This is a genomic window from Vibrio casei (assembly GCF_002218025.2).
Taxonomy (GTDB): domain Bacteria; phylum Pseudomonadota; class Gammaproteobacteria; order Enterobacterales; family Vibrionaceae; genus Vibrio; species Vibrio casei.
In genome coordinates this window covers 865,071-922,741 of record NZ_AP018680.1, presented here as the reverse complement: position 1 = coordinate 922,741, position 57,671 = coordinate 865,071, and the positions used below count along the sequence as shown (strand labels likewise).

Sequence of the window (57,671 nt, the reverse complement as noted above, 5' to 3'; positions counted from 1 at the left end):
ATTTGAACTAGACCAAGTCGATTGTTGCGAAACATTTTTGTTACTCCCATCAGAATACTTCCCTTGCGCAACAAAATTAATCACCACTCCGCTAGCCACACTAGTCACTTGTGGCAATACCTGTAACCCTATGGGCGTAGGCGGAGAAATGGTGACCGTCACAGTTGTTTCTTGACCTTGATAAACGGCGGTCACTTCAGCAGTACCCGCTTTTATTCCTTTCATCACGCCATCTTTATTAACGGTAACAATCGACTGATCACTTGAAAACCAACTGACCTCAGAAGCATCAATGTCAATGACTTCACCATCAGATTGAGTCGCCTTAACGCTTAATTGCAACTCTTCACCAGCAGCAACACTTGGGTTTTCAGGCATAATCATTAGGCTCACGATACTGCCATCATCGCTATCGCCCACCGGCCCACCATCACCACCCTGAGATGGTAGACCACTGCTTTCATTACCACACGCGGCTAAAACTAAAAGGAAAAAAAGAGAAAATAAGGCGTTCGTGTATTTCTTTAAATTTATCATTTTTCGGCTCCTTGAACAGAAGACTCACTACTTTGTGTCTTTTCATTCACCACATCTTGTTTTTCAAAAGAAGGGGAAAATAGCACTACACGTCGGTTTGTCGCACGATTCTCGGCGGACGTGTTGGGTACAAGAGGCCTTGTCTCACCATAAGCTTTCACTGTAATTCGATCAACTGAAATACCTTTATTGGTAAAATAATCTTTTAGTGCATCACCACGTCGTTGTGATAATTTTTGATTATAAGCATCAGAACCTACGCTATCGGTATGACTTTCAATAGTTAACAAAGCTTCAGGATTATCATTCAAACGATTTTCCATTGGAGTAAGCAAAGAATACATATCAGGATTAAGTGTTGAGGAATCAAAACCAAACAGCACGGTAGAATTATTTTCTCCTAGATTCAGCGTCATACTGTTTTCTGTCACGGTGACATACTTGGTTTCGGTTACCGTCTGAACGACGGTTTCAGGTTCCGACGATCCAAAACGATACCCTAACCCAAGAAATACTTGATTAATATCCGCGCCACCCGTTGAATCTGATCCAACGCCATACACATACTGGTAACCCAGCTCTAGATAACTACTTTTTGACATATTGTATTGGTAGGCCAATGAAGCAAAAGGCGAAATCCCTTTATTATCATTATCAACTTTACTTCCAAGTTCATCCCCTTCAACATCGATATACCAAGGCATTGCCCCTATTTGAGCAACGATATTTTGGTTTTCCGTTAATGAAAAAATACGTCCTGCCGATACCCCAATAGCAAATACATTACCTTTATATTTCGCACCTACACTCGGGTTGGATAATGCAGGATAGATAGCTTCATATTGGCCTAAATATTCAAAACCAATTTGATAAAAATAGGGTTGATAAATATTGTGACGAAAATAAATCCCACCTCCTAACGACTGATCATCACAATCTAAGTTGTCACTTTCACAGCTAGAATGAGCAAAGTTATAGTCTAACTTCACGCCAACAGACTTGTCTGCAGGAGCGGCATAGCATGAGAATGCTAATAGTGCAGAAACTCCACCTATATAACTTATATAATTTATCCGTCGAAACATATAGACCACCATCCTGTGAATTTTAGTAATATATAAAGCAGCGTAGGCTAATTCTCAAAGGTGAGAAAAATATAAAGAAATCTACAATTAAAAAGTAAGACACGATTTTAGTTTTGTCCAACTAAGATAAACAGTTAGCAGCAAATATTTTAAAATCAAAATAAACAATCAATTAATTAAAATTAAGCGCTAAAAAAGGGGAAGAGAGAAGAGGCAATTTATTAATAGGTACAGTTAAAACTTTCTCATATTTAATACATATCGACATTATAAAATTAAACCCAATAAAAAAAGCCCTTATTAACATTACTATTAATAAAAGCTTTCAGAAAAAGTCTTATTTAAATTTTTGGTGTTTCAGTCGACACATTATGATTTTGTCCACGATGACGCAATAGATGATCCATAAGAACAATCGCCAGCATCGCTTCCGCAATTGGAACGGCGCGAATTCCAACACAAGGATCATGACGCCCTTTGGTGATTAATGACGTTGATTCACCTTTGCGGTTAATAGTTTCACCCGGAACGGTAATGCTCGATGTTGGTTTAAGCGCGATACTTGCTACAATATCTTGACCCGAAGAAATACCACCTAAAATACCACCTGCATGGTTAGATTTAAAACCTTGTGGTGACATTTCATCACGATGCTGACTGCCTTTTTGATTAGCCACCGCAAAACCATCACCGATTTCGACACCCTTTACCGCATTAATGCCCATTAAAGCATGAGCGATATCCGCATCTAAACGGTCAAAAATAGGCTCACCTAAGCCGACAGGAACATTAGTGGCAACAACAGATAATTTCGCCCCGATAGAATCGCCTTGTTTTTTCAAATCACGGATCAACCCATCAAACGCATCGACTTTATCAACATCCGGACAGAAAAATGGGTTATTTTCAATTTCGTCCCAATCAACTTTATCAATCGTCACATCGCCCATTTGAGACAAATAACCACGAATTTCAATGCCAAACTCTTGTTTCAGATATTTCTTAGCGATTCCACCGGCGGCAACACGCATCGCAGTTTCACGAGCAGATGAACGACCACCACCACGGTAATCACGGACACCATATTTTTGGTGGTAAGTATAATCCGCATGGCCTGGACGAAACTTATCCATGATTTCCGAGTAATCTTTTGAACGCTGATCGGTATTTTGAATGGTTAAGCCAATCGATGTACCTGTCGTTTGACCTTCAAAAACGCCACCTAAGATTTCTACTTCATCAGGTTCACGACGGGCTGTAGTATAACGAGAAGTACCCGGACGACGACGATCAAGATCTTTTTGTAAATCAGCTTCATTCAGCTCTAAGCCCGGAGGACAACCATCAACAATACAACCTAATGCTTTACCATGGCTTTCACCAAACGTTGTTACTCGAAAGTGTTGACCAATACTATTCCCTGCCATGAATCCCTCTTTAATTTATTCTTTTCGCTTTGCAGCTGATTTAAATTGCATTCTTGAATAGTGTCGTCAAGCAACAAACTTGTAAACCCTATTTTTAAAATAACCAACGATGTCTTGAATAAAAAATACCAGCCCCCGATGTATACCCAAGTTATCTAAAGATGCAAAACTCACTTGGGCATATAGGTTGGCATGTCGTTTAATGACACTTACATTTAATGTGATTATTTTTTATAAATTGAAAATTCACTCGCGTGTTCGACTAACTGCTCGCGAGTTAATAAAAATACTCCGTGACCACCATTTTCGAACTCAAGCCATGTAAATGGAATGTGTGGGTATTGATTCATCACATGAACCATCGAATTACCCACTTCACAAATTAAAATACCATCATCGGTTAAATAATCTGGCGCGTCCGCTAAAATACGACGCATCAGCTTTAATCCATCAGAACCTGCCGCTAGACCAAGCTCAGGCTCATGCTTGAACTCTTCAGGTAAGCTATCCATATCTTCTTGATCAACATAAGGTGGGTTGGTCACGATGATGTTGTACTTATCTTCAGGAATATCATTAAATAAATCAGAACGTAACGGAAAGACTTGTTGCTCCAAGCCATGGTCATGAATATTGCGCTCCGCTACTTGTAATGCCTCTAGCGAAATATCAATCGCATCCACTTCAGCATCTTCAAAAGCGTAAGCACACGCTATCGCGATACAGCCACTACCAGTACATAGATCCATAATACGGGTTGGCTCTTGGATTAACCAAGGCTGGAATTGTTGTTGGATCATTTCACCAATGGGAGAACGAGGTACTAAAACACGTTCATCAACATAAAATTCAAGGCCACAGAACCACGCTTTATTGGTTAAATAAGCCGTTGGAGTACGCTCATTAATGCGTTTAATCACACGCTCAACAATTCGTAAACGTTCACTGGTAATCAAACGAGAATTTAACACATGCGGTGGCACGTCAATAGGAAGATAAAGCGTTGGCAAAACAAGCTGAACCGCCTCATCCCAAGAATTATCGGTACCATGTCCGTAGAACAAACCAGCCGCATTAAATCGACTAACTGTCCACCGGATCATATCTTGAAGCGTATGAAGTTCCGATACTGCTTCATCTATAAAAATTTTATCCAAGTTTGCCTCCGCATGGCTACACTGCCAAACCTATACTGACTAGAGTAAGCATATTGAAACTCGCATCTTAGCTAGGCTTAGGGTTACAATACCGCCCCTTATTATTAAGGATTTTTCATGAGCGAAAAAGACACCGATTTTGATGATGAATTTGCGCTATTTAAACAAGAAATGAAGGGCGTAAAAAAGTTGTCACAGGATACCATAATCCAACAACCGAAAAAGAATTTACAACAAAAAGAAATTCGTCGTACCTTTCGTGAAGCAAAGGATAATGAATTTTATTTTTCAGATGAGTTTGTCCCTTTACTCAATGAAGATGGGCCAACTCGCTATGCTCGTGATGATGTTTCTAAATATGAACTTAAACGTTTAAGACGTGGTGTGTATGTGCCCGATGTATTTTTAGACTTACACGGAATGACGCAACTAGAAGCCAAGCGAGAATTAGGAGCAATGATCGCCCATTGTGTAAAAGAAGGCGTCGCTTGTGCCAGTGTCATGCATGGGATTGGCCGGCACATTCTCAAGCAAAAAGTGCCGCTTTGGTTAGCTCAACACCCTGATGTGATGGCCTATCATCAAGCTCCATTAGAATTCGGTGGTAATGGCGCTTTATTGATATTACTTACCACTCCTGAGTAGTCCTCTCTATTTTTTCTTTTCCGCTCAATAAAAAGGAGAACCATGTGGTCTCCTATTTCATGCCTCTTATGAACAATCTCAGGTTTGGAGTAGAAAATATAGAGAACTCATTAACCAATTGAATTTATTGATAATAATTTACATTCTTCACACTATTTTATTATTAAGTGACTCTAGTTATCCAAATCTGAGGTTGATAAACTAAGGCTGAGCTTGCCAAATAATTTGGCCTTTTCTTGTGTCTACATCGAAATCAATGCATACCATTCCAGAGGTTGGAAACATCGGTGGAGGCATGTCTGTTACAAAATCTGCGGTTAAATAACCAACTAATGGCAAGTGTGAAACGAGCAATATATTTTGCAAAAATTGTGTTTCAGCAAGAGCGCAAACATATTCAACAACGGTTTCAGAATCGCCATAAGGTGTAATATCTGAACAATCCTCAACATTATTGGCTTTCAATATAGGCGAAATAGTTTTCCATGTTTGTTGTGCTCGCAAATATGGGCTGACCAACACCAAATCAAATTCTTCTTGCCCATTGTCTCTGCAGCGCTGTGCCACTTTCAAAGATTGATCGTGCCCCATCTGACTTAATGGCCGCTCTGCATCCGAAGCGGCAAATGTTTCCGCATCGCCATGACGCATGATATAAATGTGCATAACACCAACCCTAAATACCATCTAAATATAAACTTTATTGTTAGACTTTAGTATAACAAGTTAAAAGATTAGATTATCGATGTAACTAACATTCTTATCAAATAATTGCGATCTATACTCAGATTCAACTATTTTTAACCATTTCATCTTACGAGAAGTATAATTATTTCTTTATATCCACATTCCTTAAAGAAACCATTTGCAGCGTTTTAATCCCAAGTCATAATTAAAGCATACCCAGTGGCCTAAAAATCAAATGGCTTAACAAAACAAGTGACTTACCAAAATGCGCCTTCAACAGAATAAGCGTATTTTGCTCTACACTTAATTAACTTGCTGAGCTTTCTTATCTCAATTTCAGCAAGATCATTTCTTATCAATCATGGGGTGTACTGTGCACATTAGTCCAAATGATAAAAAGCAATATCGTTATATAACCCTACCCAATGGGCTACGTATATTATTAGTACACGATGAAAATGCGCAAAAATCAGCCGCAGCATTAGCCGTTAAAGTGGGACATTTTGATGATCCTTACCATCGTGAAGGTCTGGCTCACTACTTAGAACACATGTTGTTCTTAGGCACACAAAAATACCCTAGTATTGGAGAATTCCAATCATTCATTAGCCAGCATGGTGGCAAAAATAACGCTTGGACAGGCACCGAACATACGTGTTTTTTCTTTGATATTATTTCTACGTCTTTTGCGGAAGCTTTAGATCGCTTTAGCCAATTTTTTATTGCCCCTCTTTTCAATCAAGAAGCATTAGAAAAGGAGCGCCAAGCAGTAGAATCTGAATTTCGCTTGAAATTAAAAGATGACATGCGTCGTTTATATCAAGTACATAAAGAAATGGTTAACCCTGAGCACCCTTTTGCTAAATTTTCCGTAGGTAACGATCAAACATTAAGTGACCTTTTGGATAACGACGGCAATCCAACGACCTCTATCCGTGATGAAATCCTTGAATTCTATCAGCAGCATTATTCCGCTGATTTAATGACGGCGACGCTAATCAGCCCTCACTCATTAGATCAACTTGAAGAAGCAGCCATCAATTACTTTTCGGCCATTAAAAATCATCATAAAAAATATAAAAAAATCCATATCCCTTTGCTGAGAGAACAAGACTCTGCACTCTTTGTGACCGTCGAACCGGAAAAAGATTCTCGTAAATTGATGCTTACTTTTAATTTCCCAGGCATGGATAAGTTTTATAAAACCAAACCCCTCTCTTATTTTGCGCACCTACTCGGAGATGAAAGCGAAGGCAGCTTATTGCAACATTTAAAAACACAAGAATTGATCACTTCACTGACGGCAGGCGGTGGGATCAGTGGCAGTAACTTCCGAGAATTTTCAATCAGTTGTAGTTTAACCAAGCAAGGAATAGAAAAAGTTGATGACATTATTAGTTGTATTTTTGAATACATTGAGCTGATTCGCCAACAAGGATTGGCTCAGTGGCGATACGAAGAAAAACAAGCCGTTTTAGAATCAGCTTTTCGCTTTCAAGAAGCATCTCGTAGCATTGATGTCGCCAGCCATCTTGTTATCAACATGCAAAACTATGAACCTGAAGATGTGATTTACGGTGATTATAGGATGGATCATTACGACGAAGATCATCTACGCCAACTTTTGCATTATTTCACGCCTTATAATATGCGTATCATGTTAATCGCAAAGGGGCTGACTTATGACAAACAAGCGAAATGGTACAACACGCCATACCGTGTTTCTGCCATTTCGGATGAAAACCTGCATGCTTGGAGCCACCCTCCAATCACCGATACTCTTCATTTGCCTAAACCAAATCCTTATATTTGTTATGAACTCGATCCTTCGGACTTAGAAAGTGAAGCAACCTTACCCAAATTACTTGAAGATCAAGCTGGATTTCGTTTATGGCACTTACAAGAGACAGAATTTCGAGTCCCTAAAGGGTTAGCTTTTATTGCCATCGACAGCCCACATGCCGTTTCAACCCCTCGCACCATTGTAAAAACACGCCTATGTGTTGAAATGTTTTTAGATTCTTTAGCCAAAGAAACTTATCAAGCTGAAATCGCAGGAATGGGTTATAACCTTTATGCTCATCAAGGTGGCGTAACACTGATGCTTTCAGGATTTAGTCAAAAACAAGCGCAATTATTGGATGTGATCATTCATCGGTTTGCCTCACGTGAATTTAGCCAAACCCGTTTTGACTCAATTAAACGTCAAATGCTACGTAACTGGCGTAATACGGCAAAAGACCGTCCAGTTTCTCAACTATTCAATGCCATGACCGGAATATTGCAACCCAACAATCCACCTTACCCGGTGTTGATTGAAGCGCTTGAATCAATCGAAGTGGATGAACTGCCTTCTTTTGTTGATGCTATGCTAGCCGAATTGCACATTGAAATGTTTGTTTACGGTGACTGGAATCGTCAATCAGCGATTGACTTAGCAAACAGTTTAAAAAGTGCTCTGCGTGTTAAAAATCAGCAGTATGAAGAATCACTTAGGCCTCTTGTTATGCTTGGGAAAAGCGGTACATTCCAACGAGAAATTTATTGTGACCAAGCCGATTCTGCCTTAGTGGTTTACTACCAATCTCCAACGGTTTCCCCTGACAATGTTGCATTATACACATTAGCAAATCACTTAATGTCTGCGGCTTTTTTCCATGAAATTCGCACCAAACAACAACTAGGCTATATGGTCGGCACAGGTAACATGCCACTCAATCGCCATTCCGGACTCGCTTTATATGTTCAATCACCCAATGCCGCACCGAGCGAATTACTGACATCTGTCGATGAGTTTCTAAACGCTTTTTATTTAGTATTACTCGAGCTAACAGACGAACAATGGCAAAGCAGTAAGCAGGGTTTACTCAACCAGATAATGACGCCAGACAGTAACTTACGCTCTCGTGGTCAACGTTATTGGGTCGCGATTGGAAATAAGGATTTAGAATTTAACAACCGAGATATCGTCATTGAAAAGATCCTAAAACTTGATCGAACTGAAATGATACGTTTTGTGGTTAATACATTAAAACCAAGAACGGCCAACCGCTTAATCATGCACTCAAAAGGGCTAGAACATCAAGATGCCCCCGATCTTGATGCAGGATTAGAAATTGGTTCTATTGATGAATTTCAACTTAGACCTAAAAACGTTGATTTAGGATAAATCTTTTATATCACGGACTCTCTAGCCTCAATGACTAGAGAGTCAATCACTGCATATTCAAGGAATGACGTAAAATGGAATTCATTGCCAAGCATCTTTTCCCTCTCCCTAAACATTTATTACTTGATGACCCTGCTCAGTTTTGTCATATAAAAATAACGTTAGATAGTATTCCTACCGTTATTAAACAAACTTGTGAAAACCAAAAAATCGCTTACTTCAAAAACGATACCTTAAGTATTCAAGCATTTCGACTCACTATTCAACAGCATGTCATCACCATTGAATATCGCTGCGAATTAGGAAAGTTATACGCTCATTATGCATTGCGGCAGCTCAAACAAGGTTATCCATATAACCTACCCTGTTTAGTAATAACCGATGAACCCAGCTTTGAAAAACGTGGGGTTTTATTGGATATCAGTCGTGACAAAATTCCAACGCTTGAAAAGCTTTTTCAACTTATCGATAATTGGTCAGAGCTACGCTATAACCAACTTCAGCTTTATACTGAGCATACTTTTGCCTATCAATCTCATCAAACCGTCTGGCAAAATTATTCCCCCTATCACGCAAAAGACATTCAACAAATCAATGAGTATTGCCACCAAAAAGGACTTGAACTTATTCCCAACCAAGCCACGTTCGGTCATATGGAAAAATGGCTGTGCCACCCTGAATATCAACATTTAGCCGAACAAACCGACGGATTCTATGATCAACGAGGCGACTTCCGACCACAATCTTTTGGACTTAATCCAGTTAATCCAGATGTGCCCGTCTTTATTAGAAGTTTGTTTAATGAATTACTACCAAACTTTACCAGTAAAACCTTAAACATCAATTTCGATGAAACCATGGATTTAGGTGTCAGTGGCAGTAAAAAAGCCTGCAACCAAAAAGGCAAAGGGGCGGTTTATTTAGAATATTTACACAACGTTGTTTCCATGGTTCAACAAGCTTACGCCGAACAATCTACCACAAAGCAAAAATTCACCATTGAACAGCAAGGCATGACCTGTCAAATATTCAGTGACATGTTATTTCAATACCCTGAAATATTGCCTCACTTACCTAAAAATTTGGAGTTACTTAATTGGGGCTATGAAGAGGATCATCCATACGATGAGGAGCATCAACAAATAGCTAAATATGGCTACCCTTTTCAAGTGGTCGTATCTACCAACTGCTTTGCCTCGGTAATAGGACGACGCCAAGCCTCGGAAGTCCACATGCGTCGCGCCGCTATTTCAGCTAAAAAATTTGGCGCAACAGGATATATGGTGTCAGAGTGGGGAGACATGGGACACGCTCAATCATTTTATGCGCCATTACCTGGTTATATCTTTGGTGCAGCGATGGCTTGGGGTGAAGAACAGCACCCAACCGTTCACACTCACGAAGTTTTATCGCGGCAGTTTCCAAATGAATCAGAGTCATTAATCGCTCTCTTACTGCAGTTGCAAAACCGATACTTACATTCTGGCGTTAACACACCAAACTGCGCCTTTTATGGGCCATTTGTGTTTGATCAAATTTCTCAACGCCATATAAAACGAGCCACTTTCAAAGACGGTGACTCATTAACATTATCGATATCTCAGCTTGAAATGGATGCTAAACAGTTACAACAAGTGCCATCTAGCCCTTTACAACAGCACTTAATCTGGTCAGTACAGGTAATGCTTTTAGCCAGTTATATAGCTTTATATTATCAGCAACAAGAAACCCGTGATTTAACGATGTTAACCTGCGAAAGCAAAGCGCATTTATCTCGTTTACTGGCACCGGTTAAGAGCAATTATTTGCGTTTATGGCAAGAAGACTACCGCATTGGTGGTTATCAGCAGAGCTACTCCCGGTTACTTATTTTGGAAAAAGCCATTTTACAAAAAGAGACCATACACCCTTTTTAAGCTTACGTTGATATGAAAATTTAAAAATAAAAACCCTGTTATTTATCGATTGATTCGACAATAACAGGGCTTTGATGGTTTAAAATAAAATTCTATCGATACTATGGATAGAATTTATCACCCGTTCCGGCGCGTGTGAGCAATCCATCACAAGGAGCAAATCGTGAACCATATTTTTCTGTGTATTCATTCATGATCTCAACCAGTTTATCCGCGCCAATTTGATCGACATAACGGAATGGCCCCCCTAAAAACGGAGGGAAACCAATACCAAAAATCGCACCAATATCACCATCTCGTGGGCTGGCAATAATACCGTCGTCCAATGCACGAACCGCTTCATTGATCATCAATAAAACACAACGCATCGAAATAACTTCTTCACTTAAAATCGACTCTGGCGACACATTAAGCAAGCGATAGACCGACTTATCGACTTCTTTCTTCTTACCTTTATAACTATAAAAACCTTTTCCGCTCTTACGCCCTTTGCGATTGTCTTTCAGCAAGGTTTCAAAAACATCTGGTGCTTTAAAGCGTTCACCTAATTCTTCCACCAGAATCGGCGTGATTTTAGCCCCAATATCGACACCCACTTCATCTAATAAAGCAATAGGACCAACTGGAAAACCAAAATTAAGCAATGACTCATCAATATGCTCAATGGGTTCACCTGAGAGTAATACTTTAGCCGCTTCATTCATGTAAGGAGCAAGAATACGGTTAACATAAAAACCAGCTTTATCTTTGACTACAATCGGTGTTTTACCTTGTTTACGAGCAAATTTAACGGTAGTAGCAATCACTTCATCCGAGGTTCCTTCATGTGGAATCACTTCCACTAATGGCATTTTATCAACGGGGCTAAAGTAATGCAGGCCAATTACATTTTCAGGTTTTAAAGCGCCTTTAGCTATATTGGAAATCGGTAATGACGAGGTATTCGTAGCAAAAATCACGTCCTCTTTAGCGTGAGTTTGAACATCTCTCACCATCGATTGCTTTAAGTTTAAATCTTCAAATACCGCTTCAATTACCATGTCTTTTTTCGAGAAACCCGTAAAATCAGTTCCACCAGAAATTGACTGCATTTGTTTCTGTAATTGCGCTTGAGTAATAGCGCGACGCTGAGCCAGTTTACTCAGCAATTTATAGCTGTAATTCATAGCATGCAAAATGCCGTCATTGGAAACATCTTTTACCCGCACAGGTACATGCGCTTTAGTGGCAGAAACATACGCAATACCAGCGCCCATCAAACCACCACCAAGAACCCCAATACTTTGAATATTTTTCGGCTTAGCATTACTGCCAAAATCTTTTTTCATTTCGGTCGTTGCAAAGAAAATAGAACGTAGCGCCCGAGATTCTGGTGTCATCACTAACTTACCAAACTCTTGAGCCTCTTTTTCTAAGCCTTGTACCATTCCTTTTTCTAAACCATGTTGAATGACATTCAAAATCGCTTTAATCGCAGGATAATTACCACGACTCTTTTGATTGGCTTTTTTGCTCGCTTGATCAAAAATGACTTTACGGCCAAACCCCGTGTTTGCCATCAATTTCTCTTTTACGTCAGGTTTTATTTTTCGTTTGGATTTTTCAATAAACTCTTGTGCGGCCTGTAATAAAATAGTTTTAGGTACGCAAGCATCCGCCAATCCAAGTTTCAATGCCTTTTTCGCACGTACTTGTTTACCTGTTAAAATCAGATCCAAACTATCAAGCAAGCCAATTAAGCGAGGTAAACGTTGAGTACCTCCTGAGCCTGGCAACAAACCTAATTGCACTTCAGGTAGACCAAGACGAGTTCCATTATCGTCACTACAAACACGATAATCACACGCAAGCGCCAATTCTAAGCCACCACCAAGACAAGGGCCATGAATGGCGGCCACTACGGTAAAAGGTAAATTAGCAAGCTGATTAAACATTTCTTGGCCTTGCTTACCGAGCGATTCAGCTTCTTGAGCAGATTGGCAAGCATCCAGCATGCGAACATCCGCACCTGCGATAAAGTTATCTGGTTTCAATGAATGAACAATCATTCCTTTGATATTCGATTTTTGTTTTTCAAGCTGCTGAAATATACCTTGCATTTGATCTGCAAACGCCGCTTGTAAGGTATTCATTTTTTCATTCGGCACATCCACGGCCAACCAAGCCATTTGATTGTCATCAATGGTAAGCGTAAAAGCATTATTCGTTGTGTGTCCTTCGGCAACCGAAGTTTGAATATCAACCGTCATAATTATTTCGCTCCTTGTGTATGTGCATCGCTTTTATCCACTTCCAAAATCACCGCGGCGCCTAAACCACCCGCCGCACAAGCAGTGGTTAACGCAACCCCACCACCACGACGTTTTAACTCACGTAACGTTTGAGTCATTAAACGTGCTCCGGTGGCCGCAAATGGGTGACCGTAAGCCAAAGATCCCCCCAAGACATTGAATTTATCCATATCAATGACACCAATCGCTTTATCTCGACCCAATTTTTCTTTAGCAAAGACTTCAGAAGCAAACATTTTCACATTAGCTAAGGTTTGAGCCGCAAATGCTTCATGCATTTCTATTAAATCGAGATCCTTAAGCTCTAATCCTGCTCTATCTAAGGCAATCGGAGTGGCATAAGAAGGCCCCATGAGCATATCTTCTTCAACTTGAATAGCAGAAAATGCGTATGAACGGATATAACCTAATACTTCAAGACCTAATTCTTTGGCTTTGCTTTCACTCATCATCAATACTGCAGCAGCACCATCCGTTAATGGTGTACTGGTTGCCGCCGTCACGCTACCAAATTTACGATCGAAGGCTGGACGCAACTTCGCATACTGTTCAATTTGTGAACCTTCACGAATGTTATTATCTTTATTAATCCATTCTTTATAAGGTTCAGGAAAAGCCGTCATTACTTCATCTGCAATCAACCCATCTTCCCAAGCTTGCGCCGCTAACGCATGAGAACGATGCGCTAAAGCATCTTGCTCTTCACGAGGAATTTCATGCGTTTTAGCCATTTGCTCTGCCGTTTGTCCCATAGATAGACCCGTAGAGTATTCTGCAACCGCAGGTGGAACTGGCATCAAGTCTTTAAACGATAATTTGCGTAATACGGATAATTTTTGCGGCAAAGTTTTGGCTTTACTTAACTCGAGTAAGCCTTGTGCCAATGGTTTAGAGACACCAATAGGAAGAACCGAAGAAGAATCAGCCCCACCCGCAATACCAATTTCAATCGTGCCAGCCATGATACTTTCGGCCACATTCACTGCCGATTGAAAGCTGGTGGCACACGCTCTAGTCACACTGTACGCGTCGGTAGACACATTCATTCCTGTACCGAGTACAATTTCACGAGCAATATTAGGTGCAGCTGGCATTTGTACTACCTGCCCAAAGACCACTTGGTCGATCAATGCCGGATCAATTTGAGTACGTGCTAATAATTCACTTACCACCATTTTACCTAAATCCACCGCTGGTACTTCTTTGAAGGCTGTACCTTGACGAGCAAACGGTGTTCTTAAGCCGGACACAATGGCAATACGATCGCCATTGCGGGTTTTCACTTCCTGCTGACTCATATTCTTTCCTTATTTATTAGAAACGGTATTCTGAACCAAAGAGGTCTGACCTGTTATTCTATACAAAGCTTTTTTAACTTCAAACTGAACAGTGGTGATTATCAGAATGATGTTAAAAATTGTGACACCTATTACCAAGTAACAAGTAAAGCCTAAATCGGTACAAAGTACATTCATCTCATAAAAATAACGGTAACCCAACAAAAATAACAATTAATACTTCATTTATTATTGTAAAAAAACCACTCTAAATAGAGGCATACTCTTACATCCTTGCCATTTAAAATTTAGTTATAGAATTAATATATTACAATCAAATACTTAATTTAATTCTAGTTCATTTTAACACTTAAAATGTGAAGCTTGAGTAAAGAAAAAAGCAGATATTTTAAAAATGAGGGGAAAAAGTGGCTATTTCTCAGTTGTTCCGAAAGAAAAAACCGCCTAACTCGGTCAATAAAGATATGAATAAACAAAGACGCTATGAGTCCCTTGTTCGGGCATATCACCGAGACCTATATCGGTATGCATACTGGCTATGCAAAGATAAACATATTGCTGAAGATTTAGTGCAAGAAACTTGCCTGCGCGCTTGGAAATCCCTTGATGCTCTACAAGATGAAAAAGCCGCTAAATCTTGGTTAATTACCATTTTGCGACGAGAAAATGCTCGCCGATTTGAACGTAAACAATTTGACCTGGTGGATATTGATGAACCAGGCAACAGCGGTAAAACCGATGATGATGCGCACCACCAACAAAAATGGCTACAAAATCAAATTATGAAACTAGAAATTGAATATCGGGAACCATTATTTTTGCAGGTAATCGGCGGATTTAACGGGGAAGAAATCAGTCAAATATTAGAACTTAATAAAAATACAGTAATGACTCGATTATTCCGTGCTCGTAACCAATTAAAAGAACTCATTGATTCCTCTCCCGAAACTCAAGGAGTGACACATGGATGATTTAGAATTTCGACGCCGATTACTTTCCGATCCCAATGACCATAGTACTCAGGTTATAGAAAAAATACGCTCAAATAGCCATGATAGAAAATACGCTGAGAGCTTAACCGACCTAGACAACAAAATTGAGCAGGCCATGAAAGTGGACGTCCCTGATGATTTAGCCGATAAAATAATTTTCAGCACATCGAAAAGCAAACCACAAATAAACATGACCAAGCAAGCTTTTGCACTGGCTGCTTCTGTTATTTTTACGGTAGGGTTAATGGTTGGACAAGTAAATTGGGGCGCATTAATTGTCACTCCAGCACATGCTCGCTTAGATAGTATGGCTATACATCATATACATGAAGAGGCGCCTTTCATTAAAGATGTTAACGAAGCAAATAATGCTCAAGAAATGCAAGCTAAATTAGGCACCTATTCTTATACCTTAACCTCTGCATTCCCTTATCATATTTATTATCTAAATCATTGTGGTTTCAGCCCCGACCACCATGCACTGCACATGGTATTTCAAGGGGAAAAAGGCCGAGTCACCGCTTTTATTTCTAATATTTCAGCGCCCAATGCCAGTGACTTTGCTAAAGATGGAATGAAAGGTGCTATTATTCCTCTTCCTCAAGGAAGCTTAGTGGTGGTTGGTAATGAAAATGAAGATATTTCATCAATTGCTACAAAATTAGCGCCAATGTTCGTACTCAAAAGCTGATTAAGACCATCATAAAACGACAAATATTCAAGCTCCTTTTCAGGAGCTTTTATTTAAAAATAGTCATACTGCCTGCTTCAACTCCTCAAAAATACATTAATATTAAAATCAACAGGTTAACAATAAATCACATTTACCAAGCTAATACCTTTCAGAAAACCATAACCAGACCCGCCAAATAACGCAGAATAATTAACAAACAAAGTATGGTAAATTAACAGTAATTCACTACCAAATACCTACTTTTAGCCGAAATTAATCAATGGTCGGATATGTTCCCACCATAATTCACACCATAATGCGCCTCCTTTTTAGCAGCATACGTTTTTCGCACATGGACTAGTGGAAGAATAAGATTCAACTCAGCTAGGTATTTTCCATGAAAAAGTTACATGTATTCACTGCATCTACTCTTGCAAGCGCCTTACTAATTGCATCACCATCTGTTTTTGCTGCAGGTTTCCAAATTGCGGCTCAGTCTGCCACGGGTGTGGGTCGTGCATACGCAGGTGACGGCATCATTGGAGATAATGCCTCTGTTATGGCAATTAACCCTGCGGCTATGGCACTATTTGATAAAACCTCGTTCACCATGGGTGCCACCGCCATTAAACCAAAAATTTCCGTTGAAGATGGTAGTTATCAAAGCTCAATCAACAACAATTCAGGCCCAGCAAACTACGACGATGCGGGTAATCTTGCCGTCGCCCCTAACATGTTTTTAGTCGTGCCAATCGATGATAAATGGGCGGTAGGTGCAGGTTTGTATTCTAACTTTGGTACAGAGTCGGAATTTGATGATTCTTTCCCTGGTGAGTATGGTGGCACTTCTAGCATCATTAGCGCCGATTTGGCCTTAGCGATTTCTTATCGCTTAAATCAGCAATGGAGCTTTGGTGCGGGATTGGATGTAGTTTATGGACATGGTAAATTTAAGCGTAGTATGGCTGTTAATGGCAGTACTGATATTACTATTGATGTACCGGGCCCTTTAGATCCCACTTTACCGATAGACATCAATAGATCTATACATGCCATCGATGTTGACGCAACAGGGGCAGGTCTTGGTTGGAATATAGGCACCACATACGAACTAAATGGAAATAACCGCTGGGGTTTTTCATATCACGCCAGCCCTGAGATCCATGCAACAGGGAAAATTGATGGCCCTGGCGGTATTACTTTAGCCGATGAAGTCGTCGTCCCATTACCGGATTTCGCTCAAATTTCTGGCTATAACCGTTTTAAAGGCACCAAATTTGCTCTCAGTTACACCGTTCAATGGACGGATTGGAGCAAGTTTGACGAGCTAGCGACTGCAGGCCCAAATATATCACTACAAAAATTTGAGTGGAAGGATACGTGGAGCTACTCGATTGGTGGGACTTATTACTTAAGTAATCAATGGACATTGCGCGCTGGCTATATGTTTGATCAAGGTGCACAAGATGAAATTACCACCATTGCCGTACCGGATTCAAACCGTAATTGGCTCTCGGCAGGTTTCTCATACGCACCAACAAGTGATTCAAGTATCGACTTTGGCTTTACTTACTTACTCGGGGTAGATGTAGATACTAAAGAGCATCACGGAGACCAACTTGATGACGGTAATTACAGTATATCCAGCATTACGGCAACAACGCATACTGATGCGATTATAGCGGGTATTCAATACAGTAAAACGTTCTAATATTGCTCAAATAACAAAGTGAGCCTTACTAGATAAACTCCGGTAAGGCCCATTCTGCTATTAATAATCATGCCCTAAGTACTCTTCTAACAACTGCTCATCTAACGCTTCTTCCGGTTCTTCTTTAATATCCGCTTTAAAATCTTGGTGCTGTAAATAAATACTTTTGCTTAATGAATATGGATCGGGTGAATCTTTCAACAGCCCTTCTTGTGAGATCAGCTCATATCGAGATTCAAGCCCTTGGAAAGCCCATTTAGTCGCTTTCTGCCAAAAGTTCAGCCAATTCAGTGGAATATACATTGAGTCGACAGTATCCGTTAAATCTCTTGGGGTAACAGGCCCGTAACCTGGCAACATAACATAAGGCCCATTACCTACACCATAATGACCGAGAACATCACCAAACTCTCGGCTATTTCGGGGAATATCAGCCATGGTTGCCACATCAATTAACCCTAGTAAGCCTATCGTTGTGTTGATCCAAAAACGGCTAAAACTTTTTACAGCTAACTGACCATTGCCCATTAATAAATTATTCAACGCACTGGCAGGTTCATCTAAATTATCTAAAAAATTATTGAAACCGATACGAATCGGCGAAGGTGTCCACTCCATATACACAATAGATGCAGGCCTAACCAAATAAGGATCAAGATAATCGTAATTTATCATCCACATTGTTCGGTTAAATCCTTCAAGTGGATCGCCAGAATCATCAACGTAAGTCGAAGAAATTTCTGTGGGTGTTTTATCTCGGTTTGCATTAGAAGCAGAAACGGCTGACTTGTCCGCCTCGATTTCATCTGGTGCAGAGCTACAGCCTGACATCAGAAGTGATATCAGTATTAAAAAGGTTGGGAATACCGTGTATTTTACGTCACTCAAACCAGCACATCCTGTGAAGCAAAATGGGTTATATTATTAAAAATACATTTAATAAAAAAAGGCAAGTAAATGAATTACTTTGCCTTTTTTGTTTATCAGTGGCAAAGAATATACAAACTTAACGTAAGTGTATTGTATATCCTGCCTGAATATCAATATTTCTTGTTAATTGATATCGCCACATCATCACCCAAGCGAATAGGTAAGCTTTCGCCATGCCAATCATTATCACGGGTTGATACATTTCCATCAGTATCAATACGAGCACGCACCATAATATCGGACAAGCTCGATAATTTACGACTTTCAATCATACTGTTACTATCATCAAGCACCACAGTGACTGGAAACTCAGTTAAGGGATAACGGCCTGCAGCGATTGGCATAGGCGAGCCATCTGCGCTATGAATAGACACAATAAGCACTCCTGATTTTGGTACTTCAACCTCAGAAGATAAAGATATCGTTATTTTAACCGGAGTACCTTGTGGCTGTTTCGATTGCGGGTTAGATTGCAAATCCAATTCACGTTGAGCGGTATTAATACTGCGCTCTAACATGGCATAACGTGAGTCACCTTGACCAATTTGTGCTTGCAACTTCTTCCAAAATTCAATGGCTTTCCCGTAGTTACCATCATTATAAGCATTAAAGGCTAATAACGAATAAACTCGTAAATCCACTTTAGGCTGGTGCATTAAATAGTTAAGAATATCTTTTGCTCTGTCTAAATCGACTTGGTCAGATGAAAATAGTAAGGCTTGAGACAAGCTCAGCATAATTTCAGGGTTATCTGGCGTGATTTTATCTGCCCGAGTTAACGCACCAATCGCCGTTTCAATATCTCGATTAGCTAAACCAATCCTCCCTAATAGTACCCACCCCGTCGCATCATTAGGTGTTGATTGTAATCGAGTCCGTAAACCAAGCGTTAAATCATTCATCTCTTGGTCAGTCAATTGAACGCCATTTGGATTCATTAATTTTTTCGACAACTCAGGCAAATTACTTTCAACATTAGCCCAATGAGAAACTTTATTTTGAGCTCCATACATGGCATACATACCGTAAGAAAGGATAACCATAAACAGAATCACCGGGATGGTCATCCATTTTACTTTCTCTGCACTCACTTTAGCATCACTTTTCGAGTCTGGGATATCATCAAGCAATAATTGCTTCAGATCTGTCACTAAATCGCTTTTATTGCCAACGATCCCAGCTTGGTCTTCAGACTCCAGCTCAGCCAAACGATCTTTATAAAATGCTTTATTTAAATCATCACGTTGTGTCGCTTCATCAACCTCTTTAGGATTTAACAAAGGATAAACGATCAATATGCAAGACACGACAAGAAGTAATGCTGTGCCAATCCAAAATGCCATCATGAGTCAGTATCCTTTTTTTCATTAGAACCTGAAGAAGCCTCTTCCAGTAATTCTTTTAAGCGCTGTTCTTGGTTTTCATCTAACATTTTACTGCTAACCGTTTTATTCACAGATCTACGCCTGCTGCGAGTCACAATAAAACCAAACCCAAATAACACAATTGAAATAGGTGCCACCCATAAGACCGCGGTAGACACAGTAAGGGGAGGGTTGTACGTCACAAAGTTGCCATAACGTGCCACCATATAGTCCACTATCTCTTGTTTAGATTTCCCTGCTTTCGTCATTTGATAGACTTTCAAGCGTAAATCCTTAGCCAATTCAGCATTCGAATCTGAAATCGAATTATTCTGGCATTTCGGACAACGCAATGTATGACTTAGCTCTTGAAATTGCGCTTCTTGTTGTGGAGAGTCAAAATCAAACACTTCGATTGCAGCCATAACAGGTACAGCAATAACCATCAAAAAACCCAACAAAATTGCAGAAGGTTTCATCATTGAGCCCCTCCCACCGAAATAGGTTTCAACGGTGAATTCTGTCCGGCTAATTGGTTATATAACGGAAGCAATGTTTTATTCCAATTGTCAGAATTTACATCACCAACATGGCGATATCGGATTTTACCATTGGCATCAATTAAGAATGTTTCAGGTGCACCATAAACGCCCAAATCTAAACCAAACATGCCACTGCCATCAAAAAGTACCACTTGGTAAGGATCACCTAATTCACGAAGCCACTTCTTTGCTTTTTCACGGTCATCTTTATAATTCAAACCAATAATATTGACACCTTGGCTTGATAATTTATTTAAAAATTGGTGCTCAGCATAACAAGTTGGGCACCATGTCGCCCATACATTCAATAACAGTGGCTTACCTTCAAATAAACGTTGATCGTAAGTTTTATTTTCTTGAAACAAATCTTGAAGCTGAAAATCAGGTACCGATTTACCAACCAATACTGACTCTAACTTAGTGGGATCATCACCTTCTGCATTTTTCGTTAATTGAGTGGCAAAAACGGCCACTAAAATAATGAATAAAATTAAAGGCGCAAACAAAATATTACGGTTCATGGTATTACGCCTCCTTATTATTCAGCGTTGACTGATCGGATGATGAATCTAATTTTTTACGGAAACGATAGCGCTTATCACTGATAGCCAAAATACCGCCAATAGACATTAAAATCGCACCAAACCAAATCCATCGGATAAAAGGTTTGTAATAAATACGTACAGCCCAAGCATTCGTCCCTTCAAGTTGTTCTCCCATCGCAACATACAAATCACGAGTAAAACCACGATCAATGGCAGCTTCCGTCATCATTGAACGAGCGGTATGATAAAAACGTTTTTCAGCGTGAAGCTCATTCACAAACTTGCCGTCTTCAGTAATATTGAAATCAGCAATGAAGCCATCATAATTAGGGCCATCATGTTCACGAACACCTACAAAATCAAATTGATACCCTTCAATGACAAACGTTTCACCCGGCTCTAAACGCACATCTCGTTCAATACTGTAATTTTGAACCATCGCAATACCAATAATTGTAACGGCTAAACCAAGATGACCGAGCATCATCGCCCAATGGCTACGTTGTAATTTAGTTATCCCTTTAAAAAAGGTATGACGATGAGTCGCACGCTGATGCAATTCAAATCCATGCATCGCAAAGATCCAAATAGCCATAAACCAACCTAACGTGGCCAGTGGCATAAACTCTTTTGATGAAAGCAGCGTGATAATCACCGCCCCCACAATCGAAATCAGTAGTGATACGATCATTGGAACTTTGACGTCGGCTAAATTATCACGCTTCCAACGAATCATAGGACCAACACCCAAAATCAGGGTAAATGGCACAATTAACCACGTAAATAACGTATTAAAGAACGGCGCACCAATCGACACAGATCCCATGCCAATTTGCTTATGAACCAGAGGTAAAAGCGTACCAATCAGAACCACAACTAAAGCTGCGACTAATAAAATATTATTCGACAACAATGCGTTTTCACGTGAAAGCAACGCATAATTACCACGGACACGCACTTTTGAGCTTTTTAAAGCAAACAGTAGTAATGAACCACCAATAACAATGGCTAAGAAAAATAAGATAAACATGCCTCGAGCCGGATCAGACGCAAACGAGTGAACCGATACCAAGATCCCTGAACGAACTAGGAATGTGCCGAGCAAACTTAATGAGAAAGCACTAATCGCCAGTAATACCGTCCACGCTTTGAAAGTACCTCGTTTTTCCGTCACTGCAAGGGAATGCATTAATGCCGTTCCGGCAAGCCATGGCATAAAAGAAGCGTTTTCAACAGGATCCCAGAACCACCAGCCACCCCAACCAAGTTCGTAATAGGCCCACCATGAGCCAAGTGCGATACCTACGGTTAAAAATACCCATGCAGCCGTTGTCCAAGGACGAGACCAACGAGCCCAAGCCGTATCAAGACGCCCAGTCATCAATGAAGCGATTGCAAAAGAAAACGCTACCGAGAAACCAACGTACCCCATATAAAGCATTGGGGGATGAATAATTAAACCAGGATCTTGAAGCAGAGGATTTAAATCACGCCCATCAATAGGAAAATAAGGCAATGTGCGCAAAAATGGATTCGACGTCAGAATAATAAATAATAAGAATCCAACCGAAATCATCCCCATCACCGCCAGAACCCTAGAAACCGATTCTTGTGGCATGCCACGGCTAAAGGTAGCAACCGCAATCGTCCAAATCGCTTGGATAAGAACCCAAAGCAGCAATGATCCTTCATGCGCGCCCCAAACCGCCGTTAAGCGATAGTACCAAGGAAGCTGGCTGTTCGAATTACTGGCCACATACTGCAAAGTGAAGTCGTTCGAATAAAATGCCCAAAGCAAAGTAATAAACGAAAAAGCCAGCATGAGGAACATTCCCCAAGACAATGGCCTTGCCATGCCCATTAATGTGCGATTATTGGTACTCGCACCATACATAGGCAAAACACTTAAAAGAACAGAAAAGCCCAGTGCCAAAATTAAGGCAAAATGTCCAAGTTCAGCACTCATTACTCATATCCTTGCTTGGTCTCAGTGTTGGTTTTAGAGGAAGACTTATTATAAGAATCTGGGTTGTGATTCTTTTGCATAGCTTCTGCGATTTCTGGCGGCATGTATTTTTCATCATGCTTAGCCAGCACTTCAAACGCATCAACCGTGGTGGCATCCACAAGCGTTCCTTGTGCCACAATGCCCTGTCCTTCGCGAAATAAATCCGGCAAAATACCGTTATAAGTCACCGTGACAGTCGGGCCAACATCTTTTAAATCAAAACTCACTTGCAATGATTTAGGATCACGTTTCACCGAGCCTTCAACCACCATTCCGCCAATTCGTAAACGTTCACCAACATGTGGCTTAGTACCATCCGGTTTACCATTAACTAACTCTGTCGGAGTATAAAATAAATTCATATTTTGGCTTAATGCATACATGGTTAAACCAACCGTACCAGCAACACCAATTAAAATGGCCAGAATAATCGCAAGTCGTTTTTTACGTCTAGGAGTCATAGTGTGTTTTCCATTTTTTTCGCCGCTTGGCGACGAGCTTCACGATCAATTTTTTGTTGAATATCGTTTAATAATGCCTTGCCTTGAGAAACGCTCTTCCAATAAAGCGCTAACATACAGAAAAGAGTAATGCCAAATGCGCTCCAAACGTAAGCGGCGTAACCACCCATCGCAATAAAATCACTGAAAGTATCAAAATACATTATTTCACTCCCTGTTTATGGCTAGGCTGAGCAACATTTTTTTTCACCAATTCGATAACCCAAGGGCGATGACTTTCGCGGCTTAAAATTTCAGTACGTAAACGAATCATAGTGACGGCGCCAAAGAAAAAAGCAAAACCAACAATATTCAACAATAATGGCCATAGCATTTCTGGAGCAATCGATGGCTTGCCAATTTTGGTAATGGTTGCACCTTGATGTAAGGTATTCCACCACTCAACTGAATAATGAATAATCGGGATATTAACCACCCCAACAATCGCCAGAATTCCAGCGGCTTTTGCGGCGGTTTTTTGATCATCAAAAGCATGATAAAGGGCAATCACACCTAGGTATAAAAATAGAAGAATTAATTCAGATGTTAAGCGAGCATCCCATACCCACCACGCCCCCCACATTGGCTTTCCCCAAACAGCGCCAGTGATTAACGCAATAAAAGTGAAAATAGCACCAATCGGCGCCATTGCCGCCGCCGCCATGTTGGACAGCTTTAATTGCCAAACTAACCCAATTAATGCCGCTATTGCCATTGAGGTATAAATCCCCATCGACCAAATTGCAGCAGGTACATGAATATAAATGATACGAAAACTATCACCTTGTTGATAATCAGCAGGAGCAAACGCTAGCCCCCAAATGGTACCAACAACCAATAGACTCACAGCCAAAACTGAAAACCAAGGTAATAATGAACCACAAAGCTGATAGGTTTTCTCAGCTTTTGCGTATGGATGTAACCATTTCCACATGTTGCTTCTCACTTTTTTATGTTGCCCTAGTGAAAACCCAGAGCGCACTTTATTATTTTTTATACATTATTGCTTTTAATTAACACTTATTCTTAACGAGGCGCTGATAGCAAAAGGCGTCAAGGTTGCTGCTCCTAATAACATAGCTCCTAAAATCGCCAACTGACCACTGTAGGCAAACCCACTGGTCGCCGCCTCTATGGCAGACGTCGCAAAAATCAACACTGGAATATAGAGCGGCAACACTAATAAACTCAATAAAACCCCACCTTTTTGCAACCCTACCGTCAGTCCAACTCCAATAGCACCAATAAAACTTAGTGTTGGTGTACCAAGTAATAATGTCACCACGACCGCCAACCAAGTATTGAAATCCAAAGAAAGTAAAACAGCAAGCAAAGGGCTAATTAAAATCAAAGGCAGCCCAGTTAACAGCCAATGCGCAATCACTTTTGCCATGACGACCAAAGGCAAAGGAATCGGAAGAAGCATTAATTGCTCTAACGCTCCATCGTGGAAGTCGTCACGAAACAAACGCTCTAACGATAACAGAGCAGAAAGCAATGCCGCTACCCAAATGATGCCAGCTGCAATACGCGCTAACAAATTTGGCTCAGGGCCAATACTTAACGGAAATAAAGTAATAACAATGATAAAGAACCATAGCGGATTAAAAAAATCAGCTTGTCGACGATAAGCTATTAATAATTCACGACGAATTATTTCGCCCATATGACGCATCATTTATTCACCCAACCGAATCGTTTTTAGCACCGACACATCGGTAAACATGTCTTGGTGAGTCGTAAATAAAACCATTCCACCACGATGCGTATGCTCGATAAATAATGCTTCAATCACTTTTATGCCCTGTTTATCTATCGCCGTTAAAGGCTCATCCAAAATCCACAACGGATGCTTACTTAACCATAAACGTGCTAACGCGACTCGACGTTGCTGGCCCGCAGATAACTTCCCTGCGGGTATATCTTCTTTTCCTGCAAGCCCCACTTTAGCTAATGCCAGCCAAATATCATCTTGAGTCACACCTTGTGAACCATTCATTTTTTGATAAAACGATAAGTTTTCAAAAGCCGTTAACTCTTTTTTAACGCCAGTTTGGTGGCCAATAAACAATAAACTCTCATGAAAGGCATCTCGATCTTTTTTGGTATCAATCCCTTGCCATGAAATTTGTCCTGACTCACAATCTCCAAGACCGGTAATAATACGGAGCATGGTCGTTTTACCAGAACCATTTCGCCCTTCAACCTGAACCAAATCACCAGGATTAACAGAGAACGTAATCGACTGAAATAGCTCCTTTTCATCGCGAATGGCGGTTAAATCAGAGACTTCTAGCATTCTTTATCATCTACTGTTAAAGGAAAAAGGTGGCTCATGTTATCACAGGAACTAAGAGTCGAAAGCTTAAGAATGTAAAGCGTCTATGAGATGTTGGCATAATCACAAAAAAAGAAATAAGCCTCTTATTAATTGAATAAAAAACCATCAAAAATATTACAAGGTGCACAATTAGAAAAATGAACAGAACAAAAGTTCAAACCAACATTGGTATCTGTGCGCTAAGATCATAGAATCTAATCACACATATCACCCATAACCCAAAAGGGGTATAACCTGTTCTAATTCAAGTTTTTATGATTTGAGTCAAACTCATCACTGTATTTGAGCAATGTCAGATAAAAACCGTCAGTAAAGAAACTCTATTAATAGGTAAATTCCCTAAAAATGAAGACAATAATAAAAAATGTGATCGTGACTGACGCTTTAGGCGTAATGCAGGTATCAATATTATCTAGGTATTTGTCATTATGTATCCTATCACTCGTCAGCTCGGCACGGTATACCACCCGAACAAGAAGATTAGAATGAGAACAGAGAGCCCCGATACGGATGCATTGCCACCGCTTGAGCTGTGGCTCTGTAACATCGCTAACCAACGTGATAAGCAGTCTTTTGAAAAACTGTTTCGATGGTTTGCTCCCAAAATACAACGATTTGGCATCAAGCAATTCAATAATCCAGACACAGCAAAAGAATTACTGCAAGACACAATGACCAACGTATGGAAAAAAGCGCATCTTTTCGACATGGAAAAAGGAGCGGCAACAACGTGGGTTTATGCCATTATGCGTAATACTTCTTTCGATATGCTGCGTAAAATGCGATCACAAAAAGAAGATCAACTCAGTGATGATATTTGGCCATTAGTTGAAGCTGAAAATGTCGAGGTACAAGGCTTTGATGACCATTTATTAAGCAAAAAAGTCGCTCGCCATTTGGATCGCCTTTCCTATGAACAACGGCAATTAATTGAAGGCGTCTATTTCAAAGATTTATCGCAAGAGCAACTGGCCGCACAATTTAATATTCCTTTAGGCACAGTGAAATCTCGCTTACGACTTGCCATACAAAAACTGAAACACCTCATGGGAGAACATTCATGACACATCATCCAAAACATGAATTACTCAGCGTGTACGCCAGTGGTGAACTTCCCGCATCACTGAGTTTGGCTATTGCTGCGCATATCGAACTTTGTCCTCAGTGTCGAGGCATGGCTGACGACATCACCGTTCATGCTGCCAATACTCATTTAGGTGTTCACAAGCACAATGACTCCGAACCCCATGAGGATGCTTTTGCCGATATGATCATGAAGATCACTCAAGATGCATCATTGTTCGAATGGCAAGAGCCTATTTCAATTGATTTAGAGATAAAAAATCGACATTACACTTTACCACGAGCTTTGCGTTCTCTCACATTGCAAAAGCAACAGAAATTAGGAAAGTTGACTCGTACCCGTATCGATCTTAATGAAGGAAATGTGAAAGCTAGCTTACTGCATATAGAACCAGGCGGCAGCGTACCAATGCATACTCATAAAGGCTTTGAACTCACCCTTTTATTAGATGGTGAATTTGAAGATGAAATGGGAAAATACACCAAAGGCGATTTCATTTGGCTCAATGGAGAACATGAGCATACCCCAACGACTCAGACAGGTTGCTTATGCTTTACCGTATCCGATGACGCCTTGCAATTTACCCAAGGGATTTCAAAATTACTCAACCCTATCGGTCAATTTATTTACTAAATCGATAATGTGTTGTTATCCAGATCTCAGGATAAATAAGGAATGAAATGAAGTTACCAGATAAAAAACCATACATCGGCATCAGTGCTTGTGTCGCAGGACTAAACGTTCGTTTTGATAAAGGGCATAAAAAATCTGATTTTTGTATGACTCATCTAGCCCCTTTCGTTGAGTATCAAACCTATTGCCCTGAAGTCGCTATCGGACTACCGACACCAAGACCAACTATACGTCAGGTGCAATTGGAAGATGGTATCCATGTAAGTCGTCCCGATGGTAATGGTGATGTCACACAATCTTTAACCGAGTATGGACAGAACATCGCACAGCAGATTGATCATTTGAGTGGCTTTATTTTTTGTCAAAAAAGCCCAAGCTGTGGAATGGAACGAGTGAAAGTCTATCAGGCTGATGGTAAAGGTAGCATGCCTTCAGGTATTGGATTGTTTGCAAAGCAGATCATGGCAATGAACCCCAACCTACCTTGTGAAGAAAATGGTCGTTTGTGCGATCCCGCATTGCGTGAAAACTTCATGATACGTGTTTTTACTTACCGTCACTGGCAAGACATGGTTAATTCCGGTCTGACCAAACATAAATTAATTCAATTTCACAGTGAGCGAAAGTACCTACTGATGAGCCATCACTTGATCAGCTATAAAGAAACAGGACAATTGTTAGCAAAAGCGGACATCAGCCTACAAGAGATGGCGCAGCAATATATCCGCTTATTAATGGCGGGTTTGAAACATGTATCTACCCACAAAAGCCACACTAACACCCTGCAACACTTACAAGGTTACTTTAAAAAAGTTCTCACTAAAGGGCAAAAACAAGAATTGTCCTCACATATCACCCATTTTAGAGAAGGATTGGTGCCGCTCGTTGTACCTTTAACCTTAATTAATCATTATTTAAAAGAATTCCCTCAACAATATCTTGCAACTCAAGTGTATCTTTCCCCTTACCCGAAAGAGCTCAAGCTTCGATATATTTGAAACACCATCATCGACTGATCAGCATTGAGGGGATCAAGCAGCTTACCCCTCTTTTTATTAAATAAGCTCACCATGACATAATTTAGAAATCCTTTATTAATAACAAAAGATAAAATAAAAAGGTGCTTATGAATCTCATCTGGTTTCGCAATGATTTGCGTATCGACGATAACCCCGCACTTCAAGCGGCCATTAACACGAACCAACCTTGCCAAGCGATCTTCATCTCGACACCACAACAGTGGCAACAACATGATCTTGCACCCATTAAAATCGACTTCATAGAACGTCATCTGAATTTATTAAGCGAACAATTAGGACAAATGGGCATCCCTTTCACACACCTTGAAAGCTCGGATTTTTCGGCCCAATCGCAATGCCTATTAGATTACTGCCAACAACAAAACATTGACCAAATATTTGCCAATCAAGAGGTAGAGCTTAATGAACGCCTACGCGATGACGCTCTAAGCAAGCAAAATATGACTCTTCATTTTTTTGAATCCGATGTCATTGTGGCGAAAGGCGCGGTATTAAATGGTCAAGGCGAAATGTACAAAGTTTTCACTCCATTTAAAAAAGCGTGGGCTACGCACTTAATGCGGACCTATCAAGCTCCCCTACCATCGGCAATCACCACGAATACCTCGCTTATTCGTTCAATCAAAAACCCAACTATAACGTTCCATGCCTTAAAACAAGACTCTAGCAAATGGCCATTAGCGAATGTAGTCCTTCAACAGGTTGTGCCTGATTTTCTGCAACATAAATTAAGCGATTATCATCATGACAGAGATTTTCCCACCATTAAAGGCACATCAGGCTTATCTCCTTACCTTGCCATTGGAGCAATAAGTGCTAAGCGAGTATTGGCTGAATTACTACACCAACACCCTCAAGCATTAGACGCAATTTCTCAACCGGAAGGAAGCTGGATTAATGAGTTAGCATGGCGTGATTTTTATCGCCACTTACTGCATCACTTCCCCAAGCTAAACAAACACACCAACTTCAACCCAAAGTATAATGGATTGTATTGGCCAAACTCACCACAACTTCTCAGCGCTTGGCAACAAGGTAAAACCGGCTATCCAATTGTTGATGCGGCCATGAGGCAACTAGTACAAACCGGTTGGATGCATAATCGACTTCGCATGATTGTGGCGAGCTTTTTAACAAAACACTGTTTGGTTGATTGGCGTTTAGGCGAGAAGTTTTTTATGCAGCACTTAATTGATGGCGATCTCAGTGCTAATAATGGAGGCTGGCAGTGGGCAGCCGGTACAGGTTGTGATGCTCAACCTTATTTCCGAATTTTTAATCCCATCACTCAAAGTAAAAAATATGATCCTGATGGCAGTTTTATCCGTAAGTACTTACCAGAGCTAAAAAATGTGCCCTTAAAAGAACTACACTTTCCTCATTCTTATTTAGAGAAAAATCGTAGTTCGGACTATTGGCCAGCGATTATTGACCATGCCACCGCAAGACAACAAGCGTTGGAGTTTTACAAACAAGGATAACGGTCGATTTTTAACCTTTGATAGCATTTTATTACTGAATATATCGACGAAAAGGAAAACATCATGAATAACAAACATACCGAGAGTGAACCCGTTCATCGCTCTCAATGGGTTTCTCAATTCATTGATATTTTTCAAAGGTTAAATAAAAATAACCTTCATTTATTATTAGAAGCAACCTATCACGTTGATATTCATTTTGAAGATCCTCTGCATAAAGTCGATGGATTGGAAAACTTACACCAGTACTTTGAAAAACTCTATGCCAACATCATCACTTGTCATTTTGATATTCACCAATCTTTCGAACAAGGTAATCAGGCTGCGCTTTATTGGACAATGACATATCAACACCCGAAATTAAAATCAGGTGAAAAAATCGTGGTATCGGGTCATTCATATTTAGTGAGTTTTGAAGATAAAGTGATCACTCATCGCGATTACTTCGATGTGGGCTCCATGCTTTATGAGCACTTACCATTAATCGGTTACGGTATATCTTGGATAAAGAAAAAGGCCACATCATGAATAATATTCCAACAGTACTCATCACAGGCGCATCTTCTGGTATTGGTCGTTCACTCGCATTGGTATATGCGCAAGCCGGTTATCAAGTTTTTGCTGGTGGTCGCAGCCAAGAAAGGCTTAGCGAAATCTGCTCACAACACAGCAATATTGAAACATTAATTTGTGATCTAACTGAACCAGAAGCGCTCAAAGCAGCCTCCATCAATTTGCCCAATCTCGATGTACTCATTTTAAATGCAGGCACTTGTGAATACATAGATGATGCCAAACAGTTTGATGGTGAGTTATTCGCTCGAGTGATCAATGCCAATCTAACCTCGGTAGGTTATTGCCTTGATGCTTGGCTACCATTAGTTAAATCAGGTGGGAATCTTGCTATAACAAGCTCTAGCGCCGCTTTTTTACCACTGCCAAGGGCAGAAGCCTATGGTGCATCAAAAGCCGCACTAACCTATCTAGCTCGTACTCTCAGTATTGACCTTAAACCTAACAATATTCATGTCAGTGTAATTCACCCCGGCTTTGTCAAAACTCCCTTAACCGATAAAAATAGCTTTCCAATGCCTTTTTTGACATCAACCGAAGAAGCAGCACAAGCTATTTTCAAAGGGATTAAACTCAACAAAAGCGACATTCATTTCCCAAGAATATTTACTTGGCTATTAAAAACATTGTCTTTGCTCCCTTTCCCTTGCTGGAAAATTTTAGCATCAAGGATAACTCATTAATGAAAAATATCGCGATCATTGGTTCAGGTATTTCTGGGCTTACTAGCGCTTATTTACTGAGCCGAAAACATCACATTACCCTCTTTGAAAAGAACGACTACATCGGCGGACATACCGCAACCAAAGAGGTTGAAGTCAATAACAGGCATTACTCCATTGATACCGGATTTATCGTGTATAACGACAGAACCTACCCTAATTTTATTAAATTATTAAATCAGTTAGGCATAGCACAACAAAAAACTGAAATGAGTTTTAGTGTGATGAACCCAAGTCAAAACTTGGAATACAACGGCAACACGTTAAATAGCCTATTTGCACAAAGAAGTAATCTACTTCGCCCCTCATTTTGGCGTTTAATTCTCGATATTTTACGTTTCAATAAATTATGTAAAGCCCTACATGAAAATGATGAAATTGATCCCGCACTGACTCTTGGTGATTTTTTAAATGAGCACCAATTTAAAGCCGCATTTTGCCAAAACTACATTTTGCCGATGGGAGCCGCAATCTGGTCGAGCAGCTTAACGGAGATGACACAATTTCAGCTTAAGTTCTTTGTACGATTCTTTTACCACCACGGTTTGCTAGACATTCAAAATCGCCCTCAATGGTATGTGATCCCGGGAGGTTCAAAGCAGTATATTAATCCGTTAATTAAATCCTTTGAGCAAAACATCAAACTCAATTCAACCATTGAATCTGTCACTCGCGACCAAGACGGTGTCACGATAACCTTTTCCAATAAAGATGCTCAACAATTCGATGAGGTCATTTTTGCATGTCACTCAGACGAAGCATTATCACTGCTTGGTGATGCATCAGAATCAGAGCAAAATATTCTTTCTGACATTCCTTATCGAAATAATCAAGTGGTTTTACACACCGATGTTCAAATGCTACCGAAACGACGCTTAGCTTGGGCCAGTTGGAATTATCATTTGGATTCCAACCTCGACCGACCAGCTTGTATTACTTACAACATGAATATTTTGCAAGGATTAAAGTCAGATACCACATTCTGTGTCACGTTAAACAACAGCGACCAAATTAATCCAGAATCGATTATTCAAACTTTTCATTACTCGCACCCCGTGTTCAATCAACAAAGCTTGCGCGCTCAGCAGCGCCGTTCTGAGATTTGCGGAAAACAACATACACATTTTGTGGGGGCTTATTGGCACAATGGCTTCCATGAAGATGGTGTTCGTAGCGCAGTTGAAGTGGCAGAGAGGTTTGGTATTGAGCTATGAACACACACAACGGCTCTTCCTCTTCGCTTGGGCATGGTATCTATACTGGTAAAATAAGGCATCGTCGATTTACGCCTGCCAAACATAGCTTCAGTTATCCACTGACCATGCTAGGACTAGAGCTCAATGAGCTCAATACGATTAATCAACAACACTGGATTTTAGGCACACAATGGTACCGGCCGGTACGGTTTCACGAAAAAGATTACATAAAAAGTGAACCGGGAAATTTATCAGAGCGTATTAAACATAAAGTCGCCAAATTAGGCGGTGACTGGAATGGCCATCGAGTAATGATGCTGGCTCAATGCCGATTCTTTGGTGTGTATTTTAGCCCTGTGAACTTTTATTACTGCTTTAAAAATGATGTCGATTGCCAATATTTATTGGCCGAAGTCAGCAACACGCCTTGGAATGAAAGGCATTACTATTTAATAGTCATGGGCGGTGAAGACACAACCGAAAAAGCCTTCCATGTTTCACCTTTTATGAGCATGGAAATGAAATACCACTGGAAAGTCAGTACGCCTAATAACAAAGCATTGATACACATAGAAAATCATAACAACATCGAGAAGAAGATCGGTAACGAAATCCAAATAAATAACAACGCAGAAATAAATAAAAAGAGCCATAAAGTGTTCGACGCCACCGTGGCATTAACAAAAATTTCTATGCAACCAACAAACAACCACAGCATAACCAAAATGAAAAGTGCAACAACGTGGGAATGGCTTCGTTTGCCATTCATGACATTTAAAATTTTACAGGGTATTTATTGGCAAGCCCTTAAGTTATTTGCCAAAAAAGTACCTTTTGTGCCGTACAAGCCAAAGCGGAGTTCATGATGGAACAGACTCAATCACTATTAACAAAAAAAACCAAAAGCGGTTGGCTCGGTAGTCAATGTCGACAATTCGTTTTCAACTTATTAAATAAGATGAATGATGCCTATCTAGAAATTGATGAAGGATCGCAAGCCACATTTGTGGGTAACCCAAATGCAGATTTGAAAGGCCATATCACTATTCATGATGAATCAGTCTATCGCGATCTTATCAAAGGGGGTAGCATTGCCGCTGCAGAAGCCTATTTAGATCAACGTTGGTCAACACCCGATCTTACAGCGCTAATTCGAATCTTCGCTCGACACCAAACACAACTTGATGAATTAGAGAAAAAAACCAGTTGGATATACAGCATTAAAAATGCCATTTTAAGCCGAATTAATGCCAATACCATCAATGGCTTCAAGAAAAACATATTGGCGCATTACGATTTAGGCAACGAACTTTACACCCGTTTTCTCGATGAGAAGATGATGTACTCCTGCGCTATTTACAAGACTAACAGTGATACATTAGCAGAAGCACAACATAACAAATTAAAATCAATCTGCGATAAGCTCGATCTACAAGCTTCCGATCATTTAGTTGAAATAGGCACTGGTTGGGGTGGGCTCGCCATTTTTGCTGCCACTCATTATGGTTGTAAAGTGACGACAACAACCATTTCAGACGAGCAATTTGCTTATGCCACCCAACAAGTAAAACGAATGGGTCTTGAAAATCAAATCACCTTACTTAAAAAGGATTATCGATTACTCGAAGGTCAGTACGACAAATTAGTTTCAATTGAAATGATTGAAGCGGTCGGACATGAATACTAACCCACGTTTTTCAAACAATGTAATCAACTGTTAAAACCGACAGGTAAGCTGTTAATTCAAGCGATTACCATTGCTGATCAACGTTATCATCAGTATCGTAAAAATGTTGATTTCATCCAAAAATACATCTTTCCTGGAGGCTGCCTACCTTCGCTAAACATCATTGCCGAACAAGTCGCCAAAACCACCGACATGATGATCGATAACGTGGAAGACATTGGCCTACATTATGCGAGGACCTTAGTAGACTGGCGCAGTAACTTTGAACGTAATTGGTCACAAATTCAGCCGTTTGGTTATGATGACCAATTCAAACGCTTATGGCATTACTATTTTTGTTACTGTGAAGGTGCATTTATCGAACGCGTTATCAGCACTCATCACATTGTGATGCGTAAACCCCGTAACCTAAATCAGTATGATGAAACGATTCTCGCTTATTAATTTCATCCTTTTTCAGTCCAGTTGGGCGTTAGCGGCAACGTTGCCTGCTAACGCTCCTTTTTTTATGCTGATCTTGCTTGGGGTGCATTTTTTACTCACACCGAGCCGAATGGATGATGTCTTTTTGTTATTGTGCGCCTTGATTGGTATCGCCCTTGATCAAACCTTTATTGCCTTTTCACTCTTAGATGTTGGGCAAAACTGGGTGCCATTTTGGTTAATATTACTGTGGGGGCATTTCATTCTTTGCCTTAACCACAGCTTGAAATGGCTCAGGCAATTGAACATTATTGTAATCGGTTTATTAGGGGCCGTTGCGGGAACATTCAGTTACTGGATGGGATGGCGATTGGGCGTATTTGATACCCAATTCACCACGGGTCTATTTCTCGTGTCTTACACTTTAGCTTGGGGGATTTTATTGCCCATTTTTTGTCAACTCGCTAATCGGATTCAAAATCGCCATGCTCATTCTTGAGCGTGTTGGGAGCTGTTATCGCGATCAACGTCAGAACCAGAAAATAAACTGATCTGTCGGACAGCCAATATATCTTCAGGCAAATCCAGAGCTAATTGGCTTCGCTTTAATGACATTTCTGCGTGGTGCTTGGCAGCCGCTTTCAATGGTTCATCACCAAGTAAATGCAGCGCTACAAAGGCTTTTTGTAAATGTGTCACCACTTCTAAACACCCAGCACCATCGCGAGCTATTGGCGTAAAAGCATCATTAAACATATCGGATATTTTCACTTCAGGGACTTGCACACGATCATAACAAGATTCTTGTTCATCCGATTCTTGTACTGGCCCTGACCACGTCGCAAATAACCTCACCATACTGCCGATGACTTTAATTGCAGATCCCGGATCATTAACTGCTGGTGACAACGCTTTACTCGCGATTTCAGATAGTACTATTAAACCAAACCTTGGATCATCATCAAAAAGACGATCAACTCCGATTTGAAAAGAAGCAATCACTCCTTTGTAGTCAAAATCATTACTGTCTAACTCAGTCTCATCCGTTGGTTTATTAGAAACCTGCTTATCAAGAGTAATAACACGCGCTAAAATGGTTCCAGGCGCAACAAAATCACCGGGTAGCGAAGCTAACACAACATGAACATCATGTTTCTCAGCCCAATGATGCAACCGGCTTACATCCACATGCTGAACATAACCCACTTTGGTTGCCACCACAGGCTCACCTTGGTTAATATCGACACAAGGTGCTCCCGAAAGGTTAGGCGCATTACGCTGACGAATAAGAGCGTCCATCGCAACGCTTTCAACTCTGTCTACCGTGGATCCGACTCGCCCTAGCCTTGCCAAACGATCTACCCAACGGATAAAGGTTAAAATCACTAACGCAAAAACTAAGCCCGTCAAAATGAATAATACGAAAAGACCCGATACCTCAAAAAAATCATTTTTAACGGCCGTAAGCCCAACAATACTAAAAATAAAAGAACCAATAAATCGAGATAGAGCATTTTTAGACACATCATCAGAGACCACAACCGTAAATGATCTTGGTGTCGCCGAGGTACTGGCAGAAGCATAAGCAGATACCATAGACCCCACCGAAAAGGTCGCAATCACCAACATACTCGACGCCATAATTTCAAGTAATGTCACTAACGAATCAAAACTCACGGGAAGAATATACAATCCGGTATCAATGTGATCGGCAAATTTTGCCACAAAAACAGCTAAAATTGAGCAGATACACATCCACAAAGGCTTAACCCAAAGCTTATCCTTGAGTCGGTTAAACATAAATCGAGCATGATCGCGGGAGAAACTGGCAGCCATAACAACCTTCCATAGAAAAACAGGACAACAAAATACATAGAAGCTGAATATACTCCAAGAAAACTTGAAGTTACGCTAGACGTGTTAAAGTTCATTAAAGTGTTAACGGTTCCATTAATCAATAGATCCCCGTAAGAAATGCAATCAATAACTCAATGATTTACTTAAAATCAAAAGGCAAAGGTGTAGTGGTCGAGAACTCTGGTCAAGCTCAACCGGACACCAGAATACTAGTATCTTGTAAAATAGAAGGTAAAATCAAACCTACGACTTGGTTTTTGCTACAAAAATCCGTATTATCTCGCGCATCAAAATGAATTGGTCATGTTAGCAACACCTGAACCTCTCTTGATACATGTCCCCTTAGTTCAGCTGGATAGAACAAGGACCTCCTAAGTCTTAGACGTGAGTTCGAATCTCGCAGGGGACACCAGAAATCAAAAGGCCAAGTAGTGAACACTACTTGGCCTGATTTTTAATCTTTCATTGTAAACTTTGCATTATAGCCAAGATAATACTTGGCTCATCATTAAGCGTTCACACCATCTTCATCACTTTCAACCTCTTCCGCACCAAGAAAGCCACCAGTTTGGTGTGCCCATAATTGCGCATAAACGCCACCTTGAGCAATCAGTTCTTGATGCGAGCCTTGTTCTAGTATTTGACCTTTATCAAGCACAATCAAGCGATCCATAGCAGCGATAGTTGATAAGCGATGAGCAATAGCAATAACCGTTTTGCCTTCCATTAATTCATATAAACTTTCTTGAATAGCCGCTTCTACTTCAGAGTCAAGTGCGGAAGTTGCTTCATCCATAATAAGGATTGGGGCATCTTTTAATAATACTCGAGAAATTGCTATACGTTGACGCTGACCACCAGAGAGCTTCACACCACGCTCCCCCACTTGCGCATCATAACCGACATTCCCAAAGGTATCCGTTAAGTCGGCAATAAACTCATGAGCATGAGCTTGGGTCGTAGCAGATAATAACTCGGCTTCTGTTGCGTCTGGGCGGCCATACAAAATATTGTCCCGAATACTACGATGAAGTAATGACGTATCTTGAGTAATCATACCAATATTGCCACGAAGTGAATCTTGCTTCACTTTGGAAATATCTTGGCCGTCGATACGAATAGTCCCGCTCTCTAAATCATAAAAACGCAGTAATAAATTCACTAATGTCGATTTACCAGCCCCAGAACGACCCACTAACCCTACTTTTTCACCTGGCTTAATAGTGAAATGTAAGTCATCAATCACACCTTTTTCTTTTTCACCATAATGGAAGCTGACATGGTCGAATTCAATACCACCATTTTTCACTTCTAATGCAGGCGCTTGATCAATATCTTGTGTACTTACTGGTTTGGATAATGTGTTCATACCATCAACCACTGTACCAATATTTTCAAAAATGGCGCTTATTTCCCACATGATCCATTTAGACATACCTTGAATACGCAAAGCTAAGCTAATGGCCACCGCAATCGCCCCGACCGTGATCATACTATTCATCCACAACCCAATCGACAATGCCGCCACCGAGAAGAGTAATAAATAGTTAAGCATATCAATACTAAACAGAAAGACCGTTGCCATACGCATTTGCGCATACACCGTTTGTAAGAAAGACTGCATGCCTTTCTCTGCATATTCTGTCTCACGGTTAGTGTGTGAGAACAACTTCACTGTCGCGATATTAGTGTAACTATCAACAATTCTTCCCGTCATTAAAGAGCGAGCATCGGCTTGTGCGGTCGCGATGCGTTTCATTTTTGGTACAAAATAAACTTGCGTTAACACATACGCAATCAACCAAATAATAACCGGAACCATTAGCCATAAATCGGCTTTTGCCATCAAAACAAACATCGAAACAAAATACACCGTAATGTAAACCAACATATCAGCAAATTTCATCACGGTTTCACGGATAGCGAGCGAAGTTTGCATCACTTTGGTTGCAATTCGTCCTGCAAAATCATCTTGATAAAACGTGACACTTTGATTGAGTAAATAACGGTGGGCTAACCAGCGAACTGACATTGGAAAATTGCCTAATAAAGTTTGGTGCATGATCATTGAATGGAAAAACCCCACAACCGGAATCACCACAATAATTACCAAACCCATACCAATAATACGTGTTCCTTCAGCATCCCATAATGTTTCAGGCGTGTGGTTAGACAGCATATCGACTATCGAGCCCATAAAGGCCATTAAAGAAACTTCAATAATCGCAATACAAGCACTCAAGATCGACATAAAAAGAATTGGCCACAAAAAATCGCGGCTATAGTGCATACAAAATGCAAATAACGTATTCGGAGGTGTTTCTACCTTATCCTTTGGAAAGGCGGACGTTAGTCCTTCAAAAAACTTGAACATAAAAAGGATTCCATTGAGAAAAGATGGTGTTCAAAAATAGGATATTTAAGAAAATCATAGAGTAAACGAGAGGGTCACGTCATTACCAATAACAATGCCCTCATTGCTGTCCGTATGATAAAGCTAAAAAGTTGCTTTGCCTACCCACTGTTGATTTTGATCATTGTAATTACAGTTTTATTAATAATTTTTAATTAACGCTAGAAATTCATTACGCAACACAATAAGATTACGAATAGTAACAATTATCAATTGTAATTGCATATAACTTTAATGGACTATCTCATGACATCGCTCTCCCCTACTCTTTTATCAAAAGCCATTACTCGTACTTTTCGGCCAACACTAGGTTTATCTTTTGCTCTTTTCGCATTACCCACTTTTGCTGAAGATAATGTCAACAGTGATCAACTCGACACTATCACGGTCACAGCTTCGGCCTTAAAAGTTGAAACCCCTCTTGCTGAAACACCTCGCAGTGTGTCCGTCATTGATCAAGACCAACTTTCTATTCAACAGCCGACTAAATTAGATGAAGCACTGCGCTATCAACCCGGTGTCATGACTCAACCTTATGGATCAGATAATGATACCGATTGGTTTAAGATCCGTGGTTTTGATGCGGCAACTTATCTAGATGGAAACCGTCTTTATAATGTTGGTTATTATACTTGGACATTAGAACCTTTTGGTTTAGAGCAAATCGAAGTGCTCAAAGGGCCTTCAGCGATTTTATACGGTGAAGCGCCTCCGGGTGGCGTAGTGAATGCGGTATCAAAAAGACCGGGTTATACCGAAGGTGGGTTAGTCCAACTTCAAGTAGGTAATAATAATCAGCAACAAATTGGTGTTGATGTCACCAGTTTTGTCGACGATGATGGTGATGTTCGTTTTCGTTTGGTAGGCATGATGAGTGAACGTGACGGCATGTTAGATGACACCGACACCAACCGTGTTTATCTTGCCCCTAGCTTAGCTTGGGATATCAGCCCAGATACCTCTTTAACTTTTTTAGTGTCTTATAAGCAAGATGATGGTGTTCCAACGAATCCATTTAAACCTGCTTACGGTACGCTTATTGATACACCTGAAGGCAAGCTAGATCCAAGTACTAACCTTGGCGAGCCTGGCTACGACAAAAATGAAAACACACAGCTTTCTATTGCCTATGAATTCGAGCATCACTTCAATGATGTTTGGCAGTTCAAGCAAAACACGCGTTATGCCCATACTGATTTATTACTTCGTAGCACCTATGCCTTCGGTAGCGAAACCAGTTCTGATTTAGCCCGTGGTATCGTTTATCGTGATGGAACCACCGATTCTTACAGTATGGATAACCAAGCGATTGCAAACTGGAGTACGGCTCGCACCGAGAATACATTCTTATTTGGTGTTGATTTACAACGTTATTCCAATGACAGTATGGAAGCCGATGATTGGGGAACTGGATTTGGTGGTACAACCGGTAATATCAACTCGTTTAATCCTGTCTACGGTAACTATCAACCAATTGATGACCGAGCGACCCCAGTCGATATCACTAAAGGTCAAGCGGGCTTTTATGCTCAGCAACAAGTTAAATTAGACCAGAAATGGATTGTAAAAGTCGGGGGCCGCTATGATATTGTTCGTCTAGAAAATGAAAGTGGTTCAGCAAAAGAAGACATTCATAACACCAACTTTGCACTAAGCGGTGGCTTAATGTACGTGTCTGATTTTGGCTTAACGCCATATATCAGCTATGACGAATCATTCGAAGTCATTGCTTCTATTGACCCTACAACGGGTAATGCTTATAAACCACTAGAAGGACAACAAACCGAAGCTGGTTTCAAGTATGAACCTAGTTTTATCAATGGCTACTTTAATTTAGCTTGGTTTGATATTACCCAGAAAAATGGCTTGGTCACCACTCAAAGTGTTGCGACACAAAGTGGTGAGCTGACTTCTCAAGGCGTTGAACTTGATGCTACTTTTTATGTCACCGATGCCTTATTAGCACGTGCAAACTACACTTATACCGATGCAAAAACAGACATGAGTGCAGGTACCGATCCAATTCGTACGCCGCTGATCCCACGAAACATGGCATCAACTTGGTTGGAATATGACTTTTCTCACCTAGGCTTAGATAGCTTTATCGTCGGCGCTGGCGCTCGCTATATGGGCAGCTCGGTTGGCCATACTTCCGATGGTGCTGGTACGCTAAATGTACCAAGTGTTACGTTATTTGATGCGATGGCTCGTTATGACATCACACCAAAATGGCGTGCTCAGGTGAATGTTAATAATTTAACCAACAAAGAATATGTGGCAAGCTGTGATTACTACTGTTATTACGGTGAAGAGATGACAACAACAGCGACGCTAAACTACCGCTGGTAAACTGACACGCCCACTGGTCAATATATAGCCCATAGACGGGGCTTAAAAAGCCTAACGAACCTTGCTCATATTTGGCAAGGTTCGTCATTATTTTATGGTAAGAGAAACGCGGATGTTTGAACTAAACCAAGTACGAGTGCACCGAGATAATCGCGACATTTTATCGGTTGATAATTTGTCGATCCCAAGTAACGGTTTTACCATCATCCTAGGACACAATGGCAGCGGTAAATCGACTTTGGTTAACTTGCTTTCAGGTCAAACACAAGCGGATTCAGGGAATGTCACACTTAATAACACGCCTATTCATGCTTTGTCGCAAAAACAACTCGCTAGAGAAATTGCGTTTCTACCTCAAAAACTTCCCGACGTTGCAGGGCTAACCGTCCAAGAGCTGGTGCGCTTAGGCCGTTTTCCTTGGCGTGGCGTATTTGGTCGTTGGCAAAATAACGATGAAGAGATTATTCGTGAAGCAATGGTCAAAACGGGAATAAAACAATACGCCAACAATCTAGCTGATAAACTCTCTGGTGGTGAACGCCAACGCGCATGGGTCGCTATGTTACTCGCCCAACAATCACCTGTTTTAATCTTAGATGAGCCAACATCCGCGCTCGACATTCATCATCAATATCATCTAATGGACTTGCTTCAAACTCTTAATCAAGACACCGGCTGCGGAATTTTAGTTATTCTGCATGATCTCAATTTAGCTCTGCGCTACGCCACTCATATTGTGGCGTTAAAACAAGGGAAAATTGAATTTAGCGGTGAGAAGTCACTGCTCTTTGATGAACAAAGACTCACAGAACTGTATCAAACCGATATTAAACTATTGGATCATCCTAAGCAGACGGAACAAAAAATAGCAGTGGTGGTTTAAGTGTTACCTCCACTAAAAAAACTTATTAATCGATCAATAGCCTGCCCTTCGACACATAGTCCCAAGCAAAGTAGAGTCAGGATCTCGATTTTATTAATAAGAACAATCAGGTGTACTGTCTCCTCATTTTCAAAATGATATTTTTTAAGGTTTTTTCATGAATAACATTATTCGTATTATTGGGCTCATTTTCGTCACATTGTTCACCCTAACCTCTCAGGCTGCTATCACTGCCACAGACAGCCTTGGTCAGCATCAATTACCTGAAACGCCTAAACGTATTGTGGCTTTAAACTGGGACTTGGCTGAACAATTGATTGAACTGGATGTGGTACCTGTTGGGGTGCCTAATATTAAAGATTACACCACATGGGTCGTCAAACCCGCTATTCCTAAATCAGTGGAAGACTTAGGAACACGAGCAGAACCTAACATGGAAAAGCTAGCCGCATTAAAGCCTGATCTCATTTTGGCTGCATCACCACAAAAAGACCTTATCCCACGATTGCAAACCATCGCACCTGTATTGTATTACCAAACCTACAATGCTGAGCAAAACAGCGCTCAAGCCGCTATCAATAATTTTAAAAACATTGCTCACGTGGTGGGAAAAACTGAACTGGCAGAGCAAAAGCTCAATCAAATGCAACAACGTTTTACCGAACTGAAAGTACAACTTGAAAGCGTATTCAAAGGCAATATGCCAAGCGTCGCCGCGATGCGTTTTGCCAACCAAACAACGGTTTATCTGTATGCGGAAAACTCCACAACCGACTATGTACTTCATCAACTTGGTTTAACAACGGCTTTACCCCAACCGGCTAAGGAATGGGGTATTGTTCAAAAGCGCATGACCGACCTACAGCATGTAACAGAAGGTTATGTGATTTATTTTGGTCCATTTACCAAACAGCAGAGTGAACAGCTCAATAAATCCATGCTATGGAAAGCCATGCCATTTGTTCGAAATGGGCATGTAAACGAAGCAGATGCAGTATGGAATTACGGTGGTGCCATATCGATGGAATACATAGCAGAATCGATAACAAAAAGTTTGTTGGAATTAAAGCCGACATCGAAGTAACTAGGGTATAAACCCAAGTTTGTTGGGTATAGACCTTAAGGTAAATATTTAACACACTTATTATTAAGAAAAATGTTTCTCGTTACTCGAAAGAATGTAGTGATTTTTTCAAGTGACGAAAATGGAACCACGAGAACCAGTTATGCTTCCCTTTCGCCCGACGTTATTCTTCACCATTATTATTAGTTTTATACTGATCGCTTTTGCGACCCTACAACTTGGTGATGAGTTATCCGTGGTTCAACAGTGGCACTTACTGAAAGGAGCAGAACCACAAGAGTTTGCGGATTTCAATTTTGTGTATGCACAGCTGCCACGCTTACTAATGGCGATTATGGTTGGAGCAATGCTGGGGTTAGTCGGCTCTTTAATGCAACAGCTTACTCAAAACTCACTGACCTCTCCTTTGACCCTTGGCACCTCCTCTGGTGCATGGTTAGCATTAATCGTAGCCAATGTTTGGTTCCCCGGATTAGCTGCCGATCACATGGCACTTTTAGCCATGGTCGGAGCCATATTTGCGATGGGCTTAGTCATTACCATTGCAGGGCCAAAGAATATTACGGGCCTACCACTCATCTTATCTGGCATGGTGGTTAATATACTGTTTGGTGCCATCGCCACTTCTATTATTTTATTAAATGATCAATACGCAAAGAATGTCTTTATTTGGGGAGCGGGCGATTTAGCGCAAAATGGCTGGGACATGGTTCACTGGCTTCTTCCTCGCTTATCCGTGGCGTTACCTCTAGTGATTCTTGCGCCGCGAATTTTAAGTTTAATGCGATTAGGCCACCAAGGCGCTGCCGCTCGTGGCTTAAATGTTATACCGTATTTCATCGTGTTGATTGGGCTTGGTTTATGGTTAGTTTCCGCTTCAATTACAGCGGTTGGTGTGATCAGTTTTATTGGTTTACTCTCCCCTAATATCGCCCGAGCCATTGGGGCTAGAACCCCAAAATCTGAACTTTATACCAGCATGCTTATTGGCAGTATGGCATTAATGTTAACGGATATTCTGGCATTACTAATCAGCCAATTTACTCTTGAAATGATCCCAAGTGGTACAACTGCAGCCGCCATTGGTGCACCAGCTTTGGTGTGGTTTAGCCGTAGAGCCTTAAAAGCACAAGACCAAATTTCCATCAAATTACCACCAAGTAAAGCCCAACTCTCGTCTTGGACCCTTCCCACTTTGCTCGTAGCCACTGTATTCATGTTATTAATTAGTACGACCGTTTCCATGAGCAATGACGGGTTATATTGGGCGATTCCTGATGCCTTTAATTGGGATCTACGTTGGCCTCGCTTTGTGACTGCCCTTGCGGCAGGTGTCGCACTCGCCGCCGCAGGCACCGTCCTTCAACGTTTAATTTATAATCCACTTGCCAGCCCCGATATTCTTGGAATTTCCGCAGGGGCTACTTTTGCGTTAGTGGGTGCCAGTGTCTTTTTTGGCGCCAATATTTTTGCTTCTGGCTCATTGGTGGCTTTTGGTGGGAGTATGTTGGTATTAATGCTGCTTTTAGTGCTTGGGCGCAAAAATCAATTTGCCCCTTCAAGCATGGTGTTAATTGGCATCGCGCTTACCGCTTTAATTGAATCTCTCGTGCAATTTGCTTTAGCCAAAGGAACACAAGACAGTTACACCATCATCAATTGGCTAGCAGGCTCCACTTACCGAGTCACAGGCTCTGGCGCATTAGTGCTTGGCGTTAGTGTGGCAATTATATTTATAGGTTTGGTAGCGGTTTCTCGTTGGCTTACTTTAATTTCCGCTGGCAGACAATTTGCAGCCGCTCGTGGTCTGAATGTCCAAGCTACCAGCGTTATCTTATTATGCAGTGTGGCACTCTTGTGTGCACTGGTGACTACGACTATGGGACCCGTTGCTTTCGTCGGGTTACTCGCCCCGCACATGGCAGTCATGCTCGGAGCTAAACAAGCCCGCGCTCAGCTCATTATTGCAGCTTTAGCCGGTGGGTTACTCATGTTAATCGCCGATTGGATTGGTCAAAGTATTTTATTCCCGATGCAAATCGCCGCAGGTACTGTCGTTTCGGTAGTAGGAGGAAGTTATTTCTTGCTCTTGCTGATTCGCGGACAAAAGCATTAATCGATAGGTTCGATCTTAAATCATGTCAATTACACGCTGAAGTTATTACTTTTTTTTACTCAGTTGAACCAATGTTTCATGCCACGCGGTATTACCATCTCGTTTGGTTACGTCATATTCCGAGCAAAACTGAGATATTGTCATATTGCTGTCACCCGTTGCTAATTTCAATGCCAACTGAACTTGCTGAAGTTTACCTTGAAGACGCAAAATTTGACCAGCATTAGGATTCTTCTCTTTAGCATACTTAAGAGCTGCATGTTTCCGCTCTGCCGCACCAGCTCTACGATCGGCTTCTGCCAGTAAATGCTTCAGTTGAGCGACACTTTTTCCCTTTTTAAAAGCAGGTTCAAGCAGTTCAACACATTCATCAAATGATGGGTTCACAACATATTGATCAATTTTATGAGCTTGTTGACGCATCCACTGCAAGGCGAGTTTTTCATCTGACATAATGGCATCTTTACAAAAAAAATAGCCTTGTATGGTATCGCTCAATAGCAAACCGTTGCAATAAGAAATTGCCTGTTTTTAGGCCTTTTTGAGTTGCTCTAAATCACTTGGAACCAGTAATCGCCTTTACGACCAAAGCAACTTCAATATTTATCGATTCATGCAACAACAAAATCCTACCAAGCCTTGCTGATTTTGGGATTCACAGGCCCCATTTAACTAAACTTTCCCATATTTCATTAAAACCACTCAATCATTTGTCAGTTTTATCTATCATGAAATTACATTTTGTTACATAATAATGTGGTAGTTAAGTAACGTTAAATAATCACATTCGTTAAGAAAAGTTTAATTACTATCATTATCTCTTGCCTCTTATTGATGTATTAGCAACACATCATTCACCGACAATATAACGCAAGTTTCACTAATTGATTTACAGTTAAGCTCATCACCTTTTTAAAAACAGCACCATGAATGTGTGACCTCGTTCTTCCGCTCTATTGAATACCAACAAAATGGAATAGTAATGAAACCACAAAATCTGAATACCACTTTACTGGTACTGCCTTTGATTACTCCCATATTTGACAGCTTCGCTGCCGATAAAGACACCTCTGATTCGCAACCAATGGAAACCATGGTTGTCAGTGCTTCCTCCCAAAACTTGTCTGAATTTAACACACCTGCGGCACTCAGCGTTGTTTATGGCGATGAATTACGAGACTCAGCTGCGGGGATAAATTTATCCGAAAACACGGCGGGGATTCCAAGTTTATACATTAAAAACCGCTACAACTATGCCCAAGACTTGCAAATTTCTATACGCGGCTACGGAGCGCGTGCTCGTTATGGTGTCCGAGGTATTCGTATTTATGTCGATGGTATTCCTTCAACCATGCCGGATGGGCAGTCGCAAACATCCAACATCGACATTAACTCAATCGAAAGTATGACCGTTTTACGTGGCCCATTTTCTGCGCTATATGGCAATTCTTCAGGAGGTGTCATCAATATTGAAACCGAAACGGGTTCGAAGCCAAATAGAGTGGAAATGAGTAGCTATTACGGCAGTTATGGTACTTGGAGCTTCGGGACTAAAGCAACCGGTAGCCTAGGCAAGGGTTATGAAGCTGGGGATGTTAACTACACCATTTCTGGCACTCGTTTTATGACTAGCGGGTTTCGCGATCATAGCTCGGCAGATAAAAACCTTGCTAATGCAAAACTAAATTTCATTATTGATGATAAAAGCAGTGCTACGCTGATTTTAAATTCCGTCGATTTAGACGCTTACGATCCAAGTACTCTTAACCGCAGCGACTGGAAAGACAATCCCAGTCAAGCGAGAGACGCCGTCTATACCTACAATACTCGTAAGAATATCAACCAAACACAGGTTGGATTACGTTATGAGCGTGAAGTGACCGACAATGATCAACTCAGTATCACTGGCTACGCTGGTGAACGAAAAATGGATCAATACCAACCCATCCCGTACATGACACAAGAAAATAACCCATTGCATGCTGGTGGAGTGGTGGATTTAACGAGAGAGTATCAAGGAATTGATACCCGCTGGACGCACACTAATAATACTTTTATCGTCCCTTTCATCATTACTAGCGGCTTTAATTATGGAAATATGCAAGAACATCGCCTCGGATACGAAAATTTTGTTGAGAGCAACGGTAATTACACCACAGGTGTGAAAGGTGATCTGCGGCGTAAAGAGCGTAACCTAATGTGGAATGCCGACCCCTATATCCAAACCTCTTGGGCACTGACTAACGCATTAAGATTCGATTTTGGCCTTCGCTACAGCTCGGTTTATTTTGATTCCAACGACGCTTACATCACCAATGAAAATGGTGATGACAGTGGCAGTACGAGTTACCATGAATGGCTGCCCGCCGCATCATTACAATATGATATTTATCCAGATTGGAACGTCTATACATCTGTGGGACGTGGGTTTGAAACCCCGACCATTACGGAGTTGTCATACAGCAGTGGTGGCTTGGGTGGCTTAAATCTCAATTTAAAACCATCTACCAATACCACCGTAGAGGTCGGTACAAAGAAAGCTTTAAGTGGAGGGTTACTGACTTTTTCTCTATTTCAGACCGACACGCATAATGAAATCGTGGTTGATGAAAGCGCCAACGGACGAACCACTTATAAAAATGCAGGTGATACTCGCCGACGTGGGATCGAAGCGGCCTATCAGAAACGTTTTATGGATGACTGGCAACTGACCTTTGCATGGTCTTACATTGAAGCAAAATTTGGTGACAATGATTGCAACACCAGTGGTTGTTCCTCGCAACAAGGTCATTACCTACCCGGCGTTACCAACCAAGTCGGGTATGCATCACTGGGTTATCAACCACAAATCGGCTGGTACGGTAAAGCAGATATTCAATATGTCGGTCGTACTTACGTTAACGATGATAACTCGGAATACCTTTCTCCTTACGCAATCTCATCGCTAAGCAGTGGGTATAAATATGAACGAGATCAATGGTTATTCAATACTTTTGTTCGCATCGATAATCTGTTTGATCGTGAGTATGCTGGTAACGTGGTGGTCAACGACACATACGGCCGTTATTATGAACCAGCGCCTGGTCGTAATTATGGAGTCGGTTTAACCGTCGGTTACTCTTTTAACTAGGTGGCATAAAATAACCAAGCTACACACAAAATAAGGCATCAGAATTATGTAGGCGACTGCATATGTCTGTTTATACTTGCCACACCAAAAGAAAGTTATTCGCTGGCATAGGGTGCATTTCGATAAGCTGCATTCCTTTGCTCCAGCGTTTTAACTGCTCAATATCACGAATACCGCCGCATCCTTCGCTTCTTATTTTCGCATCAAATTCACGATTACTTTCACTAGTGAATTCACCTCCAACATTCATCGGCCCGTATTGACAGAATATCCCACCCTTTGGCAAGTGTTGAGCAATAAGCACCATCATTTCTTCCGCTTCTTCAGGTTGCATAATGTGAGTGGTATTAGCCGTAAAAACCGCATCCAATGGTATAGCAGGCCATGTATCTCGCCCTATTTTCAGATCCATTGGCGCCCTCACATTGGTTAAATTAGATTCACTAATCCAAACCTTAACACTAGCGTGATTTTCAACCATGTCGCTGGTTTGCCAAACAAGGTGAGGTAAATATTTTGCAAAAAACACCGCATGCTGCCCAGTACCAGAGCCAATCTCTAGTACATGTTGAACTGAAGCAAAGTGCTGCAACAATCGATCAAGAATTGGTTGTTGATTTCTTTCACAAGATGGCGAGAAACGTTTCGACATAAATACAAATCCCTAAGAAACATAAAAGTAAGTAAGCATAGCATTTCTTAATGCCGAAATGGTTCTGTGACTTACATCTCATGTCTGTTATTTATCCAATAAATCTGTATAATCCGCCGCCTATTCATTCGTACTTTATCTTCATCATGATTTGGCGGATTAACGCTAAACTTAACACCTAGGGATACTTCTTTGATTTCCACCGCTAATATCACCATGCAATTTGGCGCCGAGCCTTTATTTGAAAACATTTCAGCCAAGTTTGGTAACGGTAACCGTTACGGCTTAATCGGAGCCAATGGATGTGGTAAATCAACCTTCATGAAGATCCTAAGCGGTGCTTTGACTCCAAGCTCTGGCAACGTATCAATTACTCCGGGATTAAAACTGGGCGTACTAAGTCAGGACCAATTTGCCTTTGAACAGCACAACGTAATTGATGTTGTGATCATGGGTGACCGCAAATTATGGGAAATCAAACAAGAACGTGACCGTATTTACTCCTTGCCAGAAATGAGTGAAGAAGATGGCATGAAAGTCGCGGAACTTGAAAGTGAATTTGCGGAAATGGATGGCTACACAGCCGAAAGTCGTGCCGGTGATATTTTGATCCAAGCCGGTATCGAAGAAGAGTTTCATTTCGACCTAATGCAACGCGTTGCACCGGGTTGGAAATTACGTGTGTTACTTGCTCAGGCTCTCTTTGCTAACCCTGATATTTTGTTGCTCGATGAACCAACCAACAACTTGGACATCAACACCATCAATTGGTTAGCCGAGGAACTAAACCAACGTAAATGCACCATGATCATCATCTCGCATGACCGCCATTTCTTAAACTCTGTATGTACTCACATGGCAGATATCGACTACGGCGAACTGCGCATCTACCCGGGTAACTACGAATACTTCCTTGAAGCGTCTGGCTTAATCCGTGAACAGCTATTATCGAGCAACGCAAAGAAAGCGGCTGAAATTAGCGAACTACAAGATTTCGTCAACCGCTTTGGTGCCAATGCTTCGAAAGCCAAGCAAGCTAGCTCCCGCGCTAAGAAGATGGATAAAATCAAACTCGATGAAGTAAAATCATCAAGCCGTATTAGCCCATCGATTGATTTTGGTGAAGGCAAAAAACTGCACCGTTTAGCGCTAGAACTTCAAGAACTGGGTCATGCCTTTGAAGATGAACTGCTGTTTGAAGGCGGTAATCTATTACTTGAAGCGGGTACACGCCTTGCGGTTATTGGTGAAAACGGTGTGGGTAAAACAACCCTACTACGTTGCCTAGTCAACGATTTAGAGCAAAAACAAGGCATCGTAAAATGGTCGGAAAATGCATCTATCGGCTACTGCCCACAAGATAGCACTAAAGATTTCGATAACGACTTAAGTATCTTTGATTGGATTTCTCAGTGGCGTACCGTCAAACATGATGACTTAATGGTACGTGGTATTTTAGGCCGCCTACTGTTCACTGCTGATGATGCGAATAAAAAAGCCAAAAACTGTTCAGGTGGTGAAAAGAACCGCTTACTATTTGGCAAATTAATGATGCAAGACATCAACGTATTAGTGATGGACGAACCGACCAACCACATGGATATGGAAGCAATTGAGTCCTTGAACTCAGCGCTAAAAGTGTACACTGGCACCTTGATTTTTGTCAGCCATGACCGTGAGTTTGTTTCATCACTTGCGACCTCAATCATTGATGTGAAAGACAAGAAATTGGTGAACTTCCAAGGCACTTATGACGAGTACTTGGATCATCAGAAGAAATTGATGGCGGTAGCTTAATAAATAATATCAAACCTTAAATAATTGTTGTTAAAAAGGCAGTTAATACGAAATGAAGTATCCACTGCCTTTTTTCTATATTAATCGACGACTACAATTAAACCATCAAAAATAAGTACACTTCCAGATACCTTCACATTATGTTCTGGTAAATAAATAATTGAGATACTCTTACAACCCGATAAAACAACTAGTAGTGTTAGAAAGGCAAAAAATCTCATTTCCTCTACTCCATTACCGATTAATTTAATTCTATTTTCTTTACAGTACACGGGTTACCAGCAGCCATACAATTAGCTGGAATATCCTTTGTGACAACACTACCAGCCCCTATAACTGCTCCATCGCCAATATTAACGCCAGGCAACACAATACACCCATAACCTATCCAAACATCATTGCCAATTGTTACAGATTCAACCTTTAAGTTATTAAGCTCATCCGGATGATCTCGATTCGAAAGAGCATGACCACTACAATCCATAATCACGGTATTTGGACCAAAAATGACATTGTTTCCTATAGAAACTTTTTCATAAGCGCAAATAGACGTTCCTTGAAGCACACATCCCTTTCCGATTACTATTTTGCCAAATGGCCTGTCGTTAACTGAAACGCTTGTCAGCTTTGTAATGCCGGAAGGAAAGGCCGGAAAGTTGGAAGATTCGATGTAACAACCAGAGTCGATAGAAATTACCTCATAACCTTCCGGCAAACTTTCAAAGCTTTTTGCCCCTACTTTGGTCAATGTAATCGAAGGACACCCAGAGAATGTCACCCAGTTATTTGAACCAAAGTATCGACCATATTGTTCCATCAATTCCGACTCAGACAACTCAGAATGATTATCTGGGTACAGTATCCGTTTAGAGTGATACATCCTGAACCTCCCGCCTAAAATCATTGGGGATCTCCTGAACAAGCCCACCGTCCATGAGTAAAACTCGATCAGCTGCCGCAATGGTTTCAGGACGATGAGCAATCATCAAAATAGGAATCTTAATTTCTTTAAACATCTGGCATACAAACGATTCTGTATAGATATCTAAGCTACTTGTCGCTTCATCCAACACCAAAAACTTAGGCTTCTTATATAGAGCTCTCGCTATGAGGACTCTTTGTTTCTGACCACCAGAAAGACTTGAGCCCATCTCACCAATCAAAGTGTGATACCCCATATTAAGACGTTCGATATCATCATGGACGCCAGCTCTTCGGGCGCATTCTACTAGCCATTCTTCGTCTAAATCTCCCGCGAAAAAAGTAATATTCTCTATAATCGATCCGCTAAACAGTTGATCTTCTTGTAACACTGCTCCGACTTGAGTTCTAAGTGGTTTAGAGGCCATCGATTTATCACCAAAATAGTAAATACTTCCCGATGTGGCTGAGTATATGCCCAATAGAAGTTTAGAGATCGTTGACTTACCACAACCAGATGGCCCTACTAACGCAACGATTTCATTACTTTTTACACTAAAGCTGGCCCCATTAAGGATAGGGGACTGATCTTTTCCGTAGGAGAAATAAACATCGACAAACTCAATGACATTATCATTCGGATTATTCGTCACATTAGTTTGTCCTATGACGTTAGAATCACTATCCGTTTCTTTTTCCGTTAAGACAATATCTGCTAGACGCTCGTTGTACACAGATAACATCTTAAACTCGAAGTACTTATCTGTTAGGGAGCTAATACTGGCCGAAAAACGACCTTGATAAGAAAGAAATGCCATCAGCATACCGATGGTAAATAGTCCATCCAACACCAAATTCGCGCCAAACCAAAGAACACTCGCAGATACAAGGCTAACAATGGCCACATTCATTGTGCTGTATATCATTCCAAGCTTTTGCTCATGAAGCTGAGCATTTCTACGATTAATATTAAGATTTCTCCAAGACGACTCTCGCCAAGGCAAAGTCCCATTTACTCGCAAGCTCAATACACCTCGCACAGTCTCAATAAAATAACTTTCTTCTTGAGTGCTTGCTTCCCAAGTATTTTCTTCAGCACGTTTAAATGCACCAAACCAAGCAAGCCTAAGAGCGATATAACCTAATGCAGCAGCTATGGCAATAAGTGATAGTTGAGGGCTATAAACCAGCATAACCATCAGTGTGCCGACGACTAACACTAAGTCGAGCAAAGCTTGAATTACGCTAGTCGTTAAAGTCTGTTGAATGACATCCACCGCTAAAAACTTAGCACTAATGCTTCCTATATCCCTTTTTTCAAACCAATCTATTGGTAAGCGGAATAAATGATGAAAAACATTTGCAGCCCACTGCATATTAAAATTCACAGACAGTTTAATTGTGGCCCATTGTTGGGCAAGGCCGATTAAAGTTTGAGTTGCCGTCACCATCAAAATAGCTCCAATGACGAGTACAAGCAGATTTTTATCATACCCAACCAACACTTCATCAATGACGATTTGATTGAAGATAGGTAATGTAAGAGCCAAAACCTCCAATACCAATGCGAAAACAAATATTCGCCCTAATGCCCCTTTTAATCCTACTGTTTTACCGATCAAGGTTGATAGCCGGATAGCTTTACTTTCTACTTTCTCCTCGAAATCATGAGTTGGTGTAAGCTCTAGCGCGATTCCTGTAAAATGTTTGTTTACCTCATCATGACTCAGTGCCAATGCTCCATTGGCGGGATCGTGTATTTCAATTTTCTTCCCAGTCACTTTTTTTAACACAACAAAATGATTTAGATTCCAATGCAAAATACAAGGAGTGGCTAATTGCTGTAGTTCATGTAGATCTAAGCGCACCGCTCGACCTGAAAGTTTCAGAAGTGCGCCACACTCAATGAGTCTCGCGAACGACATTCCGTGTTGAGTAATGCCACACTTTACCCTAAGCGATCTTAAATCTGTTTTATATCCATGCCAATCAGCAACCATCGCTAAACAAGCAATACCACATTCCGCTTTTTCAGTCTGTCGGATCAAAGGGAGCTTCTTACCCCACCCCCAATCAATAAGGCCTTCTGCATGCATTATTAAATTCTCCCTTGTATGGTGTATAAGGGCTCTAACAGCCACTCGTAAACCTTACGAGTATCCAGCTCAATATCTGCGGTCAGTGTCATCCCTGGCACAAACAGTTGTTCCTCTCCATAGACCGTAATGGTAGGTTTATCTAACTTGACTCGAACTTGATACAAACCCATTCCACCATTAGCACGAGAAAGTTGGCTTTGGATTAGCGGGCTATTTGGTAACATTTCTGCCGAAACGGCTGATTTCGATATTGATGAAATAACGCCTTGCTGAACACCAAACTTTTCATAAGGAAAGGCATCAAACCGTAAACGAACACCCTGACCTTTTTGAAGAAAGCCTATGCTACGACTGGATGCATAAAGTTCAACGATGGCAGGCTCTTCGCCTTTTGGAATAACCACTAATAGCGGTTGTCCTTTGTTAACTGAGTGACCTTCCTTAACGAAGATGGACGCAACGACACCGTCAACCGGTGATACAACCTGAGTATCCGTTTGATAAAAATACTCAATTTTACTTTGATCGATTTGTTGAAGCTGGCGATCTATTTCTTGTAAGGCAATATCAAGTTCTAATTGAAGTGTCTCTTTTGTTTCTTTTAGTTTGGCTTTTTCTCTCAGTAAACGCTGTAAACTCAGGCGTTGAGTTTGTACCTTAGTTTTTAGTGTTATTAATTCGAGCCTCTGTCTCTGAAATTCAATTTTAGAAATAAACTGCTTATTGACTAAAACTTGCTGCTTATCAACTAAACTTTGAGCAAGTTTTAACTCTTGCTCAGATAAATCAACGACAACTTCCAGTATACTGGCCTCTTCTGACAAACGTACTTGGTCATAATCAATGACCTGTAGCTGATGTTGAGATTTTTCTATTTCTTTATTTCGGCGTTCATTTAGCAAAGTAATTTGATTTTCAATGGCAGTGACTATTCGCTTTTTTACACCCTGACCAAACTCATCATATCGTTCAGTTTTGATCTCATACAACGGCTCACCAGAGAGTATTTTTTGACCTTCAGTGACGAATACTTTTTCGGCATATCCTTCATCATTAGCCTGTACTTTGACAATACCACCAGTTGGACTAACTACACCATTCAATGTACCTCTACGCGTATATTCAGCAAAAACAACGAAAAAAATGATCCCCATTAGAACAAACATTGAAGCTGCTACAAACAGATGCTGATTTAATGAAGCATCAATTAAAATTGAGCCTTGATTGTCTGATTTTTGAGCGTCAAAATATTCTGGTCTATATAAATGCTTAGCTCTTGCTACCACGGGTGTTCCTTTCCCTAATTAAGCGAGATTAAAGTTGCGTCACTTCAATTTGTTTTTCTTTATTTGCAATGAGCCTTGTGTTGACCTTTTTTGCCGAGAGATCCACACCACATTGGCAAATCTTGGTTCTGCACTTAGTTGGGTGAGTTGGAAGTTCAATGTTCTCGTCGTAAATGGAACCAATGGGGCCATCCTGCATACACCAAGAGCGGTAGATATCACCACTGAATGTAACGACTAAACTATCAATACCAGCGTAGCAGTCCCAACCGACAAAATTTGTTTGATCATTAGCAATTATACCAAACCCAATAATTAAAGCACTGCCCAATGACGAGCAGTGAGCGACTTAACCGTAGCCACCTGTTTAGCAAAATTACACCACGCCTGACAGGCGGCATCTACAATAGCTTCATAACTATCAAAACAGCGATTTGATAGCCAGTGTTGCTTAATATACTGCCAAACCTGTTCAATCGGATTTAATTCAGGCGAATAAGGCGGTAGCTTCAAGATAGTCAGGTTTGGTAAATTATAGCGCTCTTTATGCCATACCGCCCCATCCATCACCACAACCGCATGGCGACCTTTGGGTACAGCTTGGCTAATTTCTTGTAAATGCCGCTTCATACACTCGCCATTAGCATAAGGCATGATGAGTCCCACACTTTGACCTGTGGCAGGACATACTGCCCCATAAAGGTAAGTCGAGATAAACTGCTGTTGACGGACTACTCTGGGTCTTTTACCACGGTAATGCCATATTCGGGTGATTGAACCTTGCTGGCCAATCCGGGTTTCATCTTGAAACCAGATGTCAACATCGCTTAGCTTGGTATCTTCGGGCAGTATGGCAGTTACCTGCTCTATGAAGTTTTTTTAAAGGCTTCTTGGGCGTTAATGTCAGCTTGCGGATGCTGGCTTCTGGCACTTATCCAACTCATACCAATTCGAGCCAGTAGTTCATAAATGCCATTGACGCTATAGCTTGCTTGGTAATGCTCGTGAGCAAGCTTTTGGATGTCTTGTCCTGTCAGTCTGCCGCCGCCCCGTTTTGCTTGGCTGTCAACAATCAGTTGTTTAAAGCTTTCTATGTACTCGGGAGCCAATTTGCTGTTTCTGCCGCTTCTTGGTTTGTCATAGAGGCTATCAAGCCCTGATGCTTGGTAGCGTCTACGAGTACGTCGTGCGGTTTCAATGTTGATGTTGAGGTTTTCTGCAATCTCAAAGCTGTGTTTGCCAATGCGATATTGGTGAAGGATGTAAAGACGTGTTCTGGCTCTGGCGTTACTTTCAGTTTTGGCCAGTTCGCCAAAGTCATAATCATCTAGGTTGTGTTTTGGGTTTGATTCTTTCATATAGCTATAATACTATATTTTATGGGTTTGGTATTAGTTATGCAGTGCTACTATTAGTATTGCTTTGGACGCCAATCGCTGTTTTTCACAACCGTTTAATAGCCTATCGACTTAGTTTAATCTGTTTATGCGCTGGAATTGCAGTTTCCACATTATTTACTTGGCAACATCATCTCCTTGATGTGTTGGGCGGATTGATATTGGCAATCTTCGTGCTATGGATAGAAAGGCGTATCAGCGACAAGTTAGATTCGACTAGTCAAAAACTGGTCATTCGCTATCTTGTACTTGCCGTTTCAGGGTTTCTTATAATGGCAAGCTTGCCTACTTTGTTTATCCGTTTTGATAACGCAATTTACCCAATCGCCATTAAATTTTTTGCTTATTGTTGGCTGTTTAGTTTTGGGTTACTGAGCTTTTTATATGTGAAGTCTAATGTCGAGCTAAATAGACGAATTTTTTCGAAGAATCCCGATGGTTATTTAACCAATTTTGCCTATATCCTACAATTGCCTATTTGTGCGAGTTATTACTTGCTTTGGCAAATCATGACAAAGTGTAATCGATTAACGCCATTTACTGAGCGAGAAACTATTCAATGTCAGTTTTATCATCAAACTATCGAGATATGCGCTGGCCCAAAACTTAGCAATGCTGAAACTGCGAATCTTACGCATTTTTTCAATAAATATCGAAAAATACTCTGGCTAGACGTTACCAGTGAAATATCATCAAGTTTTTGGCAATTAAAACAGACGCAGCCGACAGCAATATTGACCTATCACTATCTACCGCTTTTGGATTTGCAGCCCTTTGACAGTTTAGATATAACTAGCCTTGTGCATTTTTTAGCGTCTGTTAGTCAGACCTTAGGCACACAATCTGATGATGATGCACCTGTACTGATACTATGTCAATGTACCATGGGCTGGTCAAGGAGTGTGGCGATGTTAGCCTGTTGTCTGGCGTATTTCGGTCAGTTCTGCCCTCACACAATACGCCAATTAATTGATAGCCATTACCCATCTCATCAGGTGACTCAGGATTACTTAAGTGACCAAACACTCAT

Annotated in this window: 49 protein-coding genes, 1 tRNA gene and 1 pseudogene (2 of these 51 cut by a window edge); 24 read left to right on the top strand and 27 right to left on the bottom strand. The window is 40.9% G+C overall.

Annotated features, from left to right (window positions below):
• The 4 genes from VCASEI_RS04475 to prmB form a co-directional block, all read right to left on the bottom strand.
• A protein-coding gene (locus VCASEI_RS04475; protein ID WP_089110395.1) for an Ig-like domain-containing protein crosses the window boundary here: on the bottom strand, positions 1 to 537 show its beginning. The gene continues 1,824 nt to the left of window position 1, outside the view; only the first 537 of its 2,361 coding nucleotides appear in the window; the start codon lies at positions 535 to 537; its stop codon lies off the left edge, out of view.
• Entirely contained in the window at positions 534 to 1,622 is a 1,089-nt protein-coding gene (locus VCASEI_RS04470) for an OmpA family protein (RefSeq protein WP_162621021.1), read from the bottom strand. Before VCASEI_RS04470 ends, VCASEI_RS04475 begins: the two co-directional genes overlap by 4 nt.
• A 341-nt stretch (positions 1,623 to 1,963) precedes the next feature.
• Positions 1,964 to 3,049, bottom strand: a complete 1,086-nt coding sequence (gene aroC, locus VCASEI_RS04465; RefSeq protein WP_086958070.1) for a chorismate synthase — start codon at positions 3,047 to 3,049, stop codon at positions 1,964 to 1,966.
• Between the two features lie 224 nt (positions 3,050 to 3,273).
• Complete coding sequence (prmB, locus tag VCASEI_RS04460) at positions 3,274 to 4,206, bottom strand: 50S ribosomal protein L3 N(5)-glutamine methyltransferase (RefSeq protein ID WP_086958068.1); 933 nt, start codon at positions 4,204 to 4,206, stop codon at positions 3,274 to 3,276.
• A gap of 117 nt (positions 4,207 to 4,323) precedes the next feature.
• Here prmB and smrB point away from each other — a divergent pair, with 117 nt between their 5' ends.
• A complete protein-coding gene (gene smrB / locus VCASEI_RS04455) occupies positions 4,324 to 4,851 on the top strand; it encodes an endonuclease SmrB (protein WP_086958066.1) in 528 nt (175 codons plus the stop codon).
• A 201-nt stretch (positions 4,852 to 5,052) separates the two neighbouring features.
• On the opposite strand, the gene sixA is transcribed toward smrB, so the two are convergent.
• Complete coding sequence (gene sixA, locus VCASEI_RS04450) at positions 5,053 to 5,517, bottom strand: phosphohistidine phosphatase SixA (protein WP_086958064.1); 465 nt, start codon at positions 5,515 to 5,517, stop codon at positions 5,053 to 5,055.
• A gap of 394 nt (positions 5,518 to 5,911) precedes the next feature.
• Between sixA and VCASEI_RS04445 the strand changes: the two genes are divergently transcribed.
• Both VCASEI_RS04445 and VCASEI_RS04440 read left to right on the top strand, forming a co-directional pair.
• A complete protein-coding gene (locus tag VCASEI_RS04445; protein WP_086958062.1) occupies positions 5,912 to 8,707 on the top strand; it encodes an insulinase family protein in 2,796 nt (931 codons plus the stop codon).
• A gap of 74 nt (positions 8,708 to 8,781) precedes the next feature.
• A complete protein-coding gene (locus VCASEI_RS04440; RefSeq protein WP_089110397.1) occupies positions 8,782 to 10,623 on the top strand; it encodes a family 20 glycosylhydrolase in 1,842 nt (613 codons plus the stop codon).
• Positions 10,624 to 10,724: 101 nt separating this feature from the next.
• Here the strand turns inward: VCASEI_RS04440 and fadJ are convergent, their stop codons facing one another.
• Together fadJ and fadI are read right to left on the bottom strand one after the other, a co-directional pair.
• A complete protein-coding gene (gene fadJ / locus VCASEI_RS04435) occupies positions 10,725 to 12,872 on the bottom strand; it encodes a fatty acid oxidation complex subunit alpha FadJ (protein WP_086958058.1) in 2,148 nt (715 codons plus the stop codon).
• A 2-nt stretch (positions 12,873 to 12,874) separates the two neighbouring features.
• Positions 12,875 to 14,212, bottom strand: a complete 1,338-nt coding sequence (gene fadI, locus VCASEI_RS04430) for an acetyl-CoA C-acyltransferase FadI (protein WP_089110398.1) — start codon at positions 14,210 to 14,212, stop codon at positions 12,875 to 12,877.
• A 464-nt stretch (positions 14,213 to 14,676) separates the two neighbouring features.
• Between fadI and VCASEI_RS04425 the strand changes: the two genes are divergently transcribed.
• From VCASEI_RS04425 to VCASEI_RS04415, 3 genes are all read left to right on the top strand, one after another.
• Positions 14,677 to 15,183 (top strand): sigma-70 family RNA polymerase sigma factor, encoded by a 507-nt coding sequence (locus VCASEI_RS04425; RefSeq protein WP_238321401.1) that lies wholly within the window; start codon positions 14,677 to 14,679, stop codon positions 15,181 to 15,183.
• Complete coding sequence (locus tag VCASEI_RS04420) at positions 15,176 to 15,895, top strand: DUF3379 family protein (RefSeq protein WP_089110400.1); 720 nt, start codon at positions 15,176 to 15,178, stop codon at positions 15,893 to 15,895. Before VCASEI_RS04425 ends, VCASEI_RS04420 begins: the two co-directional genes overlap by 8 nt.
• 379 nt (positions 15,896 to 16,274) lie before the next feature.
• The gene (locus VCASEI_RS04415; protein WP_089110401.1) at positions 16,275 to 17,588 is read left to right on the top strand and encodes an outer membrane protein transport protein; all 1,314 of its coding nucleotides are present in this window, start codon (positions 16,275 to 16,277) and stop codon (positions 17,586 to 17,588) included.
• A gap of 60 nt (positions 17,589 to 17,648) precedes the next feature.
• Here the strand turns inward: VCASEI_RS04415 and VCASEI_RS04410 are convergent, their stop codons facing one another.
• The 10 genes from VCASEI_RS04410 to ccmA form a co-directional block, all read right to left on the bottom strand.
• Entirely contained in the window at positions 17,649 to 18,419 is a 771-nt protein-coding gene (locus VCASEI_RS04410) for an MlaA family lipoprotein (RefSeq protein ID WP_089110402.1), read from the bottom strand.
• Positions 18,420 to 18,628: 209 nt separating this feature from the next.
• Positions 18,629 to 19,864, bottom strand: coding sequence for a c-type cytochrome biogenesis protein CcmI (ccmI, locus tag VCASEI_RS04405; RefSeq protein WP_089110403.1), 1,236 nt, complete (start codon positions 19,862 to 19,864; stop codon positions 18,629 to 18,631).
• Positions 19,861 to 20,361, bottom strand: coding sequence for a cytochrome c-type biogenesis protein (locus VCASEI_RS04400; RefSeq protein WP_394347155.1), 501 nt, complete (start codon positions 20,359 to 20,361; stop codon positions 19,861 to 19,863). The genes ccmI and VCASEI_RS04400 overlap by 4 nt, the downstream gene beginning before the upstream one ends.
• A complete protein-coding gene (locus VCASEI_RS04395; RefSeq protein WP_089110405.1) occupies positions 20,361 to 20,945 on the bottom strand; it encodes a DsbE family thiol:disulfide interchange protein in 585 nt (194 codons plus the stop codon). The genes VCASEI_RS04400 and VCASEI_RS04395 overlap by 1 nt, the downstream gene beginning before the upstream one ends.
• 4 nt (positions 20,946 to 20,949) lie before the next feature.
• Positions 20,950 to 22,935, bottom strand: a complete 1,986-nt coding sequence (locus VCASEI_RS04390) for a heme lyase CcmF/NrfE family subunit (protein ID WP_089110406.1) — start codon at positions 22,933 to 22,935, stop codon at positions 20,950 to 20,952.
• Positions 22,935 to 23,438 (bottom strand): cytochrome c maturation protein CcmE, encoded by a 504-nt coding sequence (ccmE, locus tag VCASEI_RS04385; RefSeq protein ID WP_086958038.1) that lies wholly within the window; start codon positions 23,436 to 23,438, stop codon positions 22,935 to 22,937. Before ccmE ends, VCASEI_RS04390 begins: the two co-directional genes overlap by 1 nt.
• The gene (gene ccmD / locus VCASEI_RS04380; protein WP_086958036.1) at positions 23,435 to 23,641 is read right to left on the bottom strand and encodes a heme exporter protein CcmD; all 207 of its coding nucleotides are present in this window, start codon (positions 23,639 to 23,641) and stop codon (positions 23,435 to 23,437) included. The genes ccmE and ccmD overlap by 4 nt, the downstream gene beginning before the upstream one ends.
• Complete coding sequence (locus VCASEI_RS04375) at positions 23,641 to 24,411, bottom strand: heme ABC transporter permease (protein WP_086958034.1); 771 nt, start codon at positions 24,409 to 24,411, stop codon at positions 23,641 to 23,643. The genes ccmD and VCASEI_RS04375 overlap by 1 nt, the downstream gene beginning before the upstream one ends.
• A gap of 75 nt (positions 24,412 to 24,486) precedes the next feature.
• Complete coding sequence (ccmB, locus tag VCASEI_RS04370; protein ID WP_086958089.1) at positions 24,487 to 25,143, bottom strand: heme exporter protein CcmB; 657 nt, start codon at positions 25,141 to 25,143, stop codon at positions 24,487 to 24,489.
• Positions 25,144 to 25,155: 12 nt separating this feature from the next.
• Entirely contained in the window at positions 25,156 to 25,776 is a 621-nt protein-coding gene (gene ccmA, locus VCASEI_RS04365; protein WP_086958032.1) for a cytochrome c biogenesis heme-transporting ATPase CcmA, read from the bottom strand.
• A 527-nt stretch (positions 25,777 to 26,303) separates the two neighbouring features.
• On the opposite strand from ccmA, the gene VCASEI_RS04360 reads away from it, so the two are divergent.
• From VCASEI_RS04360 to VCASEI_RS04315, 10 genes and pseudogenes are all read left to right on the top strand, one after another.
• A complete protein-coding gene (locus tag VCASEI_RS04360; protein WP_086958030.1) occupies positions 26,304 to 26,882 on the top strand; it encodes a sigma-70 family RNA polymerase sigma factor in 579 nt (192 codons plus the stop codon).
• Positions 26,879 to 27,535: a ChrR family anti-sigma-E factor gene (locus tag VCASEI_RS04355; RefSeq protein WP_086958028.1), complete on the top strand. Its 657-nt coding sequence runs from the start codon at positions 26,879 to 26,881 to the stop codon at positions 27,533 to 27,535. Before VCASEI_RS04360 ends, VCASEI_RS04355 begins: the two co-directional genes overlap by 4 nt.
• Positions 27,536 to 27,582: 47 nt before the next feature.
• On the top strand, positions 27,583 to 28,533 hold the full coding sequence (locus tag VCASEI_RS04350; protein ID WP_089110407.1) for a YbgA family protein: 951 nt from the start codon (positions 27,583 to 27,585) through the stop codon (positions 28,531 to 28,533).
• 128 nt (positions 28,534 to 28,661) lie between these two features.
• On the top strand, positions 28,662 to 30,056 hold the full coding sequence (phrB, locus tag VCASEI_RS04345) for a deoxyribodipyrimidine photo-lyase (RefSeq protein ID WP_089110408.1): 1,395 nt from the start codon (positions 28,662 to 28,664) through the stop codon (positions 30,054 to 30,056).
• 63 nt (positions 30,057 to 30,119) lie between these two features.
• Entirely contained in the window at positions 30,120 to 30,584 is a 465-nt protein-coding gene (locus VCASEI_RS04340; protein WP_086958022.1) for a nuclear transport factor 2 family protein, read from the top strand.
• A complete protein-coding gene (locus VCASEI_RS04335) occupies positions 30,581 to 31,312 on the top strand; it encodes an SDR family NAD(P)-dependent oxidoreductase (RefSeq protein ID WP_170924536.1) in 732 nt (243 codons plus the stop codon). The genes VCASEI_RS04340 and VCASEI_RS04335 overlap by 4 nt, the downstream gene beginning before the upstream one ends.
• A complete protein-coding gene (locus VCASEI_RS04330) occupies positions 31,312 to 32,565 on the top strand; it encodes an NAD(P)/FAD-dependent oxidoreductase (RefSeq protein ID WP_086958020.1) in 1,254 nt (417 codons plus the stop codon). Before VCASEI_RS04335 ends, VCASEI_RS04330 begins: the two co-directional genes overlap by 1 nt.
• Positions 32,562 to 33,413 (top strand): DUF1365 domain-containing protein, encoded by an 852-nt coding sequence (locus VCASEI_RS04325; RefSeq protein WP_089110409.1) that lies wholly within the window; start codon positions 32,562 to 32,564, stop codon positions 33,411 to 33,413. Before VCASEI_RS04330 ends, VCASEI_RS04325 begins: the two co-directional genes overlap by 4 nt.
• A pseudogene (locus VCASEI_RS04320) lies at positions 33,413 to 34,678 on the top strand (class I SAM-dependent methyltransferase). Before VCASEI_RS04325 ends, VCASEI_RS04320 begins: the two are co-directional and overlap by 1 nt.
• Positions 34,656 to 35,156: a DUF2878 domain-containing protein gene (locus tag VCASEI_RS04315; RefSeq protein WP_162621020.1), complete on the top strand. Its 501-nt coding sequence runs from the start codon at positions 34,656 to 34,658 to the stop codon at positions 35,154 to 35,156. The pseudogene VCASEI_RS04320 and the gene VCASEI_RS04315 overlap by 23 nt, the downstream one beginning before the upstream one ends.
• Here the strand turns inward: VCASEI_RS04315 and VCASEI_RS04310 are convergent.
• A complete protein-coding gene (locus VCASEI_RS04310) occupies positions 35,147 to 36,493 on the bottom strand; it encodes a DUF2254 domain-containing protein (protein WP_086958013.1) in 1,347 nt (448 codons plus the stop codon). The genes VCASEI_RS04315 and VCASEI_RS04310 overlap by 10 nt on opposite strands.
• A gap of 357 nt (positions 36,494 to 36,850) precedes the next feature.
• Between VCASEI_RS04310 and VCASEI_RS04305 the strand changes: the two genes are divergently transcribed.
• Positions 36,851 to 36,926 (top strand) — tRNA-Arg (locus VCASEI_RS04305).
• Positions 36,927 to 37,022: 96 nt separating this feature from the next.
• On the opposite strand, the gene VCASEI_RS04300 is transcribed toward VCASEI_RS04305, so the two are convergent.
• A complete protein-coding gene (locus tag VCASEI_RS04300) occupies positions 37,023 to 38,888 on the bottom strand; it encodes an ABC transporter ATP-binding protein (RefSeq protein ID WP_086958011.1) in 1,866 nt (621 codons plus the stop codon).
• A gap of 285 nt (positions 38,889 to 39,173) precedes the next feature.
• Between VCASEI_RS04300 and VCASEI_RS04295 the strand changes: the two genes are divergently transcribed.
• The 4 genes from VCASEI_RS04295 to fhuB all read left to right on the top strand — a co-directional run bounded on the left by VCASEI_RS04295 (position 39,174) and on the right by fhuB (position 45,359).
• Positions 39,174 to 41,276, top strand: coding sequence for a TonB-dependent siderophore receptor (locus tag VCASEI_RS04295; protein WP_086958009.1), 2,103 nt, complete (start codon positions 39,174 to 39,176; stop codon positions 41,274 to 41,276).
• A gap of 112 nt (positions 41,277 to 41,388) precedes the next feature.
• Entirely contained in the window at positions 41,389 to 42,159 is a 771-nt protein-coding gene (locus VCASEI_RS04290; RefSeq protein WP_086958007.1) for an ABC transporter ATP-binding protein, read from the top strand.
• Between the two features lie 157 nt (positions 42,160 to 42,316).
• Positions 42,317 to 43,243, top strand: coding sequence for an ABC transporter substrate-binding protein (locus VCASEI_RS04285; RefSeq protein WP_086958005.1), 927 nt, complete (start codon positions 42,317 to 42,319; stop codon positions 43,241 to 43,243).
• Positions 43,244 to 43,385: 142 nt separating this feature from the next.
• Positions 43,386 to 45,359 carry a Fe(3+)-hydroxamate ABC transporter permease FhuB gene (gene fhuB / locus VCASEI_RS04280; RefSeq protein ID WP_086958083.1) on the top strand — a complete coding sequence of 658 codons (1,974 nt, stop codon included), beginning with the start codon at positions 43,386 to 43,388 and terminating at the stop codon, positions 45,357 to 45,359.
• A gap of 45 nt (positions 45,360 to 45,404) precedes the next feature.
• Here fhuB and VCASEI_RS04275 read toward each other — a convergent pair whose 3' ends face one another.
• On the bottom strand, positions 45,405 to 45,812 hold the full coding sequence (locus tag VCASEI_RS04275; RefSeq protein ID WP_086958003.1) for a hypothetical protein: 408 nt from the start codon (positions 45,810 to 45,812) through the stop codon (positions 45,405 to 45,407).
• Between the two features lie 529 nt (positions 45,813 to 46,341).
• Between VCASEI_RS04275 and VCASEI_RS04270 the strand changes: the two genes are divergently transcribed.
• Positions 46,342 to 48,489 (top strand): TonB-dependent receptor, encoded by a 2,148-nt coding sequence (locus VCASEI_RS04270; RefSeq protein WP_086958001.1) that lies wholly within the window; start codon positions 46,342 to 46,344, stop codon positions 48,487 to 48,489.
• A 70-nt stretch (positions 48,490 to 48,559) separates the two neighbouring features.
• Here the strand turns inward: VCASEI_RS04270 and VCASEI_RS04265 are convergent, their stop codons facing one another.
• Complete coding sequence (locus tag VCASEI_RS04265; protein WP_086957999.1) at positions 48,560 to 49,141, bottom strand: DUF938 domain-containing protein; 582 nt, start codon at positions 49,139 to 49,141, stop codon at positions 48,560 to 48,562.
• A 192-nt stretch (positions 49,142 to 49,333) separates the two neighbouring features.
• Here VCASEI_RS04265 and VCASEI_RS04260 point away from each other — a divergent pair, with 192 nt between their 5' ends.
• Positions 49,334 to 50,938, top strand: a complete 1,605-nt coding sequence (locus VCASEI_RS04260) for an ABC-F family ATPase (protein WP_086957997.1) — start codon at positions 49,334 to 49,336, stop codon at positions 50,936 to 50,938.
• Between the two features lie 241 nt (positions 50,939 to 51,179).
• Here VCASEI_RS04260 and VCASEI_RS04255 read toward each other — a convergent pair whose 3' ends face one another.
• The 6 genes from VCASEI_RS04255 to VCASEI_RS04230 are packed head-to-tail and all read right to left on the bottom strand — an operon-like array spanning position 51,180 to position 56,602.
• Positions 51,180 to 51,818 (bottom strand): acyltransferase, encoded by a 639-nt coding sequence (locus tag VCASEI_RS04255; protein ID WP_086957995.1) that lies wholly within the window; start codon positions 51,816 to 51,818, stop codon positions 51,180 to 51,182.
• Complete coding sequence (locus tag VCASEI_RS04250) at positions 51,805 to 53,955, bottom strand: peptidase domain-containing ABC transporter (RefSeq protein ID WP_086957993.1); 2,151 nt, start codon at positions 53,953 to 53,955, stop codon at positions 51,805 to 51,807. Before VCASEI_RS04250 ends, VCASEI_RS04255 begins: the two co-directional genes overlap by 14 nt.
• A gap of 2 nt (positions 53,956 to 53,957) precedes the next feature.
• Entirely contained in the window at positions 53,958 to 55,244 is a 1,287-nt protein-coding gene (locus VCASEI_RS04245; protein ID WP_086957991.1) for an HlyD family secretion protein, read from the bottom strand.
• Between the two features lie 28 nt (positions 55,245 to 55,272).
• Positions 55,273 to 55,575, bottom strand: coding sequence for a hypothetical protein (locus VCASEI_RS04240; protein ID WP_238321389.1), 303 nt, complete (start codon positions 55,573 to 55,575; stop codon positions 55,273 to 55,275).
• Positions 55,560 to 56,060 (bottom strand): IS630 family transposase, encoded by a 501-nt coding sequence (locus VCASEI_RS04235; RefSeq protein ID WP_238321399.1) that lies wholly within the window; start codon positions 56,058 to 56,060, stop codon positions 55,560 to 55,562. Before VCASEI_RS04235 ends, VCASEI_RS04240 begins: the two co-directional genes overlap by 16 nt.
• Positions 56,061 to 56,110: 50 nt before the next feature.
• Positions 56,111 to 56,602, bottom strand: coding sequence for a helix-turn-helix domain-containing protein (locus VCASEI_RS04230; RefSeq protein WP_110957776.1), 492 nt, complete (start codon positions 56,600 to 56,602; stop codon positions 56,111 to 56,113).
• Between VCASEI_RS04230 and VCASEI_RS04225 the strand changes: the two genes are divergently transcribed.
• On the top strand, positions 56,584 to 57,671 hold the 5' portion of the coding sequence (locus VCASEI_RS04225) for a hypothetical protein (protein WP_162621019.1). 34 nt of this gene lie beyond the right edge of the window; 1,088 of the gene's 1,122 nt are visible here — the first part of the coding sequence; the start codon lies at positions 56,584 to 56,586; its stop codon lies off the right edge, out of view. The genes VCASEI_RS04230 and VCASEI_RS04225 overlap by 19 nt on opposite strands.

Bases quoted from the DNA above. Each gene is read 5' to 3' on its own strand.
- fhuB (WP_086958083.1), top strand. From the start codon at position 43,386: ATGCTTCCCTTTCGCCCGACGTTATTCTTCACCATTATTATTAGTTTT.
- VCASEI_RS04275 (WP_086958003.1), bottom strand. From the start codon at position 45,812: ATGTCAGATGAAAAACTCGCCTTGCAGTGGATGCGTCAACAAGCTCAT.
- VCASEI_RS04230 (WP_110957776.1), bottom strand. From the start codon at position 56,602: ATGAAAGAATCAAACCCAAAACACAACCTAGATGATTATGACTTTGGC.
- VCASEI_RS04350 (WP_089110407.1), top strand. From the start codon at position 27,583: ATGAAGTTACCAGATAAAAAACCATACATCGGCATCAGTGCTTGTGTC.
- VCASEI_RS04425 (WP_238321401.1), top strand. From the start codon at position 14,677: ATGAATAAACAAAGACGCTATGAGTCCCTTGTTCGGGCATATCACCGA.
- VCASEI_RS04265 (WP_086957999.1), bottom strand. From the start codon at position 49,141: ATGTCGAAACGTTTCTCGCCATCTTGTGAAAGAAATCAACAACCAATT.
- VCASEI_RS04325 (WP_089110409.1), top strand. From the start codon at position 32,562: ATGAACACACACAACGGCTCTTCCTCTTCGCTTGGGCATGGTATCTAT.
- VCASEI_RS04415 (WP_089110401.1), top strand. From the start codon at position 16,275: ATGAAAAAGTTACATGTATTCACTGCATCTACTCTTGCAAGCGCCTTA.
- ccmI (WP_089110403.1), bottom strand. From the start codon at position 19,864: ATGATGGCATTTTGGATTGGCACAGCATTACTTCTTGTCGTGTCTTGC.
- ccmD (WP_086958036.1), bottom strand. From the start codon at position 23,641: ATGTATTTTGATACTTTCAGTGATTTTATTGCGATGGGTGGTTACGCC.
- VCASEI_RS04470 (WP_162621021.1), bottom strand. From the start codon at position 1,622: ATGTTTCGACGGATAAATTATATAAGTTATATAGGTGGAGTTTCTGCA.
- VCASEI_RS04250 (WP_086957993.1), bottom strand. From the start codon at position 53,955: ATGCATGCAGAAGGCCTTATTGATTGGGGGTGGGGTAAGAAGCTCCCT.
- aroC (WP_086958070.1), bottom strand. From the start codon at position 3,049: ATGGCAGGGAATAGTATTGGTCAACACTTTCGAGTAACAACGTTTGGT.
- smrB (WP_086958066.1), top strand. From the start codon at position 4,324: ATGAGCGAAAAAGACACCGATTTTGATGATGAATTTGCGCTATTTAAA.
- VCASEI_RS04420 (WP_089110400.1), top strand. From the start codon at position 15,176: ATGGATGATTTAGAATTTCGACGCCGATTACTTTCCGATCCCAATGAC.
- VCASEI_RS04390 (WP_089110406.1), bottom strand. From the start codon at position 22,935: ATGAGTGCTGAACTTGGACATTTTGCCTTAATTTTGGCACTGGGCTTT.
- VCASEI_RS04375 (WP_086958034.1), bottom strand. From the start codon at position 24,411: ATGTGGAAATGGTTACATCCATACGCAAAAGCTGAGAAAACCTATCAG.
- VCASEI_RS04330 (WP_086958020.1), top strand. From the start codon at position 31,312: ATGAAAAATATCGCGATCATTGGTTCAGGTATTTCTGGGCTTACTAGC.
- ccmB (WP_086958089.1), bottom strand. From the start codon at position 25,143: ATGGGCGAAATAATTCGTCGTGAATTATTAATAGCTTATCGTCGACAA.
- VCASEI_RS04395 (WP_089110405.1), bottom strand. From the start codon at position 20,945: ATGAACCGTAATATTTTGTTTGCGCCTTTAATTTTATTCATTATTTTA.
- VCASEI_RS04335 (WP_170924536.1), top strand. From the start codon at position 30,581: ATGAATAATATTCCAACAGTACTCATCACAGGCGCATCTTCTGGTATT.
- VCASEI_RS04310 (WP_086958013.1), bottom strand. From the start codon at position 36,493: ATGGCTGCCAGTTTCTCCCGCGATCATGCTCGATTTATGTTTAACCGA.
- VCASEI_RS04290 (WP_086958007.1), top strand. From the start codon at position 41,389: ATGTTTGAACTAAACCAAGTACGAGTGCACCGAGATAATCGCGACATT.
- VCASEI_RS04255 (WP_086957995.1), bottom strand. From the start codon at position 51,818: ATGTATCACTCTAAACGGATACTGTACCCAGATAATCATTCTGAGTTG.
- VCASEI_RS04270 (WP_086958001.1), top strand. From the start codon at position 46,342: ATGAAACCACAAAATCTGAATACCACTTTACTGGTACTGCCTTTGATT.
- fadI (WP_089110398.1), bottom strand. From the start codon at position 14,212: ATGAGTCAGCAGGAAGTGAAAACCCGCAATGGCGATCGTATTGCCATT.
- VCASEI_RS04300 (WP_086958011.1), bottom strand. From the start codon at position 38,888: ATGTTCAAGTTTTTTGAAGGACTAACGTCCGCCTTTCCAAAGGATAAG.
- VCASEI_RS04315 (WP_162621020.1), top strand. From the start codon at position 34,656: ATGAAACGATTCTCGCTTATTAATTTCATCCTTTTTCAGTCCAGTTGG.
- VCASEI_RS04360 (WP_086958030.1), top strand. From the start codon at position 26,304: ATGAGAACAGAGAGCCCCGATACGGATGCATTGCCACCGCTTGAGCTG.
- fadJ (WP_086958058.1), bottom strand. From the start codon at position 12,872: ATGACGGTTGATATTCAAACTTCGGTTGCCGAAGGACACACAACGAAT.
- VCASEI_RS04295 (WP_086958009.1), top strand. From the start codon at position 39,174: ATGACATCGCTCTCCCCTACTCTTTTATCAAAAGCCATTACTCGTACT.
- VCASEI_RS04400 (WP_394347155.1), bottom strand. From the start codon at position 20,361: ATGAAACCTTCTGCAATTTTGTTGGGTTTTTTGATGGTTATTGCTGTA.
- phrB (WP_089110408.1), top strand. From the start codon at position 28,662: ATGAATCTCATCTGGTTTCGCAATGATTTGCGTATCGACGATAACCCC.
- VCASEI_RS04410 (WP_089110402.1), bottom strand. From the start codon at position 18,419: ATGTCAGGCTGTAGCTCTGCACCAGATGAAATCGAGGCGGACAAGTCA.
- ccmA (WP_086958032.1), bottom strand. From the start codon at position 25,776: ATGCTAGAAGTCTCTGATTTAACCGCCATTCGCGATGAAAAGGAGCTA.
- VCASEI_RS04340 (WP_086958022.1), top strand. From the start codon at position 30,120: ATGAATAACAAACATACCGAGAGTGAACCCGTTCATCGCTCTCAATGG.
- VCASEI_RS04355 (WP_086958028.1), top strand. From the start codon at position 26,879: ATGACACATCATCCAAAACATGAATTACTCAGCGTGTACGCCAGTGGT.
- VCASEI_RS04440 (WP_089110397.1), top strand. From the start codon at position 8,782: ATGGAATTCATTGCCAAGCATCTTTTCCCTCTCCCTAAACATTTATTA.
- VCASEI_RS04285 (WP_086958005.1), top strand. From the start codon at position 42,317: ATGAATAACATTATTCGTATTATTGGGCTCATTTTCGTCACATTGTTC.
- sixA (WP_086958064.1), bottom strand. From the start codon at position 5,517: ATGCACATTTATATCATGCGTCATGGCGATGCGGAAACATTTGCCGCT.
- ccmE (WP_086958038.1), bottom strand. From the start codon at position 23,438: ATGACTCCTAGACGTAAAAAACGACTTGCGATTATTCTGGCCATTTTA.